The sequence below is a fragment of the Roseospira navarrensis genome (genome assembly GCF_009601025.1).
In the GTDB taxonomy this organism is placed as follows: Bacteria; Pseudomonadota; Alphaproteobacteria; order Rhodospirillales; family Rhodospirillaceae; genus Rhodospira; species Rhodospira navarrensis.
The window spans coordinates 1-54,974 of record NZ_WIVE01000026.1; the positions used below are offsets into that span (position 1 = coordinate 1).

The window sequence follows — 54,974 nt, forward strand, 5'->3', positions numbered from 1 at the left end:
AACGTGTCCCGATCCATGCCCGCCTCCCGCGTTCGGTATCCTTCATGATACCAAATCCGGGAATGCATAGCGAACGCGATTTGAGCCAAAAAATACACGTTGGGTGTCAATGCCTTAGGGGTGCGCGATCTGTGTGCGGGCACCCAAAGCGCGTCCTTCAACCGAGATCTCGAGTCGGGCGACCCGTGAGCCCGCCGGACGACTGCGATCCGGGGGCTCGGGTCTCTCTGCACCGTCAGTCGTGTGGTGTGGGCCGCATGTGCGGCGTCGGATCGGGCCGGGTTGGCAAAAGGGCGATGGCCGCTCCGCTTTCTCGGGATGCGGCCGCCATGTCGAATTGAGTCTGCAGGTTCATCCAGAACTGTGGGTTCGTCCCGAACCAGTGCCCCAGCCGCAGCGCCGTGTCGCCGGTCACGGATCGTTTGCCGGCGATGATCTGGCTGATCCGGTTGGGGGGCACGGCGATCTGGCGGGCCAGTTCGGTTGGACTGAGTCCCAGCTCCTCCAGCTCTTCCCGCAGAATCGCGCCCGGATGAACGGCGCGCATGAACATGGTTGGGTCTCCTGTGTCGTGGCGGTTGCCGTCAGTGGTGGTCGTCCACAAGTTCCACGTTGACGGGGCCGTCTCCGTCGTCTGGCCATTCGAAGCAGATGCGCCATTGATCGTTGACCCGAATGGAATACTGGCCGGCGCGGTCCCCTCCGAGCGATTCAAGACGGTTCCCGCGTTGCTGTCGCAGGTCATTCAGGCCCGTGGCAGCGTTCAGTCGGGACAGGCGGGTCGATGCCTGTGCTTCGATGCTCTGAAATCTCTTAACGAATTCACCTTCGGCGAAGAGGCGGGTCGCCTTGTCGCGGTAGGACCGGATCATGAAAACCTCCTGGGTCGGAAATCCGATGCTTGAAATCAGGCGGGACGTGAAATCGGCGTTTGAATATGCATCCAACACTACAAGCGGGTACGGTGTACGTCAAGCGTATGCACAAGCCCGCGCGTCCCACCTCTTCCCCCCGCGGCGGCGGCGGGGTAGCGTGCTCCGATCCATGACCCGTCTTGCCCCGATCTGAGTGCCAGGAGCCGCGTTTCCCCCATGACGACCCCGTCCCGTTCGCCTGAGTCCCCCGAGTCCGCCGAGCCGTCCTCCCTCAACCCTGGGCCGCTCGCCGGTCTGCGGGTGCTCGACCTGAGCCGGGTTCTGGCCGGACCGTTCTGCACCCAGCTTCTGGGCGACCTGGGCGCGGACATCCTGAAGGTGGAACGCCCGGGCAGCGGCGACGACACGCGCGCCTGGGGGCCTCCGTTCCTGACCGACCGCGACGGCAACCGCACGCGGGAAAGCGCCTATTACGCCTCGATCAACCGCAACAAGCGCTCGCTGGCGCTGGACCTGACCAAGCCCGAGGGTCAGGCGCTGGTGCGCCGCATGGCCAGGCAGGCGGACATCCTGGTGGAGAATTTCAAGGTGGGCGGGCTGGCGAAGTACGGCCTCGCCTACGACGACCTCAAGGACGAGTGTCCGGGCCTGATCTATTGCTCGATCACCGGGTTCGGCCAGACCGGGCCGTATGCGCCCCGGGCGGGCTACGACTATCTCGCCCAGGGCATGGGCGGCATGATGAGCCTGACCGGCCCGCCCGACGGCGATCCGGTCAAGGTGGGCAACGCCAACGCCGACCAGTTGACGGGCATGTACGCCGCCGTCGCCATCCTGGCCGCCGTGCATCACCGCGCGGCGACGGGGCAGGGTCAGCACATCGACGCCAACCTTCTGGACTCGCAGATCGCCTGGCTGACCTATCAGGCGCAGAACTGGCTGGTCTCGGGCGAGGCCCCGAAGCGCCACGGCAACGCCCATCCCAACATCGTGCCCTATGACACCTTTCCGGCGGCCGACGGGCACCTGATCCTGGCGGTGGGCAACGATTCCCAGTTCCGTCGCTTCTGCGAGGTGGCGGGGCGGCCGGAGATGGCGGAGGATCCGCGCTTCCTCACCAACGCCGACCGCATCGCGCACCGCGAGGCGCTGACGGACATTCTGCGCCCGCTGATCGCCACCCGCCCGCGCGACGCTTGGCTGGCCGACCTGGAGGCGGTGGGCGTGCCCAGCGGCCCCGTCAACAGCATCCCCGACGTATTCGCCGACCCGCATGTGCTGGCGCGCGGCATGACGGTGGACATGGCCCGGCCGGACAGCGACGAGGCGCTGACCCTCATCGCCAACCCGCTGCGTCTGTCGGCGACGCCGCCCACCTATCGCCGCCCGCCGCCCGGGGTGGGGCGGGACACGGACGCGATCCTGGCGGACGTGGGCCTGTCGGCGGCGGAGGTCGCCGATCTGCGCGCCGCCGGCGTGATCGCGTAGGGGCGCGCCCGACTGTCTTCCATGTTTGACTGGATCGGTCCGCCCCATTCGTGCGAGCCTTCCGGTTCCGCATGACCGACCGCCGTACCCGGAGACCCCGCTTGACCACACCCGCCCCGCCGTTCATCGCCCGCCCCACCCAGGGCAGTTCGCGGTTCCGTGTCTGGCCGGGCACGCCCCACAATCTGGGGGCCACCTGGGACGGGTCGGGGACCAACTTCGCGCTGTTCTCGGCCCATGCGACGGCGGTGGAGCTGTGTCTGTTCGACGACACGGGCGCGCAGGAAATCGCCCGCATCCCGCTGCCCGAGCACACCCACGAGGTCTGGCACGGCTATCTGCCGGATGTCCGCATCGGGCAACTGTACGGCTTCCGGGTCCACGGCCCCTACGCCCCCGACGCCGGCCACCGCTTCAACCCGAACAAGCTGCTGCTCGATCCCTACGCCAAGGCGCTGGCGGGACATGTGACGTGGCATGACGCGCTGTTCGGCTATGTGGTCGGCGATCCGGACGGCGACCTGTCGTTCTCCACGGCCGACAGCGCGCCCTACATGCCCAAGTGCCAGGTGGTGGATACGGCCTTCACCTGGAGCGCCGAGCCGTTTCAGGGGCGCCCCTGGCACGACACCATCATCTATGAAATGCACGTGCGCGGCTTCACCATGCGCCATCCCGAGGTGCCGGTGCCGCTGCGCGGGACCTTCGCGGGTCTGGCCGAGGCCCCGGTGGTGGAATACCTGAAGGACCTGGGCGTGACGGCGGTGGAACTGCTGCCGGTGCATGCCTTCCTGCACGACCGCCACCTGATCGACCGGGGGGTGCGGAACTACTGGGGCTACAACACCATCAGCTTCTTCGCGCTGCATCCGGAGTATCTGGGCAAGGGCGGCGTGAACGAGTTCAAGATCTTCGTGCAGGTGATGCATGACGCGGGGATCGAGGTGATCCTGGACGTGGTCTACAACCACACGGCCGAGGGCAATCACTTGGGCCCGACGCTGTCGTTCCGGGGTATCGACAACGCCAGCTATTATCACCTCATGGGCGACGCCCCGCGCTACTACAACGATTTCACGGGCACCGGCAACGCGCTGGAACTGCGGCATCGCAACGTGCTGCGCATGGTCACGGACTCGCTGCGGTACTGGGCCGAGGACATGAAGGTGGACGGCTTCCGCTTCGACCTCGCGACCACGCTGGCGCGGGTCAACGGCGCCTATGACCAGCACGCCGGGTTCCTGGACGCGGTGGCGCAGGACCCCGTCCTGTCGCGCAAGAAGCTGATCGCCGAGCCCTGGGACACGGGCATGGGAGGCTATCAGGTGGGCGGGTTCCCGCCCGGCTGGGCCGAGTGGAACGACAAGTATCGCGACACCGTTCGCAAGTTCTGGAAGGGCGACAACGGTGTTCTGCCGGAGTTCACGTCGCGCCTGTCCGGCTCCGCCGATGTCTACAACCACCATGGCCGCAAGCCCTGGGCCAGCGTGAACTTCATCACCGCCCACGACGGGTTCACGCTCAACGATCTGGTCAGCTACAACGACAAGCACAACGAGGCCAACGGCGAGGACAACCGCGACGGCCACTCCGACAATCTGTCGTGGAACCACGGCGTGGAGGGGGCCACCAACGATCCCGGCATTCTCGCGCTGCGCCGACGCCAGCGCCGCAATTTCCTGCTGACCCTGCTGATCTCTCAGGGCGTGCCCATGCTGGTGGCGGGCGACGAGTTCGGCCGCAGCCAGAAGGGCAACAACAACGCCTATTGCCAGGACAACGACCTGAGCTGGATCGACTGGCCGGGCATCGACGCCGCCGGCCGCGACCTGCTGGCGTTCACCCGCGCCCTGATCCGCCTGCGCCGCGAGCATCTGGTGTTCCACCGCTCCCGCTTCTTCCAGGGCGACGTGATCCCGGGCACCACCGACAAGGACGTGACCTGGCTGCGCCCGGACGGGCGGGAGATGACCGAGGAGGACTGGCACAACCCGGCCGCCAAGACGCTGGGCATGCTGCTGTCCGGCGAAGCGGGCCTGACCCACCTGACCGAAAGCGGCGAGCCGGAGCCGGACCAGACGTTCCTGGTGTGGCTCAACGGCTCGCACCTGGACATGACCTGCCGCAACCCGCCGCTGCCCGCCGGCCAGCGCTGGCATGTGGAGGCCGATACCCTGGCCGCCGGGCCGCGCCACAACGCCGCCGGCGCGCGCACGGTGGGACAGAAGAAGGCCGCGGCGTCCAAGAAGGGGCGGGTGTTCGTCGCCGCGCGCTCGGCCCTCATCCTGTCGCGTCAGGACGCCTCGTCCAAGGACCGCGACGGCTTGGGCCACGGCCAGCCGGGCAGCAACCCCCTGGCCCGTCCGGCGTTCTAGCCGGGTTCGGGTTGGCCGTCCCGTCTCACGCCCGCTGTTCCGGTTCCCGTTGCCTGCGGAGGCATGCCCCATGCAGACCGACCCCCCGCCCACGCCGACACCCACGACCCGTCACGACATGCCGTTCGGCCCCCGGCCCCTGGCCGGTGGGGGGATGGCGTTCAGCGTGTGGGCGCCCGACGCGGACGCGATCGCGCTGGAAATCGTCACCGGAACGGAAGCCCACGGCCTGACCGTGGCCGAGAGCCATCCCATGACGGCCGAGGGCGGCGGCTGGTGGCGCGCCGTGGTGCCCGATGCCGGTCCCGGGACCCTGTACCGCTTCCGGCTGCCGGATGGGCTTGCCGTGCCCGATCCGGCCTCGCGCTGGCAGCCGTTCGATGTGCACGGCCCCAGCCGGGTGGAGGATCCCGGCGCCTTCGCCTGGCGGCACGAGGACTGGCGCGGCCGGCCCTGGCACGAAACGGTGCTGTACGAACTGCACCCGGGCACCTTCAGCCGCGAGGGCACGTTCGCGGGCATCGAGGCGCGGCTGGACCACCTCGCGGACCTGGGGGTGACGGCCATCGAACTGATGCCGGTCGCCGATTTCCCGGGCCGCTGGAACTGGGGCTATGATGGCGTGCTGCTGTTCGCGCCGGATTCCACCTACGGCACGCCGGACGACCTGAAGCGGCTGATCGACGCCGCCCACGGGCGCGGGCTGATGGTGTTCCTGGATGTGGTCTACAACCACTTCGGCCCGGAAGGGAACTATCTGCACTGCTACGCCACGTCCTTCTTTGACCCTGAGGTGCATACCCCCTGGGGTGCCGCCATCGACTTCGCCCGCCCCGAGGTGCGCGACTTCTATGTGCACAACGTCCTGTTCTGGCTGGAGGAATACCGCTTCGACGGGCTGCGCTTCGATGCCGTCCACGCCATCGAAGATTCGTCGTCGGAACACATCCTCGACGAGATCGCCCGGCGGGTGCGCGCACACTTCGCCGGGTCGGGGCGGCATGTGCATCTGGTGCTGGAGAACGACGACAACGCCGCGCGCTTCCTGGGGCCGCCGGGCGCGCGCTATGACGCGCAGTGGAACGACGACTATCACCACATCATCCACCACCTGCTGACCGGCGAGGCCCACGGCTACTACGAGGACTACGCCGACGACCCCATGGACCGGCTGGCGCGCTGCCTGACCGAGGGGTTCGACTATCAGGGCACCGCCTCGGCCCATCGGGACGGCGCGGCGCGCGGCACGCCGAGCGCGGACCTGCCGGTGACCGCCTTCGTGGACTTCATCCAGAACCACGACCAGATCGGCAACCGCGCCGTCGGCGACCGGCTCACGGCGCTTGCGCCGGATGCCGCCGTCGTCGCCGCGCTGGCCCTGCTGCTGCTGGCCCCGCGCCCACCGATGCTGTTCATGGGCGAGGAGTGGAGCAGCCGTCAGCCGTTCCTGTTCCATGTGGACTTCGGCGAGGACCTGCGCGAGCCCGTGCGCGAGGGCCGGCGGGGCGAGTTCGCCCGCTTCCCCGGGTTCTCGGACCCGGACGCGCGGGCGCGCATCCCGGATCCCTTCGCGCGCGAGACCTTCACCGACAGCCGGCTGGACTGGGAGACCCTGGAGGCCGAGGACCACGCCACCCGCCTGCGCTGGATCAAGGGTCTGCTGGAGACCCGGCGGACGGCCGTCACGCCGCTGCTGCCCACGCTGCGCCCGGTCACGGCCGAGCGCTTCGGCGCGCGCGGCCTGCGGGTCACCTGGCACGATCAGGCCGGACCCCATCTGGTGGTGGTCATGAACCTGGGGCCGGATCCGGTGGATCCGCCGGTGCCGCATCGGCCCACCGGCCCGGCGTTGATGGCCGTGCCCGACGAGGCCCTGGCCGCGCTGCGCAACGGCGATCCGCTGCCGCCCTGGTCGGTGGTCTGGGCGCGTAGTGCGTAATACCAACGGCATCTGACGATGACCGTTGAAGTCCGTGGCCGGCCCTCTCCCCCACCCGGCCACCCACGAAAGTATCCCCAAGGGAAAGGTTGGGGGTGGCCGGGTGGGGGAGAGGGCCGGTGCCGCTGGGCGGGTGAGTCACACTCACCCGCCGCTGGTATCAGGACAAGAGCGGGCCAGGATCATTGCCGGTCAGCAGGGTGCGGGCGAGCGGCAGGGTGATCGGCTGGCTGCGCGACAGGGCCAGCGTGTCCAGGCGGGCCACGATGTCCCGCGCGGCGGCGAACGAGCGTTCCATGCGCCGGGTCAGGTAGCGGATGACCTCGGGCGAGACCACCACCTGCCGGTCCGCGAACAGCTTGATGAGCACCATCTCCAGCAATTCGGCGTCCGGCGGCGTGATCTCGGCCATCGGGATCGCCGTCAGCCGCGATTGCAGGTCGCGCAGGGCCACCGGCCAGCGGGCCGGCGGCACCTCGGCCGTCAGCAGCACGTGGCCGCCCTGTTCCCGGGCGACGTTGAGCAGGTGAAACAGGGTCTCCTCGCGCTCCGGCCCCAGCATGGGCGCGCCGGGCGGCATCTCCACCACCACGACGCGGGGCGCGGCGTCCGTAAAAAGCCCGTCCGTCAGCGCACCGTTGAGGGACGCCACGTCCGGCAGCTCCTGGATGATGGCCCCGGTCCGCGAGGCCAGCACGTGCGCCAGATGGGTCTTGCCGCAGCCCTCCGGGCCGACCAGCGCGAGCGCCGCGCCGGGCCAGTCGGGCCAGCGGTCGATCCAGGTCACGGCGGTGGCGTTGCAGGGCGCCACCAGGAAATCGGCCCGCCCCAGCGCCGGACGCGCGGGGAAGTCGAAGACCATCTGGCGGATGTCATCGCCGCCGCCCCCGCCGACGCCCCCGCTCGGCGCCCCGGTGTCGTCCATTTCGTCCGGGCTCATGCGGGACTCCCGGTGTGGGGGCCGGTCGGGCGCTCGCGCAGCCGGTGCCACGCCGTCCAGGCATAGCCCAGACCCGAGGCCACCGTGGTCACGGCCACGAGACCAATCAGCGCGGCCAGCATCACGGGTTCGCTCTCGGGCACCAGGGCCTGATGGATCATCGCGACCGCCGCCAGCACAAGCTGGGCGGCGGTGTTGACCTTGGACAGCATGGAGGGGCGCGGCGAGAACGCGCCCCACCGCAGCCGCACCAGCCCGGCGGCGATCAGGATGGCCAGATCGCGCCCGACCACCAGCCCCGCCAGCCAGACGGGCAGCGCCCCCAGCCAGGCGAGCGCCACATAGGCCCCGGACAACAGCGCCTTGTCCGCCATCGGGTCGAGCGCGGCCCCCAGGGCGCTGCGGGCGTCCAGCCGGCGGGCCAGATAGCCGTCCAGGGCGTCGGTCAGGCCGGCGACCGCGAACAGCGCCACGGCGGCGGGAAACCATCCCTCCGCCAGGCACCACAGGATCGGTCCGACCAGGACGAGGCGCGCCAGCGTCAGGGCGTTGGGGATCCAGGACCGCTTCACTGCTGGACCGATCCCCCTCCCGACGTCCCGCCCTGCGCCCACGGGTCGGGCTGGGCGGCGGCCGGTCCGCCCGGCTGCGCCGGGTCCTGGAAACCGCCCGCCGGGCTTGCCGACGGCGCCGGGGCGCGGGAGAGAATCCAGTAGCCGCCGCTTTCGCTCACCGAGATCGCGTGCGGGGCCAGCGCGGCCTCGACCCGCGCCGCGTCGCCCAGCACGGTGAGCGTGAGCTGCGCGCGGTCGCGCGTCATGGCCTGCACCTTGTAGGACCGAACCAGGGGCGCGGTGTCCAGGGCGCGGCGGATGGCCACCCAGTCGCCGAACCCGCTCAGCGAGGCCAGGGCGGTGACCTCCCGCGCGGTGCCGCCGGTGACGGTGGTCGCGCGGCGCCAGTCCGAGTCCATGCGGTCGGCCACGGACCGGGCGGCCCGGGCCAGGAAGTCCGCATCGCTCTCCCCGTCCAGGCGCTCCACCGTGGTGCCGGCGGTCCGCGCGATGGCGCGGGGCGAGCCGTAGCTGATGGTCACGCGCACGGTGTCCGGGCCGGTGCGCACGGCGTGGGTCACCAGCGCCTGGTCGCGGCCGTAGCGGTCCAGCAGCCGGCCCAGCGCGGTGCTGTCCGCCGCCAGGGCCTCTTCGGCCGTGATGCTGGTGACGTCGCGCAGGTCGCCCGTGGGCACCTCCATGGGCATCAGCACGGTCTCGCCCGCGTCCCGGGTCCGCCATGCGGTGAGCCAGGGGTTGGTGTCCTCCCACAGCACCGGCGCGGCGTTGGGGCCGTCCTGGTAGACCGGCACCACCACGACGGGCTGCGAGACGTTGGCCGCGTGCCCGATTCCCTGGCGCTGCAGCAGGTCGCGCACCGCCGCGCCGTCATAACGCACGGTGATGCGGGCGGAATAGCGCGTGTCGGTGGTGCGCTCGTCGGACAGGCTGTAGGTCTCCACCATCCGCCGCACCTGATCGGCCGGCGGCTGGGGCAGGCGGCCGTGATCGGCCGGGTCGGTGATGCCGCGCAGCATGTGCTGGAAGGCCGACACCTGGCCGGCCGCAACGGCCTGTTCGCGGGCCTGGGCGGGGTTGTCGGCGGTCGCCTCGATGGGCACGTCGCGGGCGGTATAGGCCGCGCTGGCGGCGGGCGCCTGCGCCCAGGCCGGGGCGGTGACAAGGGCGCCCGTCAGCGGGGCGGCGGCCATCGCCGCGATCCCGGCGGCTCCGGCCACCAGTCCGGCGCGCAGCAGGGCCAGCGGACGCCGGGCCCGGGCCGCCGGTGCTGTTGCATCCCAGCCCGGTTTGGCTATGGTTCCCGGCAGCCGTCCCAGCCACCCCTTCAGCGTTCGCGAGGCCGCCATTTCTACTCCCTCATCCAGCGACGGCCCCCGGTCCGGGGGCCTGACGTACAAGGCCGCGGGCGTCGATATCGCGGCGGGTGACGCCCTTGTTCAGGCGATCAAGCCCCTGGCCCGCTCCACCGTGCGCCCCGGCGCGGATGCCGCCCTGGGCGGCTTCGGCGCCGTGTTCGATCCGGCGGCGGCCGGGTTCCGCGATCCGCTGCTTGTCGCGGCGACGGACGGCGTGGGCACCAAGCTCAAGATCGCCATTGAAACCGGGCACCACGATGGCGTCGGGATCGACCTCGTCGCCATGTGCGTCAACGACCTGATCGTGCAGGGCGCCGAGCCCCTGTTCTTCCTCGATTACTACGCCACGGGGCGGCTGGATGTCGAGACCGCGCGCGCCGTGGTCGCCGGCATCGCCGAGGGCTGCCGGCAGGCCGGCTGCGCCCTGGTGGGCGGCGAGACCGCCGAGATGCCGGGCCTGTACGGCGGCGGGGACTATGACCTTGCGGGCTTCGCCGTGGGCGCCGTGGAGCGCGACCAGCTCCTGACCGGCGACCGGGTGGCCGACAGCGACGTGCTGATCGGGCTCGCCTCCAGCGGGCTGCATTCCAACGGCTATTCGCTGGCGCGCCGGGTGGTGGCCGATAGCGGGCTCGCCTGGGACGCGCCCGCGCCGTTCGATCCCGCCCGCTCGCTGGCGGCGGCGCTGCTGGAGCCCACCCGCATCTACGTGCGGCCGTGCCTGGAGGCCGTGCGCGCCGGCGCCGTGCATGCGCTCGCGCATATCACCGGCGGCGGCTTCCTGGAGAACATCCCGCGCGTGCTGCCGGATGGGCTGGCCGCGCATCTGGATGCGGCGGCGCTGCCGCTGCCGCCCGTGTTCCGCTGGCTGATGGAGACCGGCGGCATTGCGCCCCTGGAGATGGCCCGGACCTTCAACTGCGGCGTGGGCCTGATCCTGGTCGTCGCCCCCGATCGCGCCGATGAGACTCTGGAGCGCCTGGCCGGACACGGCGAGTCCGCCCGGATCGTGGGGCGCATCGGTGCGCGGGGCGACGGTTCGGCGGTCCGCATCGATGGTCTGGACGAGGCCTGGGCATGACCCAGGAGGACGCGACCACCGATCGCCGCGTGCCCGTCGCCATCCTGATTTCCGGGCGCGGCAGCAACATGATGGCGCTGGTCGAGGCCTGCGCCGATCCCGCATTCCCGGCGCGGGTCGCCCTGGTGCTGAGCAACGAGCCCGACGCCGCCGGCCTGACCTGGGCGGCGGACCGGGGGCTGCCGGTGGCCGTGGTGCCGCACCGCGACCATGAGACCCGCGCGGCGTTCGATGCCGCCATGGATGCCCGCATCCGCGAGGCGGGGGCGCGGCTGGTCTGTCTGGCCGGCTTCATGCGCCTGCTGACGCCCGGTTTCGTCGAGGGCTGGGGCGACCGGATCCTGAACGTCCATCCGGCCCTGCTGCCGGCCTTCAAGGGCCTGCACACCCACGAACGCGCCCTGGATGCCGGGGCCAAGCTGCACGGCTGCACGGTGCATCTGGTGCGACCCGAGATGGACTCCGGCCCCATCGTGGCCCAGGCGGCCGTGCCGGTGCTGCCGGACGATACTCCGGAGACGCTGGGGGCGCGCGTGCTGGCGCAGGAGCACCGGATCTATCCCCTGGCGCTGCGGCTGCTGGCCGAGGGCCGGGTGCGGGTCTCGGGCGAGGCCTGCGTGATCCAGGGGGCCGAGCCCTCCGGCGCGGCCCTGGTCAATCCCGCGCCGTGACGCGCCCAGGGCAATGGGCTCAGGTTCACATGACGGCACGGTCCGCGCGGACGGAGCAGGCCTCTCGAGATCCCTCGTCTCGCTTCGCTCACTCGGGATGGCACATTACAATTATAGGATGTCATCCTGAAGCCGCGAAGCGGCTGAAGGATCTGGAGCGTGGGTCTCCGACCCGCTGCAAGGACCTGGAAGAGCGATGCCCCTACCCTGAGCCCGGTGCCCTGGTGACCCGTTCGCGGCCTTGATCCGGCGCGCGTGGTCTCCACATGCTGATCCTGTTTGGCGTCGGCCCGGACGGTGGGCCGCGCCGGTTCGGATCAAGGGAGACTGAGGCATGTCTGCAGGGTTTCTGTCCCGGCTCGTGGGCGCAAAGCACGCCCCCCAGGACGCCAGCGACGGGGCGGGCGCGGGTCCCGCCTATCCGGTGCGCAAGTCGGAGGCCGAATGGAAGGCTGATCTGAGCCCGGAGCAGTTCCAGGTCCTGCGCAAGCACGGCACGGAACGGCCGTTCACGCACCCGCTGAACGACGAGAAGCGGGTGGGGCGGTTCCACTGCGCCGGGTGCGGCGCGCCGCTGTTCGACTCCGCCACCAAATTCGAGAGCGGGTCGGGCTGGCCCAGCTTCTACGAGCCCCTGGACGGCGCGGTGGGCACCTCGGTGGACCACGTGCTGCTGTCTCCCCGCACCGAGGTGCATTGCGCGCAGTGCGGCGGGCACCTGGGGCACGTGTTCGAAGACGGCCCGGCGCCGACGGGCCAGCGCTACTGCATGAACGGCACGGCCATGGCCTTCGACCCGGCGGACGGCGAGGCGTCCGGCCGAGGGTGAGGCCCGGGAGCGGGGCCGACGACGCCCCTCTTTTCCCGGGAGGCGGTTTCCGGTAGGGGATTCGAGACGCTCATCCACCTCAATCCCCTTCGGAACAGGATCCCCACCCCCATGCGTATCACCGATCATGCCGCCGTCGTCACGGGCGGGGCGTCCGGCCTGGGGCAGGCCACCGCCCGCGTGCTGGCCGAGGCCGGCGCCCGCGTCACCGTGCTGGATGTCAACGAGGCCGGGGCGACGGCCAGCGCCGAGACCTTCGGCGGGCTGGGCCTCGCCTGCGACGTGACCGATCCGGAGTCCGTCGCCGCCGCGCTGGCGGCCGCCGCCGAGGCCCACGGACCGGCCCGCATCTGCGTGAACTGCGCCGGCATCGTCGCCGGCGGGCGCGTGGTCGGCAAGGAGGGGCCGCACGATCTGGCCACCTTCTCGCGCGTGATCTCCATCAACCTGATCGGCACCTTCAACGTCATGAGCCAGGCCGCCGCCGCCATGGCCGCGCTGGAGCCGGAGGACGAGCACGAACGCGGGGTGATCGTCAACACGGGCTCCATCGCCGCCACGGACGGCCAGATCGGGCAGGCGGCCTATGCGGCGTCCAAGGGCGGGGTGGCCTCGCTGACCCTGCCGGCGGCGCGTGAGTTCGCGAAGTCGGGAATCCGCGTCATGTGCATCGCGCCGGGCCTGTTCCAGACGCCCATGTTCGACAGCCTGTCAGCGGACATCTATGACGCGCTCGTCAAGCGCACGCTGCATCCCCACCGGCTGGGCCGGCCGGAGGAGTTCGGCCGCATGGTCCGCGCCCTGGTCGAGAACCCGATGATGAACGGCAGCACGGTGCGGCTGGACGGCGCGTTGCGCCTGGAGCCGAAGTAGTCCGCAACGGCATCACTCCGGAGGCGGGTGCGGGCCGCTGCCCCAGACCCGGGCGATCCCCGCGAGGCCCAGGCCCACCACGGCGAAGGCGGCGAAGGTTAGGCTGTAGCCGCCGGCGTCGATCATCCAGCCGGACAGCGACGACCCCGATGCCTGCCCCACGGTGGTCGCCAGCAGCGGCACCACCGGGCCGAGGGTCGGACGATCGGCCTCGGCCATGATCCGCACCCCCTGGACCAGGTGAAACCCGGTCAGGGTCATGTACGCGGCCCCGAAGGTGGCGGCGGACAGCAGGGCGAGCCCCAGCACGTCCGGTGTCGCGGCGGCCAGGGCCAGGGCCCCGGACATCAGGGCCAGCGCCAGGGCGTGGGTGCGGCCCGGTCCCAGCCGGTCGATCAGGTCGCCGGCCGTGCCGCCCACGAGGCCCGCCAGCCCCACGGCGAGCCACATCCAGCCGCTGTCGCCCGGAGTCAGCCCGCCCTGGCGGACCACCAGATCGGGCGCGAACACCCAATAGACGTTGCTCACCAGGCCCATGCCGCCGGCCATGGCGCCCAGGCGGGTGATCGCGGCCCAGCGCTCGCGGCCCACGGGGCCCGGCGCGGCGCGGGCCGGTTCCTGGTCGCGATGCCGCGGCAGGAAGAGCAGGGCCGCCACCGCGCCGAGGGCGGCGACCAGGGCGAACCCCAGATAGGTGGGGCGCCAGTCCCCCATCAGCAGCACCATGGCCGGCATGGCCAGCGCCACGCCGATGCTGGTGCCGGCGTTGTGGACGGCGTTGACGCGGCCCCGCACGGATGGGCGGACCGCCTGGTTGACGGCCAGGGCCATGGCCGGCGAGGACAGCCCGGTGCTGACGCCGCAGATGGCCACCCCGGCCCCCAGCACGAGCACGCCGGGCGCCAGCGCGATGGCCGACAGGCCGGTGGCCGCGAGCCCGGCCGCCAGCCCGCCCGCCGCGCGGGGTCCGATGGTCCGGCTGACCGGGGGGCCGGCCAGCACACCGATGATGAAGCTCAGGAAGGGCAGCGCGCCAACGAAGCCGGCGTTGGTCGCGGTCAGGCCGAGGTCGTCGCGGATGGCCGGCAGGAACAGGCCGAACACGAACCGGGCCAGGCCGTAGGTGATGGCGAGGATCGCGCCGCCCAGCAGGGCGATGCCCAGGGCGGTGGGCTGGCGCGGGCCGGCGCGCTCGCGCCCCGCCGCGGGTCGCAATCGGCCCAGTCCGAGCGATGCCGTCATGACCGGCCTCCCACGTCGCGCGGGGCGGCCGCGCGACTCAGGCGCGGCCACCCGAGATGTTGGCGGTGTCTCGCGGGTGGCGAGACGATGCAGGCCCACAAAACGCGCGAGGACGGCGGTTCGTTCCAGGGGGAGGACGGATGGCGCCGCTCAGATCAACCCGCTCGGCCGATGACGCCAGGTCATGGGCCGAGCGGCCGGCGCGACTGCACCGGCGCCGCGAAGCGGCGTATGGCTCATATCAAAGCGTCTCCACCCGGTAGCCCAGGCCCAGCGCCTCGGCCGTGTTGGAGACCGTGGCCAGGCAGGCGGCCGCGCGGCCGGGCGGGATCGCCACCGCCGCGCGGATGACGTACTGACCGGGATCATGCGGCATCTGTTGCGAATTCAGGGTGGCGATGTTGGCCTCGAAGTCGCCGAACACCTCCGCCAGGCGCGTGACCAGCCCCGGGCGGTCGCCGCCGGACACATAGACCCGGTGCGTGATCGCCGGTCCGCCGTCGGTGCCGGCCCAGGCGTCGTAGGGGGTGACCGTGATCTCGGCCTCCGCCGCTTGCGGCAGGTCGGCGACGGCGCGCTTGACCTGATCGGCGTCGATGTCGTCGGCGACGGTGATGACGGCCGAGAACTCGGCCCCCTGGCCCAGCACCGCGAACCGGGTGTCGCCCAGGTTGGCGCCCAGATCGAACAGCGCCCCGGTCAGGGCCGCGACCAGACCCGTGCGGTCGGAACAGAACACCTGGACGTGCAGGCTGTGCGGCATGACGGTTGCTCCTTCTTGTCGTTTTTGACGATCAGCCCTGCTCGGCCATCCACGCCGTCAGGCGCGCGGCGGCCTCGGCCATGTCCTCGGTGCTGCCCGCGAACGAGACCCTGACGAAGCGGTGCCCCTGGTCGGCGTCGAAGTCCAGGCCGGGCGTGATCGCCACCCCGGTTTCGCGCAGCACCCGGGCGCAGAACGCCGGGCTGTCATTGGTCAGCCGCGAGACGTCGGCGTACAGGTAGAACGCGCCGTCGGCCGGGGCCAGCCGGTCGAACCCGGCCTTGGGCAGGGCATCCAGTAGCAGCGCCCGGTTGGCGGCGTAGCGGGCCACGTTGGCCTGCAGTTCTTCGGTGCAGTCCATGGCGAACAGCCCGGCGTGCTGCGACAGCGTGGGCGCCGAGATGAACATGTTCTGGGCCAGACATTCAAGCGGCCGGATCATGTCGGGCGGGGCCACCATCCAGCCCAGCCGCCAGCCGGTCATCGCGTAGTACTTGGAGAAGCTGTTGATGACGATGGCGTTTTCGCTCAGGCCGGCGGCCGACAGGGCGGGGTCCCTGTACACGATGCCGTGATAGATCTCGTCGGAGATCAGGCGCACGCCCCGGGCGTCGCACCATGCCGTCAGCGCCCGCAGCTCGTCGGCCGGGATGACGGTGCCGGTCGGGTTGGAGGGGCTGGCCAGGATGAGACCGTCGAGGGCTTCGCCGCTCTCCTCCAGCACCGCGACGGTGGGCTGGTAGCGGCTGTCCGGCCCCACGGGCAGGATCACCGGCTCGATGCCGAGCGCCTTCAGGATGTGGCGATAGGCCGGATAGCCGGGCGCGGCCAGACCGACGCGGTCGCCCGGCTCGAACGCCGCCAGAAAGGCGAGCTGGAAGCCGGCCGACGATCCGGTGGTGACCAGAATCCGCTCCGGCGGGATGGTGGCGCCGTGCTCGTCCCGGTACAGGCGGGCGATGCGCTCGCGCAGGGCGGGGATCCCCAGGGCGACGGTGTAACCCAGCGGCTCGGTCTCGATCAGGTGGGCGAGGCGCGCCGCCGCTGCGCGCGGCAGGCCGGTGCCGGGCTGGCCCACCTCCAGGTGGAACACGCGCTCGCCGGCGGCTTCGCGGGCGGCCGCCGCGCTCATGACGTCCATGACGATAAAGGGGGGCACCATCGCCCGGTCGGCGACTTTCAGGGCCATCGGGGGATCTCCAGGGAACAGGCTTTCGAACGGAAAAAGGGGCGCGGGCCTACTGCTGGCCGACCCGCATGCCCAGGCCGGCGCCGCGCGGGTCCACGGCCACGGAGCAGGACTCCGGGTCGCGGGGCAGGCCGCCGGCGCAGCGGATCAGGTTGACCAGCGCCCGGCCCAGACCGCCCGCCGAGACGCTCTGCACGGCGGCGCCGGTGCCCACGTCGTCCTTGAAGGCGGGCACACCCGCTTCGAGTGCCGCCTGTCCGGCGCCCCCGCCGGCGGCGGCCAGGGCGCCCAGGAACACCCCGGTGACGTCGTTGTAGCGCATCAGAAGCGCGATGTCGGGGCTGCGGGCATCCGGCATGGGCGCCAGCGGGAAGCCGAGCCCGTTCAGCGGCCGGCCGGTGCCGAAGGGGTGGTTGAGCGTCAGCCCGCAGGCCACCGCGCCGCCGTAGCTGTCGGCCACCGCGAAGCCGGTCGCCCCGCGCGTGCGCAGGCTTTCCGCCAGATCGGGCAGGGGGGCGAGCGACAGGCCGTCGTCGTCCGCGTCCGCCTCGGCGGTGGCCCAGTCCCGGGCGAAGCGCGCTGCGCTGTCGGGCACGGGGGCGGCGGCGTCCAGGTGCGAGCCGGAGTCCGAGATGACGGGCTCCACCCAGGTCGGGCGCCAGTCCCGCAGGATCTCCTGCGACACCTCCGCCCCCTGGACGGCGGCCGCGTCGATGATCTCGCGCGCGACCGATCCGACGTGGAACTCGCCCGGGCCGACGCGCACCTGACCCAGCGCGCGGGCCAGATCCAGGGCCTGCAGGCGCTGGCCCTCGTAGACCATCGGGCCGGTTCCCAGCCACATATCGGGCGGCGCGCCGCCGAGCGCCTGGACCTCGGCCGCCAGCGCGCGAGAGGCCGGGAAGCCGAAGCGGGCCAGATTCTCGGCCGGGGCCACCAGGGTTTCCCAGCGCAGCGCGCCGGCGCGGGCGTGCAGCGCGAACAGGCCGCGCGGCAGGGCGGGCACGGCGGCGGCCCCGTCCGGGCCGGGCAGGCCCGCACGGTCGTCGGGCAGGAAGTCGAGCACGGCGAGCCGGGGCTCGTCGTCCGCGTCCCGGTCCAGCAGGAGGCACACGCCGCCCCCGCCCAGCCCGGCCGAGGACGGCAGGGTGACCGTCAGGGTCAGGGCCATGGCCACGGCGGCATCGGCGGCGGTGCCGCCGGATGACAGGATGTCGCGGGCGATGACCACGGCGCGGGGCTCGTCGGCCACCACGGCGCCGGCGAAGCCCTCGACGAAGCCCACCGTGCCGGGTGGGCGGTCCGGGCCGCAGCCGGCGAGGACGAGCCCGCCGAGCGCGGCGACGGTCACCGCCAGGGCCGCGCGGCCGGGCCTGCGTTGACGCCCCGGGGGCGAGTCACTACCGTCTTGGGAGCAAGGGCCGGCGGACGGGTCCGCGACGGCGCGGGAATCGGGAGGAAAGGCGATGTTGGGGCGCATTCGAGGCCTGAGTGTCGCTGTTCTGTCGGTCGCCGTCGCGTCGATGATGATGGCGGTGGCGGTGGCCACGCCCGCGCGGGCGCAGTCGCTGATCCGGGATGCGGAGATCGAAACTACCATCCGCGCCTACGCCGCGCCACTGTTGCAGGGTGCCGGCATTCCCGTGGATGCGGTGACCTTCCGGCTCATCAACAATCCGCGCCTGAACGCCTTCGTGGCGAAGGGCAATCGGATGTTCCTGTTCACCGGGCTGGTCATGCGCACCGAAACCCCGGACGAGCTGATCGGGGTGATCGCGCACGAGATCGGGCACATCGCCGGCGGGCACCATGTGCGCCTGGACGACAACCTGGAGACCCTCACCGCCACGTCGTTGCTGGGCCTGCTGCTGGGCGCGGCCGCCGGCGCGCTGGCCGGGCGCCCCGACGTGGGGATCGCGATCGGAACCGGGGCCCAGCAGGCGGCGCTGCGCAACTTCATGACCTACAGCCGCACCCAGGAGTCCTCTGCCGACGCCTTCGCCCTGAAGGCGCTGGAGCGCGAGGGCCTGCCGGCCGACGGCCTGCTTGAGTTCATGCACGAGCTGGAGTCCCAGGAGGCGCTGACGCCGGAGATGCAGGACCCCTACATGCGCACCCACCCGCTGACCCGTGATCGCATCCGGGCGGTGGAAAACCGGGTGGCCTCTGCGCCGCCGGGGGTGCGCGCGGTGCCGGCGCCGTGGGAGGACATGCACGCCCGCATGCTGGCCAAGCTGAACGCCTTCCTGCGGCCGCCGGGCGAGGCGCTGCGGTTGTACAAGGACCGCGAGGACATCGCCGGGCGCTACGGGCGGGCCATCGCCCATTATCGGGCCGTCGAGATGGACCCGGCGCTGGCGCTGATCGACGGCCTGATCGCCGACGAGCCCAACAACCCGTACTTCCATGAACTCAAGGGCCAGATGCTGTTCGAGAACACGCGCGTGGCCGAGGCCCTGCCGTCCTACGAACGCGCCGTCTCGCTGCTGCCGGAGGAGCCGCTGTTGCGGGTCGCCCTGGCCCACGCCCAGATCGAGAGCGGGGATCCCGCCCTGCTGGAGCCCGCCCAGGACAACCTGCGCAACGCGCTGAGCCGCGATCCGTCCAGCGCGCTTGCGTGGCGGCTGCTGGGGCAGGCGTACGGACGCGCCGGTGACGCGGCCATGGCGGACTATGCCATGGCGGAAACCGCGCTGCGTTCCGGCGACTATGAGAGGGCGCTGTTCCACGTGGGCCGCGCCGAAACGCAACTCAAGCGCGGCGCGCCCACCTGGCTGCGGCTGCAGGACATCCGCGGCGAGGCCGAGCGCCGCCGGGATGATGGGTGAGTCCCCTCGCGCGGTTCCGCCCCGTCCGTTCCTTGATAGAGACCCGATCAGAGACCCGCCATGCTTGCCATTCGCCTGTCGTTCTATGCCGTCGCCGTCGTGTTCGCGCTTCTGGGGGCGCTGCAGGCGTGGCACGCCGTTGATGCCTTCAGCGCCGCGGCGCCGGACACGACGGGGGGGCTCGTCGCGGCGGTCGCGGCGCTGGGCTGCGTGATCGCCGCCCTCGGCACCGTCAAGGTGACGCGGGACCTGGAGCGAACATAGCCCGTGGCCCGCCCGCTCCCCAACGGGGGCACGCAGCGTCTTCCGCCTGAATGACCGCCCGACAAAAAAAGGTTCATCGCGCAAAATCGGGGTCGCGTGGTTTCCGGACCGTAGCGGCCACCCGAGACAACCCCTCCCCAACCCTCCCCATTCCATGGGGAGGGAGTCCGTCTGGCGTCTGGTGGACCGGGACTCCTCCCCCATCCATGGGGGAGGTTGGGAGGGGGTTCAGGCTCGAAGCGCGACGCCATTTCAGCCATGGCCGCCCCTATACGGCGGGGGCGCCGAACCCGGTCCACATCACGTGATCCGGCGCAGCAGGGCGACCAGGGTGGCCTGCTCCTCGGCCGACAGCGGGTCCAGGGTACGGGTCGTGATCTCCCGCGCCCGGGGCAGGGCGGCCTCCACCGCCCGCTGGCCGTCCTCCGTCAGGGCGATCAGGTGCAGCCGCTTGTCCCCCGGCGCCGGGCGCTTCTCCACCAGCCCGCGCGCGCTCAGGCGGGTGACCACGCCCTTGATGGTCGCCACGTCCATGGCCGCCAGCCGGCCGAGCGCGTTCTGCGAGCACGGGCCGCCCTCGTGCAGCCGGGCCAGGGCGGCGAACTGCATCGGGGTCAGGTCGGAGCCGATGTGCTCGCCGAAAATGCTGAGGTGGCGCTGCTGGGCCTTGCGCAGCAGGAAGCCCACCTGATCGTCCAGGACGTAGCCGGCGGCCTCGTCGGCAGGCGGCGCGGTCGGGGAAGACGGTCTCGGGTTGTCGGCTGTGGTCATCGCCAAGGCGTCCCTTCATGGCATCTATCGAGCGTCGGACGGTCGCCCACCCCCACCGTCACCCCATATCCTATAGGCTTACGACGTGCTCAGGTAAAGCCGCGCGGTATGAATGCGTGTTAAAAGTTGCGCACGTGATGGGGGATCCGGGGTCGAATCGAAAACGGGTTGCGGGGCGCGAGGTCTTCTGGAACACTTCACCAAACGTGGGCACGCAAATGACTGGTGACGGTGGAAAACCCGACCGTGCGTCGGGGGCAACCGATCACCGGCGGGAGGACGGCCCCGGGCAGAGGGAGGCGACCATGGCAGCCGTGACGCCGCCGGACATCTCCGGCACGCTGGTCATCCGCAACGTGGGCCTGATGCTGTCGGGCGATCTGGCCCGACCCATCCTGGACGCCGACACGGTGGTCTGTGTGGATGGCCGCATCACCCAGGTGGGCAAGGCCGCCGACTGCGACACCGAGGGCGCGGACCGGGTGGTGGACGCCAAAGGAACCACGCTCGCGCCCGGCCTGATCGACAGCCACGTGCACCCCGTGTTGGGTGACTGGACTCCGCGCCAGAGCCAGTTCAACTGGATCGACAGTTTTCTTCACGGCGGGGTCACCACGATGATCTCGGCCGGCGAGGTTCATACACCGGGCCGCCCCAAGGACATTCCGGGCCTCAAGGCCATGGCGATCTTCGCGCAGCGCAGTTTCCTGAACGCGCGGCCGGCGGGCGTGAAGGTCCATGCGGGCGCGCCCGTCATCGAACAGGGCATGACCGAAGAGGACTTCAAGGAGCTGGCGGCGGCCGGGGTCAAGCTGCTGGGCGAGGTGGGTCTCGGCAGCGTGAAGGCCGGCGACGAGGCCAAGCGGATGGTCGCCTGGGCGCGCAAATATGGCATCCAGTCCACCATCCACACCGGCGGGCCGTCCATCCCCGGGTCCGGCCTGATCGACGCCGACGTGGTGCTGGAGGCGGACGCCGACATCATCGGCCACATCAACGGCGGTCATACCGCGTTGCCGCAGGACCAGGTCCGCTGCCTGTGCGAGGGCTGTGCGCGGGGCATCGAGATCGTGCACAACGGCAACGAGAAGATGGGCCTGTTCGCCATGCGGACGGCCTTCGAGCTGGGCACGCCCGAGCGGGTCATCCTGGGCACGGACAGCCCGGCGGGCTCTGGTGTGCAGCCGCTGGGGATCCTGCGCATGATTGCGCTGCTCTCCAGTCTGGGCGATGTCCCGGCCGAGGTGGCGGTCTGCTTCGCCACCGGCAACACCGCGCGCATGCGCGACCTGGACTGCGGCCTGATCGAGCCGGGCCGCGCCGCCGATTTCATCGTCATGGACCGCGCCCAGCACACCGCCGGCAAGACGCTGCTGGAAAGCATCCAGCTTGGCGATCTGCCCGGGATCAGCATGACCATCATCGACGGTGTGGTGCGCTCCGGTCGGTCCCGCAACACACCGCCGGCCGAGCGGCTGGCGGCGGTGGTCTGAGGGACTTTCCCGCCATGCCCCGCTATGTCCGTGCCCGCACCCTGGACGAGGCGCTGGATCGTCTGGCCGCCGGCCGCTGGCGGGTGATCGCCGGCGGCACGGACGTGTTTCCGGCGCTGGCGGACGGCCAGCCGGGGCGCGAGGACATGCTGGACATCACCGGCCTCGCCGCCCTGCGCGGCATCCGCTTCGACGAGTCGGCCCGGGCCTGGCGGCTGGGGGCGCTGGCCACCTGGACGGACGTCCGGACGGCGGCCGACCTGCCGCCCTGGTTCCGTGCCCTGAAGCTGGCCGCGCGCGAGGTGGGCGGGGTGCAGATCCAGAACGCCGGCACGGTGGCGGGCAACCTGTGCAATGCCTCTCCGGCGGCGGATGGGGTGCCGCCGCTGCTGGCTCTGGACGCGCGGGTGGAGATCGCCGGGCCGGGCGGGGTGCGGGTGGAGCCGCTGGCCGCGTTCATCACCGGGGTGCGCCGGACCACCCTGGCCCCGGACGAGATGGTGACGGCGATCCTGGTGCCCGATCCGGGCCGGCCGGGGGCGTCGGACTTCCTCAAGCTGGGCACGCGGCATTCGCTGGTGATCTCCATCGCCATGGTGGCGGTGGTGCTGTGGCGGGACGAGGCCGGCGCGATCGCGGCGGCCGGGGTGTCCGTGGGCTCGTGCGCGCCGGTCGCGGTGCGCCTGGGCGCGCTGGAGGCGCGGCTCGTCGGTCAGCCGCCGGGGACCGATCTCGCGGCGTTGGTTCACGAGTCGGACGGAGACGCCCTGTCGCCCATCGACGACGTGCGGGCCAGCGCGGCCTATCGCCGCGAGGCCGCGCTGACCCTGGTCCGCCGATCCCTGGCGCGGTGCGGGGAGGCCGCCGCATGACGGATCCTGTGCCCGTTTCATTCACGGTCAACGGCCGGGCGGTGTCCGTCCCGGTGGAGCCCATGCGCCGCCTGACCGAGGTGCTGCGCGAGCAGTTGGGCCTGACCGGAACCAAGGTGGGCTGTGACGCCGGCGACTGCGGCGCCTGCACGGTGCTGCTGGACGGCGCGCCGGTCTGCGCCTGCATGGTCCCGGCGGGCCGCCTGGAGGGGGCCGACGTGGAAACCGTGGAAGGACTCGCCGGGCCGGATGGCTCGTCCAGTGCCTTGCAGGAGTCGTTCCTGCGCCATGGCGCCGCGCAATGCGGCATCTGCACGCCCGGGATGCTGATGACCGCCACCGCCCTGCTGCGAGAGACGCCGCATCCCGGCGCGGCCGAGGTGATCGACGCCCTGGGCGGGGTGCTGTGCCGCTGCACCGGATACCGCAAGATCATCACGGCCGTGATGCGCGCCAACGACCCCGTGCCCTTGGCCGAGACGCCGGCCGCCGGGGGCGCGGTGGGCGCGCGCGTGGACCGCCTCGACGGCCGACCCAAGGTGTTGGGCTCGGACGTGTTCGGGGCGGATGCGTGGCCGGCGGATGCCCTGCGCGTGCGCGTGCTGCGCAGTCCGCACCACCGCGCCCGGTTCCGCTTCGGCGATCTGGATGCCTTCACGGCCGCGCATCCGGGACTCGTCCGGGTGCTGACCGCCGCCGATGTGCCGGGGCGCAACCTGTTCGGCGTCATTCCGGCGCTGGCCGACCAGCCGGTGTTCGCCGAGGGCGAGGCGCGCTACCGGGGCGAGGCCGTCGCCGCCGTGGTGGGCGAGGACGCGGCCGTGCGGCATCTGGACCTGGAGAGTCTGCCCGTCACCTGGGAGCCGCTGGATCCGCTCCTGGATCCCGAGGCCGCGCGTGCCGAGGGCGCGCCGCTGGTCCACGCCGGCCGTCCCGGCAACGTGCTGGCGCGCGGGCTGGTCCGGCGCGGCGACGTGGACGGCGCCCTGTCCGATCCCGATCCGGATGTGGTGACGGTCGCGGGAACATCGTCCACCGGCTTCGTCGAGCATGCCCCCATCGAGCCGGAATCGGGGTTTGCGCAGCGCGTGGGCGACCGCATCGAGATCGTGGCCTGCACCCAGGCGCCCTACATGGACCGGGACGACACCGCCGCCATCCTGGGGCTGGATCCGGAGGCGGTGCGCATCATCCCCACCGCCGTCGGCGGTGGCTTCGGCACCAAGCTGGACCTGTCGGTGCAACCCTATGTGGCGCTCGCCGCCTGGATCACGGGACAGCCGGCGCGGCTGGTCTACACCCGCGCCGAGTCCATGGCCGCGACCACCAAGCGGCATCCCTCGCGGCTGTCCGCCCGGGTGGCGGCGCGGCGCAGCGACGGCCGGCTGGTCGGGTTGGACTTTTCCGGGATGTTCGATACCGGGGCCTATGCCTCGTGGGGACCGACGGTGGCGAACCGGGTGCCGGTGCATGCCTCCGGGCCCTATCAGGTGCCGCACTACCGCGCGCGGTCGCTGGCGGTGCACACGAACGGGCCGCCCTCGGGCGCGTTCCGGGGCTTCGGGGTGCCGCAGTCGGCCGTCCTTCAGGAAACCCTGTTAGACGAACTGGCCGATGCCCTCGGCCGCGACCGGCTGGACTTCCGGATCCTGAACGCGCTGGAGGCAGGGCGACCCACCGTCACCGGGCAGGTGTTCGCGCAGGGTGTCGGCATCCGCCGCTGCCTGGAGGCGCTGCGGGAGGACTGGACCCGCGCCCGCGCCGAGGTCGCCGCCGCCAACGCCCGCGCCGAGGCCGAGGGCCGCCCGGAGCGGCGCGGGGTGGGCGTGGCCGGCATGTGGTACGGCTGCGGCAACACCTCGCTGCCCAACCCTTCCACCATCCGCGTCGGGCTGACGGCGGACGGCCGGGTGCGGCTGCATCAGGGCGCGGTGGACATCGGTCAGGGCTCCAACACCGTGGTCGCCCAGATCTGCGCCGATGCGCTGGGACTGCCGCTGGCCTGCGTGGCGCTGGTGGGGGCGGATACCGACCGCACGCCGGACGCGGGCAAGACCTCCGCCTCGCGCCAGACCTTCGTGACCGGCAAAGCGGCGGTCCTGGCCGGGCGCGCGCTGCGGGACCGGATCCTGCTGCGCCTGAACGCGCCGCCGGATGCCGCCCTGGCGTTGGACGGTACGGTTCTGAGGGCCGGCGAACGCTCGCTGGATCTGGCCACGCTGGCGGGGGAGGCCGATGCCCACGGTCTGGTGCTGGCGGCCGAAGAGACCTTCGATCCGCCCACCGCGCCGCTCGACGAGAACGGGCAGGGCGAGCCCTACGCCGCCTTCGGCTGGGGGGCTCATCTGGCCGAGGTGCGGGTGGACCTGGACCTTGGGCGGGTCTACGTCGAACGCCTGATCTGCGCCCACGATGTGGGCCGGGCGGTCAATCCCACCCTGATCGAAGGGCAGGTGGAGGGCGGTGCGTCCCAGGGTCTGGGCCTCGCGCTGATGGAACGCTACGTCCCCGGCCTGACCGAGGACCTGCACGGCTATCTCATCCCCACCGCTGGCGACATGCCCGAGGTGGTCACGCGCCTGATCGAGGACCCGGATCTGCACGGGCCCTACGGCGCAAAAGGGATCGGCGAGCAGGTGCTGATTCCCACCGCGCCCGCCATCCTGAACGCCATCCGCGACGCCACGGGCGTGGTCGTGCGCGACCTGCCCGTGACCCCCGACCGCCTGCGCGCCGCGCTGCGCGCCCCTCTGGAGACCCCCGCATGACCGACGAGTCCGCCGGCAAGATCCGCTGCGATGCCTGCCCGGTGATGTGCTACATCGCCGAGGGCCACGCCGGCGCCTGCGACCGCTATGCCAACGTGGCGGGCGACCTGACCCGCGTCGATCCGCTGGTGGTGCTGGATGGGGCCGTTCAGGAGGGCCGCAACGTGGTGCCCTTCATGGCTTCGGCCGGGGAGTGGGATGGCGACCTGGTGACCTCCGGCGCCCACTTCGTCACCGCCGTCGGCGCGGGCACCACCTACCCCGACTACAAGCCGGCGCCGTTCATCGTCGCGTCCGAGGTGGACGGCGTGGACATGGTCACCGTGGTGACCGAGGGCATCTTCAGCTATTGCGGCGCCAAGGTGAAGATCGACACCGACCGCCACCTGGGGCCGGAACGGGCCCTGGTGCGGCTGGATGGCGAGCCCGTCGGCCATGTCACGACGGGCGAATACGGCTCGCAGATGCTGGCCATCGGCGGCGTGAACCATCTGACCGGCGGCGGCAAGAAGGAGGGCCGCAACACCTGCTGCGCCATCATGGACCTTTGCAACCGCGAGGCCGTGGATCTGACCGTGGACGACGGCGTGTCCATCGTGGTGCAGGCCGGACAGGCCCCCATCATCGACGGTCAGACGGAAACCCGCATGCGGGTGGGCTGCGGCTCCGCCACCATCGGCATGTTCGCCCGGCAATGGGTGGACTTCGTGGACGAGGTGGTGGTGGTGGATGACCACATCACCGGCGTGCTGTCGGAGCATCAGGCCGGCAAGCTGCTGGACGTGCCGCCCACGGGGATCACCATGCGCGGGCGTCGCTCCACCCCCGGGCGCTATTTCCAGGTGGCCCGGCCCGGCACCGGCTGGGGCGGCACCGACGTGACCGATCCCCTGACCATCCTGGGGTCCTGGAACCCCAAGGTGGCCCGCCCGGGACTCACGCTGCTGATGGTCTCCACCACCGGCGACCACGCGCAATACTATGTGCTGGACGACAGCCTGACCCCGCAGCTCGCACCCATGCCGGGGCCGCTGAAACGCTCCGTCGCGCTGATCCAGGAGAACTGCGAACCCGCGCTGTGCTCCGTGCTGTTCATCGGCGGGGCCGGTGGGTCCCTGCGCGCCGGGGTGACCGAGAACCCGGTCAAGCTGACGCGCTCGGTCAAGGACCTGCTGACCTATGTGTCGAGCGGCGGCGCGCCGGTGTTCGTCTGGCCGGGCGGCGGCATCACTTTCATGGTGGACGTCACCCGCATGCCCGCGCGCTCGTTCGGGTCGGTGCCGACGCCGGCCGTGGTGGCTCCCATCGAATTCACGCTGCGCCTGTCGGATTACGAGACCCTGGGCGGGCACATGGATCATGTGGTTCGGCTGGACAGCGTGCGCGGCGTGACCCGGCGCAGCGACCTGATGGCCAGCCCGGACAATCCGTGGCCGACCCACCACAAGAACTTCCGCTGGTAGACGGGGAGGGCCGGGCCATGCAGCGCGCTTCCCATCGCCTGCTGCCGGACGGCCGCCGCCTGCACCTTCAGCATGGGCCGATCGACCTGATCGTGACCGCCGAGGGCGATCCCGAGGCGGTGCGGGCGGCCTACGGGCGCGCGGTCGCCCGCTTCGAAACGCTGCTGGACGAGCTGGTCTCGGAAGTGCCGGGGCTGCGCACGCCTCTGGAGCCGGTCGGGCCGTGCCCGCTGTCGGGCGCGGTGGCGCGGCGCATGTGGGCGGCGGCCGCGCCGTTCCGCGCGGGCTTTGTCACACCCATGGCGGCGGTGGCCGGGGCGGTGGCCGAGACCGTTCTGGGGGCGATAATGGGCGACCAATCCCTTACGGGCCGGGCCGATGCGCAACAGGAATTCCTCCTCCCCCCGGCGGGGGGAGGTTGGGAGGGGGGCGATGGGGCACACGCAAGCCCCGCGCTTCAGGCGTCAACCCCACCCCGACCCTCCCCTGTCCAGGGGAGGGGGGGCGATCGCGGCGGCCCCCATGGCCTGACCCGCGCCGCCGTCAACAACGGCGGGGACATCGCGCTGTGGATGGCCCTCGACGCGCCGCCCTGGCGCATTGGCGTGGTGGTGGATCCCGCCCGGCCCGCGAGCCCCGGCGCGCTCGATATCGGCCCGGACAGCCCCGTGCGCGGGCTGGCCACCAGCGGTCGGCACGGGCGCAGCCTGTCGCGGGGGATCGCCGACTCGGTGACGGTGGCGGCCCCGACCGCCGCCGCCGCCGATGTCGCCGCGACCCTGATCGGCAACGCCGTGGACCTGCCCGGCCATCCGGTCGTCACGCGCCGACCGGCCCGCGCCCTGCAGCCGGACAGCGACCTGGGCGACCGGCCCGTGACGGTCGCGGTCGGCGCCCTTGCCGCGGCCGAGGTGGCGCAGGCGCTTGACGCGGGCGGGGCGGTCGCGGCGGACTGTGTGGACCGGGGCCTGATCGTCGGGGCCGTTCTGGTGCTGGCGGGGCGGGTGCGTCTGGTCGGCGCCCTCGACCTGGTCGCCGGCCCGGCGGCCCTACCTGAACCCGTGACGGAGGATGCGCTCCATGCCTGACGCCATGCCCGGCCTCACCCTGCGCAAGCAGCAGGTGAGCGTCGAGGAGATCTTTCACGAGGGGGGACCGCGGGTCGCACCACCGCTGCGCCGCGCCGCCATGGTCAGCGTGATCGTCAATCCCTTCGCCGGGCGCTACGAACCCGACATCGCGCCCTTCATGGAGACCCTGAAGCCGCTCGGGCTGGCCATGGCCCGGCGGCTCGTGGAGGCTCTGGGCGGCGACCCGGCCGTGGTCGAGGGCTACGGCAAGGGCGCCATCGTGGGCGCGGGCGGCGAGATCGAGCACGGCGCGCTGTGGCATGTGCCGGGGGGTTACGCCATGCGCGAGATCCTGGGCGGGGCCAAGGCCATCGTGCCCTCGACCAAGAAGGTGGGCGGCCCGGGCGCCCGCCTGGATGTGCCGGTGACGCACGTCAATGCGTCCTACGTCCGCAGCCATTTCGACGCCATCGAGGTCGGCATTCCCGACGCGCCCCGCGCCGACGAGATGGCGCTTGTTCTGGTGATGACCACCGGGCCGCGCGTGCACGCCCGCGTGGGCGGGCTCGCCGCCGCCGACATCAAGGGGGAGGATGGACTGCGATGAGCACCACCGCCGAAATCCGCAAGCTGATGACCGTGGTGGACGAGATCCACCAGGAGATGGGCCGGCCCATCGATCCACCCACCCGCCGCGCGGCGGCCGTGGCCGTGATCCGCAATCCGTTCGCCGGGCAGTATGTCGAGGACCTGACGCCGCTGATGGAGATCGGCGCCGAATTGGGCGGCCTGCTGGGCGAACGCGCGGTGGCTGCGCTCGGCATCCGCCCGGATCAGGCGGAAAGCTACGGCAAGGCCGCGCTGGTGGGCGAGAACGGCGAACTGGAGCACGCCGCCGCCATCCTGCACCCCCGCATGGGCGCGCCGCTGCGCCAGGCGGTGCAGAAGGGGGCGGCGCTGGTGCCGTCCTCCAAGAAGCGCGGCGGCCCCGGCCAGGTGCTGGATGTGCCGCTCGGGCACAAGGACGCGGCGTATGTGCGCAGCCATTTCGACGGCATGGAGGTGCAGATCAACGATGCGCCGCGCGCCGACGAAATCCTGGTGGCCATCGCCGTGACCGACAGCGGGCGTCCGCTGCCGCGCGTCGGCGGCCTTACGAAAGACGAAATCAAGGGAGAAGATGGCTTGCGTTGATCGGCAGAAACCGATCAAAGAAGGGGCTCGGCTCGGCAAGAAGAAGCCGGTCGATAACATACAAACGACTTGTCGTTCGCCTGCAAAGGGAGCCGAGGAGACACGCCATGCCCGATCAGATCAACCACACTGCCCATGACAACTGGTTCAGCCGTCGCGGGCTGCTCCGCACCGTCGCGGGGGCCACGCTGGCCGCCGTCGGCCTCGCCGCCGCCACCGGCGCGCCGGCGCTCGCCGCCGACCCCATCAAGGTGGGCGAGATCAACAGCTACACCCGCCTGCCGGCCTTCACCGAGCCCTATCGCCTGGGCTGGCAACTGGCGCTGGAAGAGATCAACGCCGCCGGCGGCATCGACGGCCGGCCCGTCGAGGTCATCTCCAAGGACGACGCCGGCAAGCCCGGCGACGCCGTGACCGCCGCCAACGAGCTGGTCTCGCTGGAGGGCGTGGACCTGCTCATGGGCACGTTCTTCTCGCACATCGGGCTGGCGGTCGCCGACTTCGCCAACCAGCGCGGCATCCTGTTCGTCGCGGCCGAGCCCCTGACCGACGCCATCGTCTGGTCCAAGGGCAACGACTACACCTTCCGCCTGCGCCCGTCGGTGCACATGCAGGCGGGCATGCTGGCGGAAGAGGCCGCCAAGCTGGACGCCACCCGCTGGGCGACCGTGGCGCCCAACTACGAGTACGGCACCTCGGCCGTGGAAGCGTTCAAGGCCGCGCTGTCCGAGCGCAAGCCGGACGTGGAGTGGGTGGACGAGCAGTGGCCGCCCCTGGGCAAGATCGACGCCGGCGCCACCGTGCAGGCCATGGCCGCCACCGAGCCGGACGCCATCTTCAACGTCACCTTCGGTCCCGACCTCATCAAGTTCGTGCGCGAGGGCACCACGCGCGGTCTGTTCGAGGGCCGCGAGGTGGTCAGCCTGCTGACCGGCGAGCCGGAGTACATCGACCCGCTGGGCGAGGAGACCCCGGAAGGCTGGATCGTCACCGGCTATCCCTGGGACAAGATCGAGATTCCCGAACACGCGGCCTTCCTGGAGGCCTATCAGGCCAAGTACGACGACTATCCGCGCCTGGGCTCGGTGGTCGGCTACGCCACCATGATGTCGGTCGCCGAAATCCTGAAGAAGGCCGGCTCCACGGAGACGGACGCCATGATCGAGGCCGCCAAGGGCATCGAGGTGCCGACTCCCTTCGGGACCGTGACCTACCGGGCCGCCGATCACCAGTCCACCATGGGCGCCTTCGTCGGCCGCACTGCGGTGGAGGACGGCCGGGGTGTCATGGTGGACTTCGGCTATCGGGATGGCGCCGACTACCTGCCGCCGGAGGAAGAAGCCGCCGCCATGCGGCCGTAGCCGGGGGCCGATCCGTAGGGCGGCTTCGGACCGCGCGAGCGGTCCAAGCCGCCGACGGCGGTGCGCAAAAGGCTGGACGCCCCGCCCATGGCGGGTTGCGCCGTTGGCGCGAACCCGCCCTACGGGACCGCGCGAGCGGTCCAAGCCGCCGACGGCGGTGCGCAAAAGGCTGGACGCCCCGCCCTACGGGACCGGCCCGCCCTACGGAACCGGCCTCACTCCGGCGCGTTCGGGCGGTCGCCGAAGGTCCACTGCCGCACGCAGTGTTCCACCACGCGGGCGACGAACGAGAGCAGGTCGCTCGCCTGATCCTCGTCGAACGACCCCCTGCGGCGCGAGCCCAGGGCGAGCAGCCCCGGCGGGTGGCCGTTGCCGGGCTCCAGGCGGGCGAGGGCATCGCTCGCCACCAGCCCGGCGCCGCCGCCGAACAGCCGCTCGTCCCCGGTCGCCTGGGGCCGCAGGGCAATGGGCCGCGAGCGGGGGGCGACCTTGTCCACGGCGCCCGCCGGCAGGGTCGCCAGCGGGGCGGAGCGGGCCGGCAGGCTGCCCGCGTTCTCGAACCGGACGGCCGCCACGTCCACATCCAGCAGCAACGGCAGATCATCGGCCACGGTCTCGCCCAGGCAGCCGCGTTCGTCGCCCATCAGCACGCTCAGCACCGCCTGATGGGTGCGTTTCAGAAGGGACAGGTTGATCCGCGTGGTCTGGATCAGGCTGTCGGTGCCGTCGCGCAGGTCGCGCAGCTCGTCCTGCAGGCGGCGGATGGCGAAGTCGCGGATGTCCACCACGCCCTCGCCGTGCGGCGAGGCCGGCATGCCCAGGGTCAGGATGGCCTCGGGGCAGCGATCCAGGAACCCCGGATGGGCGGTCAGATACGCCAGCACGGCGTCGTCGGTCAGGGCGGGGGCTGGATCGGGATCGGTCACCATACTCTCCGGACAGCGAAAAAAAGGGGGCGCGGACCCGGTCCACTTTCAGGGGGCCGGGACGGTGCGTCAAGCGGCGGGGAGTTCGCTTTCGGCGGATTCGGCCGGCGGCCAGACCGTGTTGCGGCCGGTCTGCTTGGCGGCGTACAGGTTCTGGTCCACGCGGCGCAGCCCCTCGGCCCGGCCCAGGCGGTCGTCGTACTGGACCACGCCCAGGCTGATGGTGACGGGGAGGTCGGGGCGCGGCCGGCATTCCATCACCTCGCGGCGCAGGGCCTCGGCGAGGTGCTGGGCCTGCTGCGGCGTCGTGCCCCGGCAGAGCACCATGAATTCCTCGCCGCCCATGCGGAACAGGGCGTCCACCTTGCGCAGCCGGGCGCGCACGGTCCGGACCAGATGCACCAGCACGTCGTCGCCCGCGTCGTGGCCGAACTGGTCGTTGATGGCCTTGAAATGGTCGATGTCGAACGAAATCAGGCTGACGGCGCCCAGATCGCGCCGCGACTGCTCGATGGCCTCGTCCAGGCGGAAGTCGAAGCAGCGGCGGTTGTAGGCCCCGGTCAGGGGGTCTCGGATGGCGAACTCGTTCAACTGGTGCTGCAGTTTCTCCAGGATGCTGACGGCCAGATCGGAGAACCAGCAGGTCAGGGGATAGGTCAGCGCGAAGCGGACCCCGTGGTCCATCGGCGCTTCCAGCAGCACCAGCGGGATCAGCAGCAGCATGCCCGCGGCCATCATGATGCGCGCCCGGCGGCGCTCGGACACGAAGCAGTTCACGATGGCGAGGGGATAGGCCCACAGGGCGGCGGCATGGCCCACGAACTGGATGCCCCAGGCCAGGGTGAGCAGTCCGACCACGTTCATGACGGCGAAGGGGATCTTTACCCGGCCGGTTCGGTGGATGTAGGCCGTATTCGCCGCGATCGCGAGGGCGAACGCCGCGATGATCCCGCCGAACAGGTATTGACCCCGGATCACGTCATAGATCGAAAAGGCCAACAGTACCGGCGCGGACGACACACCCAACAGCATATAGGTGCGGATCCTGAAATCCCTGGCGGCGTGCATCGAATCGTTTCGGCTCTTTCTCTGGCCTCTGGTGCTGGGTGGGTCGATGGGGGGCGGGGTGCATGGCGCCGCCCGGTCACGCGCACAAGAGAGACCGTGACAGTTTCATGATACGACACACGACCGCTGTGTGTTAGATGACCGGAGGTCTGGGGCGAACACTGGCGAATCGTCGAGGGGCGCGCGGTGCCGCGCCCCAAGGCCGCGCCGCCGGACCGGAAAGGATGGCGATCAATAGGCGTTGCGGTGATAAAGCACACGCGCCGTCATGATGAGGATCTTGAGGTCGAAATACAGCGACCAGCCATCCACGTAGTACAGATCGTGTTCGATTCGCTTCAGCATCTTGTCCAGGGTATCGGTCTCGCCACGCCATCCGTTGACCTGCGCCCAGCCGGTCAGGCCCGGCTTCATGCGGTGGCGGCCGATGTAGGTGTCGATCAGCGCGCCGTATTCCTGGTCGTGGGCCAGGGCATGGGGACGGGGACCCACCAGTGACATGCTGCCCAGCACCACGTTGAACAACTGCGGCAGCTCGTCCAGGCTGGTCCGGCGCAGGATGCGCCCGACGCGCGTGATGCGGTTGTCATCCCGGGTGGCCTGTTTGACCTTGGCGTCGTCATGCACGACCATGGACCGGAACTTGTAGATCTTGAACGGCACGTTGTTGAAGCCTGCGCGCGACTGGGCGAACAGCACCGGCCCCGGGCTGTCGAGCTTGACCAGCACGGCGATCAGGGCCATCAGCGGCGCGGCCGCGATCAACAGGCCCGTGCCCAGCACCAGATCCTCAAGCCGCTTGATGAGCACCTGGGAATCGGACAGCGGCCGGGTCATCAGGGTGACCACGGGAATGCCGCCGGCCAGACGCGGCATGCGCCCGTTCAGGGCGCTGTCGTAGCCGCTGGGGATGACGTCCACGTCCAGCGGGATCATGCGCAACGGGGCGGCGACCTGGCGCAGCGGGCGCTCGTCGGCGGGGTCGGGGATCAGGATGGCGCGATCGACCACCTCGGTGCCGAACCTGTGCACGAAATCGTCGAGCGAGGCATAGCGCCGCCCCGGCGTCTGGGGCACCGGCCGGCGTTCCGGTACGCCCGGCGGCGGCGTGTGCAGCGGCACCACGGTTTCGATGTCATAGCCCTTCTCGCGCAGGTGAAGCGCGATCTCTTCCACGTGGCGCGTGCCCCGCCCGTGGATCAGGGCCAGCCGCTCGCGCAGGAAGCCGACGGCGATGCCGTGCTTGAGGAAGCCGGACCACCAGATTCGCGTGCAGACAAGGCTGAAGTACGCCGACAGGATCCACACCGTCACCCAGATGCGCGAGAACTCGCCGGTCACTTGCAGGCCGAAGGCGAGCAGGGCCAGGATCGCGAACACGGCGACGAACGCCCGGGTGGCCCGCTTCAGGCCGTGCCACGGGTTCTGCAGCGCCAGATAGCTGGCCGCCTGCATGGCCGGAAACGCCAGGATGGCGATCACCACGGACAGGCTGATCGCGGTCAGCTCGACCCGGTCCGGGGCGGCCGTGTTGAACCGCACCACATGGGCCAGATAGGCGCCGAAGATGAACGACAGGATGTCGCTCACCTGCATGCCCAGAACGAGGAACCGACGCGTGATTCCGAGCGAGAACCAGCGTTTTCGGGTCGAGGAGCGGTTGGGGGCTTTCGCGGCCATGGCGTGCTTCTGGCAACGGGAGGCGGGGGCGGCCAGGCCGGCGGATGAGGCATGCGCTCGGGCGGCGCGGGCCCCCTCACGACCAGGGCCGGGGGCGACGATTGCACAGGGGGGACCCCTCTTCAAGGTGGATGTCCGTCGCCGCCGCAGTCTCCAGCCGCCAGGAACACCCGTCGCCAAACCAAACCGTGCCTGGTGGAAATGCCCGGCCGCGGACGTTGTGCGTTCGGTCCTGGTCCGGCCGGTGGCGCCGAAAAAAAAAGCGGACCGTGTGACCGGAACGGCCCTTTCGTCGGGGAGTCCCGGGGCCTATAGTCCGCGCCGTTTCCTCAGCGCCCCCCGGAGGCATGGACCAGGCGGGCCCACCGCTCGAAGGCAAGGACCAGGCGACCATGACCCACGACTCCCCCGCGACCACACCCGCCGCCCGCCCCTCCGTCTCCACCGACGACCGGGTCGGCGTGATGATCTGCGGCCACGGCAGCCGCGACGTGGGGGCCGTCGAGGAGTTCAACCGCCTCGCCGTGCACCTGCGGGCGCGCCTGCCGCAGTACGCCGTGGAAAGCGGCTTCCTGGAATTCGCCCGCCCGATCATCCGCGAGGGGCTGGATGCTCTGAAGGCCGCCGGGGTGAACCGGGTCTTCGCCGTGCCGGGCATGCTGTTCGCGGCCGGCCACGTGAAGAACGACCTGCCGTGGGAGGTCAACAGCTTCGCGGCCGAGCACCCGGACATCACCGTGCAATTCGGTCGGGAACTGGGCATCGACCCCAAGCTTCTGAAGGCCGCCCAGGCTCGCATCGAGGAAGCGGAGGCCGCCGCCCCCACCCCCGTGGACCGCAAGGACACCCTGCTGATGGTGGTCGGGCGCGGCACCAATGACTCCGACGCCAACTCGAACATCAGCAAGGTCGCCCGCATGCTGTGGGAGGGCATGGGCTTCGGCTGGGCCGAGGTGTGCTATTCCGGCGTGACGTCGCCGCTGGTCGGGCCGGGGCTGGCGCACGCGGCGCGGCTGGGCTATCGGCGCATCATCGTGTTCCCGTACTTCCTGTTCACCGGCATCCTGGTCCGCCGCATCTATGACGGCGTGGACGAGGCCGCCGCCGCCCATCCGGAGATCGAGTTCCTCAAGGCGCCCTATCTGAACGACCACCCGATGGTCATCGAAAGCTTCGTGGAGCGCGTGAGCGATATTCTGGCCGGCGAAACCGCCATGAACTGCCAGCTCTGCAAGTACCGGGAGCAGGTGATCGGCTTCGAGGACTCCGTGGGCGCGGTTCAGGCCGGGCACCACCACCATGTGCGCGGGGCGGGCACGGACGGCGATCACGGCCACCACCACCACCATCATCACCACGATCATGGGCACGACCATGGGCACGGCCATGGGCACGGCCACGGCCATGACCACGGGCACCACCACGGCGGAGAGCCCGCCGGGAGCCGTCCGGGCCGCACAGAAAACGACTCCGGTCGCTGACCGGCAGGCCATCCACCTGCGAACTGGAGAGCTGGGGGGCATCCATGTCGAAACCACCGCTCGGCCGATCGGGCCGGGACGAGAGGACAGCCATGACCCCACCGGGTGCCATCCCGCCCTATGAACGCGACCCCGAGGCGATCTATCGCCAGTCCTTCGACACCATCGCCGCCGAGGCCGATCTGTCCCGCCTGCCCGCCGATGTGCGGCCGCTGGCCACGCGGGTGATCCACGCTTGCGGCATGGTGGACGTGATCGACGACCTGGAGGCGTCGCCGCTCGCCGCCGCATCGGGCCGGGCGGCGCTGGAGGCGGGGGCGCCCATCCTGGTGGACACCCAGATGGTGGCGCGCGGCATCATGGCCCACCGGGTGCGTCGGGCGCCGGTCATCTGCCGCCTGGACGACAACCGGGTCCCGGATCTGGCCGAGGCCCTGCAGACCACCCGCTCGGCGGCGGCCGTCGACCTGTGGGTCCCGATCCTGGACGACGCGGTGGTGGCCATCGGCAACGCGCCCACCGCGCTGTTCCGGCTGCTGGAACTGATCGCCGACGGGGCGCCGCGCCCGGCCCTCATCATCGGCATTCCCGTGGGGTTCGTGGGCGCGGTCGAGAGCAAGCGCGCGCTGGCCACCCTGGCCCCCACGTTCGACATTCCCTTCGTGACGGTGCACGGCCGGCGCGGCGGATCGGCCATGGCGGCGGCGGCGGTGAACGCGCTCGCCCCGGCCAAGACAGGGAGCCACGAACCAACATGGCCGTGACGCCAGATGCGCCTGCTCCGGGCGCCCTGCATGGGGTCGGCGTCGGCCCCGGGGACCCCGAGCTTCTGACCCTGCGCGCCGTGCGCGTCATCGACGATGCGGCCGTGATCGCCTATCCCGCCACCAGTCAGGGCGAGAGCATGGCGCTGGGCATCGTCGAGGCCTTTTTGCGCGACGAGCAGACGCAGGTCCCGCTGCCCCTGATGTTCAGCCCGGCCCAGACCCCGGACGATCCCGCCTATGACCGCGCGGCCGAGGTCATCGCCGGCCACCTGGACGCGGGCCGGGACGTGGCCGTGATCTGCCAGGGCGACCCGCTGTTCCACGGCTCGTTCATCTATCTGCTGGAGCGGCTGGGCGGGCGCTATGCCGTCGAGATCACGCCCGGCGTCTCCTCGGTCATGGCCTGCGCGGCGGCCGTGGCGCGCCCCATCGCGCACGGCATGGAGACCCTGGCCGTGGTCCCGGCCACCGCGCCGGAAGAGCGGCTCGCCCGGGTCCTGGCCGAGACCGACGCCGCCGTGGTCATGAAGGTGGGCCGTCATCTGGGCAAGGTGGCGCGCGTGCTGGCGGCGGCGGGGCTCGCCGACGGCGCGGTCTGCGTCACCCGCGTCGGCCATCCGGACCAGGTGGTGCGCCCGCTGACCGAGGCGCTCGCCCGACCGGACGGGGTGCCCTATTTCACGGTGGTCCTGGCGCGCCGGGACGGAACGGCGGAGGCGGCGGCATGACCGGACGTGACCAGACCTCAGGCGCGCCGGTGCTGGTGGTCCTGAACCGCACCGGCCTGGAGACGGCGCGCCGACTGGCGCCCCACCTGCCGGGCGCCGTGGTGCATGGGCTCGCGGACCGGGTGCCGGAGGCGGATGCGCCCTTCAAGGCCACCGTCGCCCACCTGCGGGCGCTGTTCAGCGCCGGCCGGCCCATCGTCGCCCTGTGCGCCAGCGGCATCGTGATCCGCGCCCTGGCGCCGCTGCTGGACGACAAGCACGCCGAGCCCCCCGTTCTGGCCGTGGCCGCCGACGGCTCGGCGGTGGTGCCGCTGCTGGGCGGGCATCACGGGGCGAATGCGCTGGCCGCGCGGCTGGCGGACGTCCTGGGCATCGCCCCGGCGCTGACCACGGCGGGCGAGGTGACCGGCGGGCTCGCCCTGGACGCCCCGCCCCCGGGCTGGCGCGTCCATAACCCCGAGGCCGCCCGCGCCGCGATGGCCGCGCTGGTGGACGGCCGCCCGGTCGCGCTGGCGAACGAGGGCGCGGCGATGCTCACGGCCTGGATCACGGACGCCTCGGATGCCGTCGTGCCAGCGGACGTGTCCGCCACGGGCGCGCCCACGGTCCGGGTGAGCGACCGCGCGGCGGCGGCCGCGTCCCTGCCGCCGGACACCCTGCTGCTGCGGCCGCCCACCCTGGCGCTGGGTGTGGGCTGCGCCCGCGACTGTCCGCCGGCCGAGTTGGAAGCGCTGGCCCGGGAGACTCTCGCCGCCCACGACCTCTCGTCGGAGTCCGTGGCTTGCGTGGTGTCGCTCGACCTGAAGGCCGACGAAGGCGCCGTGCTGGCCCTGGCCGAGGCGCTGGGCGTGCCGGCGCGCTTCTTCGACGCCGCCGCGCTGGACGCGGAAACGCCCCGCCTCGCCACCCCCTCCGACGTGGTGTTCGCCGAGGTGGGCTGCCACGGCGTCTCGGAAGGCGCGGCCCTGGCCGCCGCCGGCCCGGACGGCACCCTGGTCGCGGCCAAGCGCAAGACCGCCAACGCCACCTGCGCCGTGGCCCGCGCCCCGGCGGGGATCGCGCCCGCGCAGATCGGGCGCGCCCGGGGCGCGCTCCACATCGTGGGCATCGGCCCGGGCACCGAGGAATGGCGCACGCCCGAGGTCTCGGCCGCCATCGCCGGGGCCACCGATCTGGTGGGCTACCGGCTCTATCTGGACCTGCTGGGTCCGGCTCAGGAGGGCAAGGCGCGCCACATGTCCGATCTGGGCGCCGAGACGGACCGCGTGGTGGCCGCCCTGAACCTCGCCGCCGAGGGGCGGCGGGTGGCCCTTGTGTGCTCGGGCGATGCCGGCATCTATGCGCTGGCGACCCTGGTGTTCGAGCAGCTTGAGACCGGCGGCCGGCCCGACTGGCAGCGCGTCGAGATCGCCGTCTGCCCCGGAGTCTCCGCCATGCAGGCCGCCGCCGCGCGCGCTGGCGCGCCCCTGGGGCACGACTTCTGCGCCATCTCGCTGTCGGACCTGCTCACCCCCCGGGCGGTGATCGACCGCCGCGTGGCCGCCGCCGCCGAGGGCGATTTCGTCATCGCCTTCTACAACCCGGTCTCCAAGCGCCGCCGCGATGCCCTGCCCACGGCGCGGGACGTGCTGCTGCGCCACCGCCCGGCCGACACCCCCGTGATCCTGGCCCGCAACCTGGGCCGCGACGGGGAAACGGTGCGCGTCACGACCCTGGACGCGCTCTCGGTGGACGACGTGGACATGCTGACCCTGGTCATGGTCGGGTCCAGCGAGACCCGCCGCCTCGGCCGCTGGGTCTACACCCCGCGCGGCTATGCCGCCAAACAGACGACGGACGCCGCCGAATGACGGTTCATTTCATCGGGGCCGGTCCCGGGGCCCCCGACCTCATCACCGTACGCGGCCTGGCCCTGATCCGCCGCTGCCCCGTGATCCTGTTTGCCGGCTCGCTGGTGCCGCGCGCCGTGCTGGACGAGGCCGCGCCGGATGCTCGGGTGATCGACACCGCGCCGTTGCACCTGGACGAGATCCTGGCGGAGATCGAGGCCGCGCAGGCTGCCGGGCACGACGTGGCGCGGGTGCACTCGGGCGATCCCAGCCTGTACGGCGCGATCGGCGAGCAGATCCGGCGGCTGGACGCCCTGGGCATCCCCTGGCAGATCGTGCCCGGCGTGCCGGCCTTCGCCGCCGCCGCCGCCACCCTGGGTCGGGAACTCACCCTGCCGGATGTGGCGCAGACCGTGATCCTGACCCGCACCGCCACCCGCAGTTCGGCCATGCCCAACCGCGAGGACCTGGACACCCTGGGGCGCAGCGGCGCAACCCTGGCCATCCACCTGTCGGTGACCAACCTCGCCCGGGTGGTGCGCGAGCTGACCCCGCACTACGGGCCGGACTGCCCGGTGGCCGTGGTCTACCGGGCGAGCTGGCCCGACGAGCAGGTGCTGACCGGCACCCTGGAGACCATCCGCGAGCAGGTGAAGGCCGCCGGTCTGACCCGGACCGCGCTGATCCTGGTCGGGCGCGTGCTGGACCCGGCGGGCGGGTTCAGCGACAGCCGCCTGTATGCGGCGGACCATCATCACGTCCTGCGGCCGCGTTCCGGTTGACCGGCAGGCCCCGGACGGCATAGTACCGGCATTGCCCTTGAGGGTACCGTGCCGTCCCGTCCATAGCTGCCGGACTTCCCTGCCATGACTCCCTCGACGCCTCTTTCCGCGATTGTCGCGGCCCTGGCCAGCCAGCCTTCGACCTGGATCTCCGCCGCCCGCGCGGTGCCCGTCGCTGTCGCCTGCGCGGTGCTGGGCACGCTGCTGGGGATCTGGATGGTCCTGGGCGTGCCCGATGTCCTGGCGCTGGAAACCACCATCGCCCTGATGACCTGCGGCATCGGGTTCTTCGCCGCCCTGGCGATGGACTGGGGGCTGCGGCGCCAGGGCTGGTGGCCGCGCCCGGCCCGCGTCTTCGGCTCGGCCGTGGTCATCATCGTGGCCGGGGCCACGCTGTACGCCATTCCCGACCATCCGGACGCGCGCCTTTTCCCCTACATCTACTGGCAGGCCGGCGCGATCCTGATGGCGCTCTATTACGCCCTGCGGCCGCCCAAGGAGGCGCCGGAGGAGAAGGCGCACCTGATCGGATGGTACGCCGGCGAACGCGTGCTGGTCAGCGCGGCCATGGGCTGGGGCCTGGCCACGCTGCTGGGCGGGGGCATCGTCGTCGCCCTGCTGGCCTGCGACGAACTGCTGGGCCTTCCGGTCGCCACCGAGGTCTATGAGATCGTGTGGGTCCTGGCCTACGGCATCGTCTGGCCCATGGCCTTCCTGGTGGGCGCCACCCAGGCCATGCCGGAAGAGGACCACGAGCGCCCGGCCGTGCCCGAGCGCACGCCGCGCTGGATCGCCGTCGCCGTGACCTGGGCGCTGATCCCGCTCGCCCTGCTGTACATGGCCATCCTGTACGTCTACCTCGTTCAGATCGTGCTGGGCGTGGCGACGGACTGGGGCAGCATCGCCGCGCTCAACGCCGCCTACCTGGGCTTCGGTGTCGGCGCGCACATGGCCGCCCTGCCGCTGGCCCGCCAGGGCAACTGGTTCGCCGCCTTTTACCGCCGCGTGTTCCCCTGGACGGTGCCGCTGCCGCTGCTGGCCCTGGCCTGGGCGGTGTGGATCCGGCTGTTCGAATACGGCATCACCGAGGCCCGCGGACTGCTCATCATTGCCGTCATCTGGCTGGTGCTGCTCTGTGTCGCGTGGCTGCTGAAGGGCCAGCGGGCCGGACCGGCCACGCCGGTGGGGCTGCTCGGCATCCTGCTGGTGCTGGGCGCGCAGGGCCCCTGGGGTGCCCCGGAACTCAGTTTCCTCAGCCAGGAGCGCGCGCTGCGCGGCCTGCTGGATCAGCACGGCATGCTGGAGGATGGCCGCGCCGTTCCGGCCGAGGACGAGGTGCCGAAGGAGGACCAGCGCCGTCTGGTCCACCTGCTCACGTACTTCCATGAACGGGGCACCAACTACCGCATCGCCGAGCTGTTCCCGGATGGCGAGATCACCGCCGCCAGTCGCGCCCGGGCGCTGGACTTGGATGTGCCCGCCGCGATGACCACCCAGCAGACCCTGCACATCTACGCAGACGGCGCGCGCGAGGTGGTGCCTGTCTCCGGCTTCGACACCCTGGTGACGGTGTCCTTCTCCGAGTCCGGGGAACGGACGGCCGTGTTCGAGGACGTGGCCTCTGTCACCCTGGACGGGACGGCCGTGACCGTCACTCTGGACGGCGCGGAAGACTCGGCGTCGCTCACCCTGGACCTGACCCCCGTGATCGCGGCCGCTTTCGCCGCAGCGGAAGAAGACACGGACGGCGAGGCCGACCGCATCGGCGACCGGAGCCTGAGCCTGCCCCGCGACGTGTTGACGGTGGAGACCGAGGGCGGCCCGGACGGGGCCTCGGCGCGGCTGGCGGTCGAGACCCTGCGGGTGCGCCACGACGGCGTGGCGGACGGCGCCACCCTGAGCCATGTGAGCGGCACTTTGCTCATCGCCCGCCCGTAACGGATCGCGCGGGGCTACACTCGTCCTGTCGTCGGGGACGCCGCCCGAACTCCCTCCCCTGGCAAGGGGAGGGTCGGGGAGGGGCAAGGGCTTCGAAACGCAAACGGTTCGGGGGCCGGTCGCGCGAGCCGGACCCGATTCGTCCATGCTGGACGCGCCTCATTCGATCTCTGAGAAACCATATGGCGTTTTGTTGCTGTGTCCGCTATCCCGCGTAACAGCCTGCCGCTGAAGCCGGGTAGTCGGACCGGAGCGGATGCCGCCATGGGCGGGGTCTGGGAAGTGGAGAGACGCACCACCTGCGGCAGGCACTCTTTGAAGAGTGAAGGCCTTCTTGCCGGGCGGGAGTTGCACTCCCGCCCGGATCGATGTCATCCCCCCTCGTGGGCAAAACGGTCCGGACGGGGCTGCAAGCCCCGTCCGGCAGGACTCAAGGCTTCTGATCGCGCAGGATCTCGGCCTCGCGCAGGTCCACCGACACCAGCTTGGAGACGCCGCGCTCCATCATGGTCACGCCGAACAGGCGGTCCATGCGGGCCATGGTCATGCGGTGGTGCGTGACCATGAGGAATCGGGTCGCGGTGGTCCGGGTCAGATCCTCCAGCAGGGTGCACAGCCGGTCCACGTTGGCGTCGTCCAGGGGCGCGTCCACCTCGTCCAGCACGCAGATGGGCGCGGGGTTGGTCAGGAACACCGCGAACAGCAGGGCCAGCGCGGTCAGCGCCTGTTCCCCGCCCGACAGCAGCGAGAGGATCTGCAGCCGCTTGCCCGGCGGGCTGGCCATGATCTCCAGGCCCGCTTCCAGGGGGTCGTTGCTCTCGATCATCTCCAGGTGCGCCTGTCCGCCGCCGTAGAGGCGCGTGAACAGGGTGCGGAAGTGCTCGTTGACGGCCGTGAACGAGTCCACCAGCCGCTGCCGACCCTCGCGGTTGATCTCTGAAATGCCCTGGCGCAGGCGGGCGATGGCGCCGGTCAGATCCTCGCGCTCGTGGCGCAGGGCGGCCACCTTCTCGTCCAGCTCGGCCAGCTCCGCTTCGGCGCGCAGGTTGACCGGCCCGATGCCGTCGCGCTGGCGGGACAGCCTGGAGAGGTCGGCCTCGGCCGCCTCCAGGTCGGGCAGGGCGTCGTCCGGATCGAGCCCGGCGGTCTCGGGCAGGGCGTCCGGGGTGCAGTCCAGCCGGTCCGCGATGTCGCCCGCGACAGACCGACACGCCGCCTGGCCCTGCTCCACCTCCGAGTCGCGGCGCACCCGGGTCTCGCGGGCCTGGGCGAGCGCACCGTCGGCGGCCTTGCGGGCCGCGTCGGCCTCGCGCGCCCCGGTCTCTGCCTGGGCGAGGGTGTCGGCGGCCTCCGCCTGTGCGGCCTCCGCCGCCCGGATCGAGTCGGCGAGGGCCTCCTGCTGCGCGCGCAGGGCCTCCGGCGCCTGCTCCAGGTCGGCGAGCGCCGCCGTGATCTCCGCCCGGCGCGCGTCCAGGTCGGCCAGGGTGGCGCGACCCTGCTCCAGCCGCCGGCCCCACGAGGCCAGATCGTCGGCCACCGCCTTCGTCCGCCGCTCCCGGTCGCCGATCTCCCGCAGCAGGCGGTCATGGTCGGCCCGCGCCTCCACCAGCGCCGTCCGCTGGGCGGTGAGCGCGGTCCGCTGTGTCTCCAGCGCCGCGCGAGCCTCGGCGCCGTCGCCGGCCTCGGCCCGTTCGGCGCGGGCGGCCTCGACCTGAGCAGCCGCTTCGGTCCCGTCCGCCGTGACCTGATCGAGCGTGGCCTTGACCGAGGCCAGTTTCGCTTCCGCCTCCGTCGCCTTGCGGCGCAGCGCCTCCGCCGTCGCCCGCGCCTGGGAGAGCGCGCCATCGGCCGCCTTCACCCCGTCGCGGGCGGCGCGTTCGGCCGTCTCGGCCTGCGTCAGGCCATCACGGGCGGCCTGGACGGCGGTTTCCGCGTCCGCCACCCGCGCTTCGGCGGCCGCCAGGGCCTCCGACAGTTCGGCCAAGCGGTTCCGGGTGCGCAGCCGCGCCGCCGCCTGGGCGCCCGCCGCCGCGCCCGCGCCGGCCCCGGCGCGCGCCGTCAGGCCGTCCCAGCGCCACAGGTCGCCGTCCGCGCTGACCAGACGCTGCCCGGGGCCCAGGTCATGGCGCAGGGCGTCCCCCGTCTCCCGGTCCCGCACCACGCCCACGGCCGCGAGCGCGCGGGCGAGCGCGGGTGGGGCCCGCACATGATCGGCCAGCGGGACCACGCCAGGGGGCAGCGGCGTGGCTTCGGCCAGGGGCGGCAGGTCGGCCCAGAAGGCCGGGGCCGCCGCATCGAGCGCCGCCGTCAGGTCGTCGCCGAGCGCCGCGCCCAGCGCGGTCTCGTAGCCCGGCGCGGCGGTCAGCGACTCCAGCACGGGGGGCGCGTTCCCGGCGGGCGGGGCCTCGCGGGTCAGCATCTGTTCCAGGGCCTGCACCTCGGCGCGCAGGCTGGCGCGCTCCGCCGCCACGCCCTGGGCGGCCTCGCGCGCAGCGTCGAAGGCCGCGCGGGCTTCGATGCGGGCCGCTTCCGCCTGCTCGCGGCGGGCGCCGGCGTCGGCGCGGGCCTCTTCGGCCTTGGCCACGGCTGCTTCGGCGGCTTCCACCTCTGCCGGATCCAGGGCGCGGGCGCGCGCCGTCTCCAGCTCTCGGGTCAGGTCGTCCCGCCGTCGGGACAGCCGCTCGGCCCGCTGGGCGGCTTCCGCCACGCGGCGGTCGAGCGCCGACCGGCGGGCGTCCGCCTCGGCCAGGGCCTGGGTCGCGCGGGTGGCCTCCGCCTCCCGCGCGTTCACCTCGGCGTTGACGGCCTGGAGCCGCGCCGTCGTCGCCTCGCGGGCCGCCGTCTCGCCCTCGGCGGCCGCCTGAAGCGCGGTCTGTTCCTGGGTCAGGCGGGCGAGGGCCGCCTCGGCGTCGGTGACGCGGGTGCGCTCGCGCTCGCGGTCGCGGTCGGTCTGCTCCAGGCGGGTGCGGTTGTCGGCCAGGGCGGCCGTCACCCGCTTGCGTTCGGCCTCCAGGCGCTCGCGTTCGACCACAAGGCGCTGCAGCGCCGCCGCCGCTTCCGTCGCCCGCTCGCGCAAGGGGGGCAGCGCCTCCGCGGCGCGCTCGTGCGCGGTGGTGGCCGCCGTCGCCGCCGCCGTGGCCTCGCCCACCAGCCGCTCGCTCTCCCGCAGCGCGCCGCGCGCCCGGTCCAGGCCCCGGATCGCGCCCAGCCAGCGCTGACGCATGACCACCGCTTCGGCGCGGCGGATGGCCTCGGAGATCTCGCGGTATTGGGCCGCCTGCCGGGCCTGCTTGCGCAGGTTGCGCGCCTGTCCGTCCAGGGCGGACAGCACGTCGTCCAGCCGCTCCAGGTTCGCCTCCGCACCCTTCAGGCGCAGTTCGGCCTCGTGCCGCCGGGCGTGCAGGCCGGAGATGCCGGCGGCCTCTTCCAGCAGGGCGCGGCGCTGCGCGGGCTTGGCGGCGATGATCGCGCCCACGCGCCCCTGCGAGACCATGGCGGTGGAGCGTGCGCCCGTGGCCGCATCGGCGAACAGAAGCTGGACGTCGCGCGCCCGGGCGTCCTTGCCGTTGACCCGGTAGGCCGAGCCCGAGCCGCGCTCGATCCGGCGCGTGATCTCCAGGTCCTGGAACTGGCGGAAGGCGGTGGCCGTGCCGTCGCTGTTGTCCAGGTCGATGGTCACTTCGGCGATGTTGCGCGCCGGCCGCTGGCTGGTGCCGCCGAAGATGACGTCGTCCATCTCGCCGCCCCGCATCTGCTTGGCGGAGGTCTCGCCCATGACCCAGCGCAACGCCTCGACCAGGTTCGACTTGCCGCAGCCGTTCGGGCCGACCACCCCGGTCAGGCCGGACTCGATGACGAGGTCGGTCGGATCCACGAACGACTTGAAGCCGGACAGGCGCAGGCGGGTGAACTGGACCATGCGGGTGCGGCGGATGGGACGGGGGGAAGGCGGGACGGCCGGATCAGCCGCCCGCATCCTCCAGCGCCTCGTCGATGGCCTCGGACAGGCTTTCGGCCGAATAGCTGCCCGTGTGCTTGGTGCCGTTGATGACGAAGGTGGGCGTGCCGGTGATGTTGTAGCGCTCCCGCGCCTGTTCCTGACGGTCCAGGATCTCGCGGTACAGGGTCTCGTTCTGCAGGCAGGCGTCCACGTCCTCCTTCGACATGCCGCCCAGGCGGGCGATGCTGGTCAGCGATTCGCGCGGGGTGCGGGTCTGCCAGGCGGCGGGATCGCCGTAGAAGGTCTCGACGAAGGCCTGGTAGCGCTCAGACGGCGCGCAGCGGGTGATGAGCGAGACCGCGCCGGCCAGATTGTCCAGCGGGAAGTCCACCAGGCGCAGGTTGGCCTTGCCGGTGTCGATATAGCGGTCCTTCAGTTCGGGCAGGTGGTCCTGGTGGAACGTGGCGCAGTGACCGCAGGTGAACGACGAGAACTCCAGGATCTGCACCGGGGCATCCGGGTCGCCCAGGATGTGTTCCTGATAGGTGGCCGCTTCGGTGGCGTCGGTCGCCTCGGAGGCGGAGTCGGCGGCAGCCTCGGGGGCGTCGGCCTGGGCGCGCGCCGGGGTGCCGTGGGCCAGGGTCAGGCCGCCGGCCAGCAGCAGGACGGCGACAGTGGACAGCGGACGGCCGGAAAAGAGCGATGACAACACGGATGGACTCTCCTGAGGCTGCGCCGCGCACGGCGGATGAGGGGGGCGTGCCGAGTGATTGTTCTGTATAGGGGCGAGGCGCGACCGCCGACAAGCATCGCCGCCCCTCGTTCCTCCCGATGATCGGAGCATCGGAATGCGGCGCAAGGGTGACACGCGGGCCGGTGTCGTGAGGCGGGAGCGTGTCCTATAATAGTGAAATCCTAGATTGCACAGAGTCCGGTTGATTCGGGGGCGACACCGGATCACGGTTCATGGCAGAGTCGTGACAGTCGCCCCCGCGCCTTCTCCGCCGTGGGCGACAGTCCGTGGCGGGGTGGTTCGTGAGACCGAACGTTCTCCACACCGAAACGACCCATGAGGGGTTGCGGATCTGCGCCGTCATCGCCGGCAAGCGGGAGCGGGCGGACCTGCGGGCCGCGCTCGACCTGTGCTACCGGCTGACCCTGTTCCCCAACGGCGCGGAGGCGCTGCACAGCCTGCGCGCGAAGCCGCCCGACATCCTGATCCTGGAGGAAGCGCCGGACAACGGCGACGCCGTGCGGCTGCTGCGCGCCATCGACAAGGACCCGGCGTTCGGGAGCATGGCCATCATCGGCCTGACCAGTTCGCCGGTGTCGGACTTTGGCCTGTCCCTGCAGGACCGGGGCGCGCCCCTGCTGTTCCGGCCGTTCCCCATGCGGCAACTGACCGCGACGATCTCGCACGTGGTCAACCGGGCGGTCGAGGCAAGCTGGGACGCCATGCCGGAGCCCCAGCGCCTGGCCCTGCGCAAGACGGTGGAGCTGTTCAACGGCATCTCGGACATGATCGACGCCGGCACGCCGGTCCCCTACGCGGACCTGAAGGAAAGCTGCACGCCGCTGGTCTCGACGGTCCGCAACGGCACGTTCAAGGACCTGCTGAACGGGGTGCGGGGGCATGACAACTACACCTATGTCCACTCGCTGCGGATCGCGACCTTTCTGTGCCACTTCGGCCATGCGCTGGGGCTGTCCGACGGCGATCTGTCCATCCTGGCCACGGGCGGACTGCTGCACGACGTGGGCAAGGTGACGGTTCCGCACGATATCCTGAACAAGCCCGGCAAGCTGGAGGCCGACGAGTGGGCCGTCATGAAGTCCCATGTGCCCCGGACCATGGAGTTCCTGGCGCTGGTCTCCGACGTGCCCGGCGGGGTGCGCACCATCGCCGGGCAGCATCACGAGAAACTGGACGGCACGGGCTATCCGCGCGGGTTGAAGGGCGGTCAGTTGAACGATCTGGCGCGCATGGCGGCCATCGTGGATGTGTTCGGGGCGCTGACCGACCGCCGCATCTACAAGGAGCCCATGGCCCCCGAAAAGGCGCTCGACGTCATGCACAGCATGGCCGGCCACCTGGACCCGTTCCGGCTGGCCCTGTTCCGGGACATGCTGCTGGACGTGGCCCGAGGCACTGAAGTGGGGTAGTGCCAGCTGCACGACGCTTAGCCCGTCACGACCGGGCGCGGGCCTGCATCACGGCGCGGCCCAGGCGTTCCAGCACCGCGCGCAACTCCGGATCGGTGACGGTGGCGAGTCGCGTCTCCAGCGCCTGGACGGCGGCGGGGGACGGCGGCGCAGGCGGCAAGGCCGGGCGGGCGCGCCGCCCCGACCGGGTGACCGACCCGGCGCCGCGCGACAGCGGTCCCTGCGTCACCCGGATCGACTCGACGGCCCGAAAACCGACGTGGGTGTTGATGCGGTCGCGCAGCATGGGGGCGCGGTGGGTGATCTCGGTCGCGAAGGCGCCGGCGGCGGCCTTCACATGCAGCGTGCCGCCTTGTTTCGCATCGGCGCTGCCGGCCTTGCCGCGTGGCATCACCAGACGCACGGGAATGCAGTGGCGGGCGAGGGCGGGGCCGACGATGGCTTCCCAGTGGGCCACGATCGGCGCCATGGCCACCCCGCGCCGCCCCAGCAGGCGGCGGGTCGCCGGCTCGACCAACTGGCCCACCACGCGGGTGCGCCGGCTCCGGCTGGTCAGGTCCTGGACCGGCAGGCGCTCGCCCTCGGCCGTGACCAGCCGCCGCAACCAGCCCGGCGGCACCGGGGCCTTTTCGCTGTCGTCCGCCATGCGGTCGCCCGTCCTGTTGCTTTCGCGGGGCCGGATGCCCCACAACTCCTTTCGCATGGAGCCCGATCGAGGCCGGCCCGGTCAAGGCCGTCCGGTGGGCGCCGTCCCTCCGTTCCGTCCCGTCGGGAGTCCCGCCCATGGCGCGCCGCGCCGCCGCTCCGCCTGCCATCGACCGCCCCGATCCGGACACCGCCGCCGACCTGGGCGCGCGTGTGCTGGCCTGGTACGACCGCGACCGCCGCGATCTGCCGTGGCGGGCGCGCCCGGGCGAGCGCCCCGACCCCTATGCCGTGTGGCTGTCGGAGATCATGCTGCAGCAGACCACCGTGGCGGCGGTCAAGCCGTACTACGCCCGGTTCCTGGACCGCTGGCCAACGGTCGAGGCGCTGGCGGCGGCCGAGGACGACGCCGTCATGACGGCCTGGGCGGGGTTGGGCTACTACGCCCGCGCGCGCAACCTGCTGAAGTGCGCCCGCGCGGTGACCGACCACCACGGCGGGCGCTTCCCGGATACCGAGGAGGGGCTGCGCGTTCTGCCCGGCGTGGGGGCGTACACGGCGGCGGCCATCGCCTCCATCTGCTTCGGGCGCCACGCGGTGGTGGTGGATGGCAATGTGGAACGGGTCATGGCGCGGCTGTTCGCGGTGGAAGAGCCGCTGCCCGCCGCCAAGCCGATCCTGCGGGCGTTCGCCGACGCCCTCACCCCGATCGAGCGCGCCGGGGACCACGCCCAGGCGGTCATGGACCTGGGGGCGACCCTGTGCACGCCGCGTTCGCCCGCCTGCGGCCTGTGTCCGTGGCGGGATGCCTGCCGGGGGCGGCGCGCCGGTCTGGCCGAGCACCTGCCCATGAAGACGCCGAAGGCCGAGCGGCCCACACGCCGCGCCGTGATGTTCTGGGTCCAGCGCAGGGACGGCGCTTTGCTGCTGCGCCAGCGTCCGGCGACCGGGCTGCTGGGGGGCATGATGGAACTGCCCTCCACGCCGTGGGAAGCCGTCCCGATGCCCGACCCGGCCCGGGCGGTGGCGGACGCGGCGCCCCTGCCGCTGGACGACTGGAAGGCGCTGCCCGGGCTGGTCGCCCACACCTTCACCCACTTCCATCTGGAGCTTCAGGTCGTCATGGCCCGGGTGGGCGCGAATCCGCGCGTGCGCGGCATCTGGGTCCCGCTGGAGCGCCTGGATGAGCACGCCCTGCCCACGGTCATGCGCAAGGCCATCCATCACGCCCTGACGCGGGGGTTTTGATCCCGCGCCTCGGGCTGCAGACACGGGGGCTTGACCATGACCCGATCCGATCCGCCGCCGCCGCCGCCGCCGCCGGTGGCGTTTTATGCGCCCATGAAGGCGCCCGACCATCCGGTGCCGTCCGGGGATCGGCAGATCGCGCGCGGCCTGATGGCGGCCCTGGGTGCGGCCGGGTTCGCGCCGCGCGTGGCCTGCCGCTTCCGCGCGTGGGAGGGCCGGGGCGATCCGGTCCGGCAGGCGCGCCTGCGCCGGGCCGGGCTGTGGCTGGCGGACCGGCTGGCGGACTCGCTGGCCCGCCTGCCGCCGGAGCGGCGGCCGCGCCTGTGGTTCACCTATCACCTGTACCACAAGGCGCCGGACTGGCTGGGGCCTCGGGTGAGCGCCCGGCTCGGCATTCCCTATGCAGTCGCCGAGGCGAGTCGCGCCCTGAAACAGAAGCACGGCCCCTGGGCGGACGGGTTCGCCGAGGCCGACGCCGCCCTGACCCGCGCCGACCGGGTGTTCGCCATGACCGCGCGGGGTGCCTGCGGGGTGGCGCCCGTGGCGGGGGACCGGCTGGTGCGGCTGGCCCCGTTCCTCAGCGATCCCGGCCTGATTGATCCCGCGACGGTGGACCGTCCGGCCGCCCGCGCGGCGCTGGCGGCGGCCCATGGGCTCGATCCCGGCCGGCGCTGGCTGGTGACGGTCGCGATGATGCGGCCGGGCGACAAGCTGGCGTCGTTCCGCCTGCTGGCCGAGGCGTTGCGCCGGGTGGGCGAGGGGCCGCCCTGGACCCTGCTGATCGCCGGCGATGGTGCGGCGCGGGCCGAGGTCGAGGCCGCCTTCGCGGGCCTGCCGGTGGTGCGCCTGGGGGCGCTCGACCCGCCCGCGCTGCGGGATTTGTATGGCGCGGGGGACCTGTTCGTCTGGCCCGGCCTGAACGAGGGCTACGGCATGGTCTACATCGAGGCGCAGGCCCACGGCCTCCCGGTGGTGGCCTGCGACAGCGGCGGGGTGGCCGACGTGGTGCGCGACGGCGACGGCGGCCGGCTGGTCCCGGACGCCACGCCGGACGGAGTCGCCGGGGCCGTGGTCGCTGTGCTGGCGGACGATGCGCTGCGGGTCGATCAGGGCGTCCGCGCCCGGCGCAAGGCGGCGGCCGAGCACGGCCTGGAGCGCGCCGCCGATACGCTGGGCGCGGCGCTGGGACCGCTGCTGCCCGCGTAACGAACGCCCCCTTTTCCCGAGCACTGCACTGCGGCACAATGCGGCCCAAGATCAACGGCGGGTGAGCATGGCTCCTCCGCCTTTCGGCCTCGGCGCTCGTCGTCCTGAGGCCCACAAGCCGTCAAATCGGGAGGGACAACACCGTGACCGAACCGCTCTGGACCCCGTCGGCGGAGGCCGTCGCCAACAGCAACATCAAGGCGTTCATGGATCAGGTGAACGCCGCGCACGACTTGGCCCTCGGCGACTACGACGCCCTGTGGCAGTGGTCGGTGGACGAGCCGGCCGGCTTCTGGTCGGCGGTGTGGGACTTCTGCGGGCTGATCGGCGAGAAGGGCGATGTGGTCGTGGACGACCCGACGAAGATGCCCGGCGCGCAGTGGTTCCCCAACGGCCACATCAACTTCGCCCGCAACCTGCTGCGCCCGGACTGGGATCCGAACGCCGACGCGCTGGTGTTCCGGGGCGAGACCGTGGTCAAACGCCGCATGACCTATCAGGAGCTGTGGGATGCCGTCTCGCGCTTCCAGCAGGCGCTGATCGAGATGGGGATCCAAAAGGGCGACCGCGTGGCCGCCTACATGCCCAACATGCCCGAGACCATCATCGGCATGCTGGCCTGTGCGGGCATCGGGGCCATCTGGTCCTCGGCCTCGCCCGACTTCGGCGTGCAGGGCGTGGTGGACCGCTTCGGCCAGATCGAGCCCCGCGTTCTGATCGCCACCGACGGCTACTACTACAACGGCAAGACGCTGGACTGCCTGGAAAAGATCGCCGCCATCGTCGAGCGGATGCCGAGCGTCGAGCGCACAGTGATCGTGCCCTACACCCGCAACGCCGCCGACCTGTCCGCCATCCGGGGGGCCGCTTGGTGGGGCGATTTCGTCGCCGCTCATGCGGCCGGCGACATCCGGTTCGACGATCTGCCGTTCGCGACCCCGCTCTATATCATGTACTCGTCCGGCACCACGGGCGTGCCCAAGTGCATCGTCCACGGCCAGGGCGGCACCCTGATCCAGCAGGCCAAGGAGCATGTGCTGCACTGCGACATCAAGCCGGGCGACAAGGTGTTCTATTTCACCACCTGCGGCTGGATGATGTGGAACTGGTTGGCGAGCGCCCTGGCGTCGCGCGCCACCCTGATGCTGTACGACGGCAGCCCGGGCTATCCGTCCGGCAACGTGCTGTTCGACTATGCCGACGAGGAAGGCATCACCATGTTCGGCACGTCGGCCAAGTGGATCGACGCCATCAAGAAAAGCGGCCTGAAACCGCGCGAGACCCATTCCCTCAAGAGCATCCGGGTCATTACCTCGACCGGCTCCCCGCTGGTGCCGGAGTCCTTCGACTACGTCTATCAGGATGTAAAGCCGGACGTGCAGTTGTCGTCCATCTCGGGCGGCACCGATCTGCTGTCGTGCTTCATGCTGGGCAGTCCGATCAGCCCGGTCTATCGCGGCGAGATCCAGAAGCGCGGGCTGGGCATGAAGGCCGACGTGTTCGGCGAGAACGGACAGCCGATCCGGGGCGAGAAGGGCGAACTGGTCTGCACCCAGGCCTTCCCGTCCACGCCGGTGGGCTTCTGGAACGACCCGGAGGACCGCAAGTTCATGGCGGCCTATTTCGAGCGCTTCCCGGGCATCTGGACCCACGGCGATTGGGTGGAGCTGACCGAGCGCGGCGGGTTCGTGGTGCACGGCCGCTCCGACGCCACCCTGAACCCGGGCGGGGTGCGCATCGGCACGGCCGAGATCTATCGTCAGGTGGAACTGCTGGATGAGGTCGTGGAAGCCCTGGTCATCGGCCAGGAATGGGACGACGATGTGCGCGTGGTGCTGTTCGTCCGGCTGCGCGACGGCATGGACCTGGACGACGCCCTGACCGACCGGATCAAGAAGCAGATCCGCACCAACTGCACGCCGCGCCACGTGCCGGCCAAGGTGGTGCAGGTCACCGACATCCCGCGCACCAAGTCCAACAAGATCGTCGAACTGGCGGTGCGCGAGGTGGTCCACGGCCGCCCGGTCAAGAACAAGGAGGCGCTGGCCAACCCCGAGGCGCTGGACGAGTTCGCCGACCGCGAGGAGCTGGCCAGCTAGCGGGCGCGCCTCCGCCCGAAAGGGGCCGTTTTTCGGCGGCACCATGGCCGTGGGTCATCGGCGGATCGGGTCCGGTCCGTCCGATGACGCATGGTTTCCGGAAAAACGAGAGGTCCGATCATGACCCTGCCCTCGCGCGTGTCGTCCCGCTCCGCCCCGTCGTCGTCGCCCACCGTCTCCCGGCGGCGCGCCCTGCAAGGCGGTGCGGCCGCTGTGGCCCTGGCCGGTGTCGGCGCCGGCGGGCTGGCCGGCTGCACCGCCAACCCGGCCACCGGCCGTCAAACCTTCATGGGCTTCCAGTCCATCGACGACGATGTGGCCCTGGGCGGGCGCGAGTTCCCCAAGCTGGTGCAGGCGTTCGGCGGCGCCTACGAGGACCGGCGGGTGCAGGGCTATGTGCAGGATGTGACGCGCCGGCTGGTGCCGCACACCGAGTTCCCGAACCTGCCCTACACCGTCACCGTTCTGAACACGCCGATCGTCAACGCCTTCGCGCTGCCGGGCGGCTATGTGGGAGTGACGCGCGGGCTGATGGCGCTGGCCTCCAACGAGGCCGAACTGGCCAGCGTGATCGGCCACGAGATGGGGCACGTCAACGCCCGGCACTCGGCCGAGCGCCAGGGCCAGGGCCTGCTGGCCAGCCTGGGCGTGCTGGTGCTGGGCGTGGCCACCGGCAGTTCGGAGATCGCCCAGCTCGCCGGCAGCGTGGCCCAGCTCTACGTGCAGAGCTATTCCCGGGACCAGGAGTTCGAGGCCGACATGCTGGGCGGGCGCTACATGACCCGCGCCGGCTACGACCCGGAGGGCATGGTCGGCCTGCTGGCCACCCTGCGCGAGCAGAGCCAGGTGGAAGCCGCCATGAAGGGGCTGCCGGCGGGCGCGGTGGACGAATACAACATGATGTCCACCCATCCGCGCACCATCGACCGCACCCGCGCCGCCCTCCAGCAGGCGGCGGCGACCACGCCGCCGAACCCGGTGGTGGGACGGGACCCCTATCTGCAGGCCATCGACGGGCTGGTGTTCGGCGACAGCCCGGACCAGGGCATCATCGACGGCAACACGTTCATTCATCCGGGGCTGCGGCTGCGCTTCCAGGTGCCCCCGGGCTATGTGCTGCGCAACGGCCAGACCGCCGTGCGGGCCCAGGGCCGGGACGGCGGCGTGATCCAGTTCGACATGGCCCCGCTGAAGGGCGATGTGGCCCGGACCCTGGAGGCCATGCTGGCCGACGCCAACGCCCAGGGGTTCGAGCGGCTGTCGGTCAACGGCATGCCCGGGGCCACGGCCGGGGTCATGCTCAACACCAACCAGGGGTCGGCGCAGGGGCAGGTGGTGATGGTGGACGTGGGCCGGGGGCGCGCGGCGCGCTTCCTGTTCGCGGCATCGCCCAACCGCTTCGGGGCTCTCAGCCGGGGGTTCCGCGAGACCACGTACTCCCTGATGACCCTGAGCGCGGCGGAGGCCCGCTCGATCCGGCCCCGGCGACTGGACATCCGGCGGGCCGGACGAGGCGACACGGTCGCCCGCCTGTCCCGGGGGCTGCCCTACGGGCGCTACAATGCGGACTGGTTCCGGCTGCTCAACGACATGCCGCCCGGCGGCGAGGTTCAGGCCGGACAGGTGGTGAAGGTGGTCACGACCTGATCCACCCTGTGCCCGGAACCTGGGACCCGCCGCCGGATCACTCTCCGGTGGCGGACGGTTGTCCGGCCTCCAGCGCCGAAGCCGGAGCAAGTGCAGGCGTCTGGGGGGCGGCTTGCGTGTCCTGGCCACGGACCTTGGCGGCCAGGGCGATCAGGGTATCGGGGTCGGCCGCGCCGCCGGTCATCGAGACGATGATGTCGCGCCAGTTCGGGCCGAGGGCCGACTCACCGAGCATATCAAGGCAGTCTTTCATTCCTCTAATGTGCCCGCGCGGGACAACCTCAGGCAATCCGCGCAGGCGGTTGTCATTCCTTCGGCGTCGAGCGACCCCGTTTTTGTATCGAAAGAACGGGGGGAGGGGCACGGCAGCGGGCACAGGTCAGCATGACGGCACGGTCCGCTCGGCCGGAACAGGCCTCTCGAGATCCCTCGTCTCGCTTCGCTCACGCGGGATGACGCACGAAAACTATAGGCTCAGTTTGCGTTAGATATGCATGCTGGTTGTTTGGGCGAGATAAGTCCGGCGATGCATGCCAGGATTGCACGGG

The 54,974-nt window shown here is 71.7% G+C and carries 45 protein-coding genes; 28 read left to right on the forward strand and 17 right to left on the reverse strand.

Annotated elements, in window-relative coordinates; translation table 11 throughout:
* Window positions 1-235: 235 nt before the first annotated feature.
* Together GHC57_RS09545 and GHC57_RS09550 are read right to left on the reverse strand one after the other, a co-directional pair.
* A complete protein-coding gene (locus tag GHC57_RS09545) occupies window positions 236-553 on the reverse strand; it encodes a HigA family addiction module antitoxin (protein ID WP_153343557.1) in 318 nt (105 codons plus the stop codon).
* 31 nt (window positions 554-584) lie between these two features.
* A complete protein-coding gene (locus tag GHC57_RS09550; protein ID WP_153343559.1) occupies window positions 585-872 on the reverse strand; it encodes a type II toxin-antitoxin system RelE/ParE family toxin in 288 nt (95 codons plus the stop codon).
* Between the two features lie 219 nt (window positions 873-1,091).
* On the opposite strand from GHC57_RS09550, the gene GHC57_RS09555 reads away from it, so the two are divergent.
* The 3 genes from GHC57_RS09555 to treZ all read left to right on the forward strand — a co-directional run bounded on the left by GHC57_RS09555 (window position 1,092) and on the right by treZ (window position 6,677).
* On the forward strand, window positions 1,092-2,363 hold the full coding sequence (locus GHC57_RS09555) for a CaiB/BaiF CoA transferase family protein (RefSeq protein ID WP_153343561.1): 1,272 nt from the start codon (window positions 1,092-1,094) through the stop codon (window positions 2,361-2,363).
* A gap of 101 nt (window positions 2,364-2,464) precedes the next feature.
* Complete coding sequence (gene glgX / locus GHC57_RS09560; protein WP_246152235.1) at window positions 2,465-4,738, forward strand: glycogen debranching protein GlgX; 2,274 nt, start codon at window positions 2,465-2,467, stop codon at window positions 4,736-4,738.
* 70 nt (window positions 4,739-4,808) lie between these two features.
* A complete protein-coding gene (gene treZ / locus GHC57_RS09565) occupies window positions 4,809-6,677 on the forward strand; it encodes a malto-oligosyltrehalose trehalohydrolase (RefSeq protein ID WP_246152236.1) in 1,869 nt (622 codons plus the stop codon).
* Between the two features lie 160 nt (window positions 6,678-6,837).
* Here treZ and GHC57_RS09570 read toward each other — a convergent pair whose 3' ends face one another.
* Genes GHC57_RS09570 through GHC57_RS09580 form a run of 3 tightly spaced genes read right to left on the reverse strand, consistent with a single transcriptional unit; the run spans window position 6,838 to window position 9,538 of the window.
* Window positions 6,838-7,617 carry an HdaA/DnaA family protein gene (locus GHC57_RS09570; RefSeq protein WP_246152237.1) on the reverse strand — a complete coding sequence of 260 codons (780 nt, stop codon included), beginning with the start codon at window positions 7,615-7,617 and terminating at the stop codon, window positions 6,838-6,840.
* Window positions 7,614-8,189 (reverse strand): CDP-alcohol phosphatidyltransferase family protein, encoded by a 576-nt coding sequence (locus tag GHC57_RS19320; protein ID WP_170294795.1) that lies wholly within the window; start codon window positions 8,187-8,189, stop codon window positions 7,614-7,616. The genes GHC57_RS09570 and GHC57_RS19320 overlap by 4 nt, the downstream gene beginning before the upstream one ends.
* Window positions 8,186-9,538, reverse strand: a complete 1,353-nt coding sequence (locus tag GHC57_RS09580) for a DUF2066 domain-containing protein (RefSeq protein WP_153343565.1) — start codon at window positions 9,536-9,538, stop codon at window positions 8,186-8,188. The genes GHC57_RS19320 and GHC57_RS09580 overlap by 4 nt, the downstream gene beginning before the upstream one ends.
* Between GHC57_RS09580 and purM the strand changes: the two genes are divergently transcribed.
* The 4 genes from purM (at window position 9,486) to GHC57_RS09600 (ending at window position 13,001) form a co-directional block, all read left to right on the forward strand.
* Window positions 9,486-10,628 (forward strand): phosphoribosylformylglycinamidine cyclo-ligase, encoded by a 1,143-nt coding sequence (purM, locus tag GHC57_RS09585; protein WP_153343638.1) that lies wholly within the window; start codon window positions 9,486-9,488, stop codon window positions 10,626-10,628. The genes GHC57_RS09580 and purM overlap by 53 nt on opposite strands.
* Window positions 10,625-11,299 carry a phosphoribosylglycinamide formyltransferase gene (purN, locus tag GHC57_RS09590; RefSeq protein WP_153343567.1) on the forward strand — a complete coding sequence of 225 codons (675 nt, stop codon included), beginning with the start codon at window positions 10,625-10,627 and terminating at the stop codon, window positions 11,297-11,299. Before purM ends, purN begins: the two co-directional genes overlap by 4 nt.
* Window positions 11,300-11,633: 334 nt before the next feature.
* On the forward strand, window positions 11,634-12,128 hold the full coding sequence (gene msrB, locus GHC57_RS09595) for a peptide-methionine (R)-S-oxide reductase MsrB (RefSeq protein WP_153343569.1): 495 nt from the start codon (window positions 11,634-11,636) through the stop codon (window positions 12,126-12,128).
* 111 nt (window positions 12,129-12,239) lie between these two features.
* Window positions 12,240-13,001 carry an SDR family NAD(P)-dependent oxidoreductase gene (locus GHC57_RS09600; protein ID WP_153343571.1) on the forward strand — a complete coding sequence of 254 codons (762 nt, stop codon included), beginning with the start codon at window positions 12,240-12,242 and terminating at the stop codon, window positions 12,999-13,001.
* A gap of 12 nt (window positions 13,002-13,013) precedes the next feature.
* On the opposite strand, the gene GHC57_RS09605 is transcribed toward GHC57_RS09600, so the two are convergent.
* The 4 genes from GHC57_RS09605 to GHC57_RS09620 form a co-directional block, all read right to left on the reverse strand.
* Window positions 13,014-14,243: an MFS transporter gene (locus tag GHC57_RS09605; RefSeq protein ID WP_153343573.1), complete on the reverse strand. Its 1,230-nt coding sequence runs from the start codon at window positions 14,241-14,243 to the stop codon at window positions 13,014-13,016.
* Window positions 14,244-14,484: 241 nt separating this feature from the next.
* Window positions 14,485-15,006, reverse strand: a complete 522-nt coding sequence (locus tag GHC57_RS09610; protein WP_153343575.1) for a glycine cleavage system transcriptional repressor — start codon at window positions 15,004-15,006, stop codon at window positions 14,485-14,487.
* A gap of 31 nt (window positions 15,007-15,037) precedes the next feature.
* A complete protein-coding gene (locus GHC57_RS09615; protein ID WP_153343577.1) occupies window positions 15,038-16,195 on the reverse strand; it encodes a pyridoxal phosphate-dependent aminotransferase in 1,158 nt (385 codons plus the stop codon).
* A gap of 49 nt (window positions 16,196-16,244) precedes the next feature.
* Window positions 16,245-17,546 carry a gamma-glutamyltransferase gene (locus GHC57_RS09620; RefSeq protein WP_170294796.1) on the reverse strand — a complete coding sequence of 434 codons (1,302 nt, stop codon included), beginning with the start codon at window positions 17,544-17,546 and terminating at the stop codon, window positions 16,245-16,247.
* A gap of 115 nt (window positions 17,547-17,661) precedes the next feature.
* Between GHC57_RS09620 and GHC57_RS09625 the strand changes: the two genes are divergently transcribed.
* Both GHC57_RS09625 and GHC57_RS09630 read left to right on the forward strand, forming a co-directional pair.
* Entirely contained in the window at window positions 17,662-19,023 is a 1,362-nt protein-coding gene (locus GHC57_RS09625; RefSeq protein ID WP_246152238.1) for a M48 family metalloprotease, read from the forward strand.
* A 60-nt stretch (window positions 19,024-19,083) separates the two neighbouring features.
* Complete coding sequence (locus tag GHC57_RS09630) at window positions 19,084-19,287, forward strand: hypothetical protein (protein WP_153343583.1); 204 nt, start codon at window positions 19,084-19,086, stop codon at window positions 19,285-19,287.
* 300 nt (window positions 19,288-19,587) lie between these two features.
* Here the strand turns inward: GHC57_RS09630 and GHC57_RS09635 are convergent, their stop codons facing one another.
* Window positions 19,588-20,058, reverse strand: coding sequence for a MarR family winged helix-turn-helix transcriptional regulator (locus GHC57_RS09635; RefSeq protein ID WP_153343585.1), 471 nt, complete (start codon window positions 20,056-20,058; stop codon window positions 19,588-19,590).
* A 305-nt stretch (window positions 20,059-20,363) separates the two neighbouring features.
* Between GHC57_RS09635 and GHC57_RS09640 the strand changes: the two genes are divergently transcribed.
* The 8 genes from GHC57_RS09640 (at window position 20,364) to GHC57_RS09675 (ending at window position 30,279) form a co-directional block, all read left to right on the forward strand.
* On the forward strand, window positions 20,364-21,551 hold the full coding sequence (locus GHC57_RS09640) for an amidohydrolase family protein (RefSeq protein WP_153343587.1): 1,188 nt from the start codon (window positions 20,364-20,366) through the stop codon (window positions 21,549-21,551).
* A gap of 14 nt (window positions 21,552-21,565) precedes the next feature.
* Window positions 21,566-22,423: an FAD binding domain-containing protein gene (locus GHC57_RS09645; protein ID WP_153343589.1), complete on the forward strand. Its 858-nt coding sequence runs from the start codon at window positions 21,566-21,568 to the stop codon at window positions 22,421-22,423.
* Window positions 22,420-25,191 carry a molybdopterin-dependent oxidoreductase gene (locus GHC57_RS09650; protein ID WP_153343591.1) on the forward strand — a complete coding sequence of 924 codons (2,772 nt, stop codon included), beginning with the start codon at window positions 22,420-22,422 and terminating at the stop codon, window positions 25,189-25,191. The genes GHC57_RS09645 and GHC57_RS09650 overlap by 4 nt, the downstream gene beginning before the upstream one ends.
* Window positions 25,188-26,654: a 6-hydroxynicotinate reductase gene (locus GHC57_RS09655; RefSeq protein WP_153343593.1), complete on the forward strand. Its 1,467-nt coding sequence runs from the start codon at window positions 25,188-25,190 to the stop codon at window positions 26,652-26,654. Before GHC57_RS09650 ends, GHC57_RS09655 begins: the two co-directional genes overlap by 4 nt.
* A 17-nt stretch (window positions 26,655-26,671) precedes the next feature.
* The gene (locus GHC57_RS09660) at window positions 26,672-27,742 is read left to right on the forward strand and encodes a UPF0280 family protein (RefSeq protein WP_153343595.1); all 1,071 of its coding nucleotides are present in this window, start codon (window positions 26,672-26,674) and stop codon (window positions 27,740-27,742) included.
* On the forward strand, window positions 27,735-28,331 hold the full coding sequence (locus GHC57_RS09665; protein ID WP_246152239.1) for an amino acid synthesis family protein: 597 nt from the start codon (window positions 27,735-27,737) through the stop codon (window positions 28,329-28,331). The genes GHC57_RS09660 and GHC57_RS09665 overlap by 8 nt, the downstream gene beginning before the upstream one ends.
* Window positions 28,328-28,918, forward strand: coding sequence for an amino acid synthesis family protein (locus GHC57_RS09670; protein ID WP_153343597.1), 591 nt, complete (start codon window positions 28,328-28,330; stop codon window positions 28,916-28,918). The genes GHC57_RS09665 and GHC57_RS09670 overlap by 4 nt, the downstream gene beginning before the upstream one ends.
* 107 nt (window positions 28,919-29,025) lie before the next feature.
* Window positions 29,026-30,279 carry an ABC transporter substrate-binding protein gene (locus tag GHC57_RS09675; RefSeq protein WP_153343599.1) on the forward strand — a complete coding sequence of 418 codons (1,254 nt, stop codon included), beginning with the start codon at window positions 29,026-29,028 and terminating at the stop codon, window positions 30,277-30,279.
* 215 nt (window positions 30,280-30,494) lie between these two features.
* Here the strand turns inward: GHC57_RS09675 and GHC57_RS09680 are convergent, their stop codons facing one another.
* The 3 genes from GHC57_RS09680 to GHC57_RS09690 form a co-directional block, all read right to left on the reverse strand.
* Window positions 30,495-31,205 carry a DUF484 family protein gene (locus tag GHC57_RS09680; RefSeq protein WP_170294797.1) on the reverse strand — a complete coding sequence of 237 codons (711 nt, stop codon included), beginning with the start codon at window positions 31,203-31,205 and terminating at the stop codon, window positions 30,495-30,497.
* Between the two features lie 69 nt (window positions 31,206-31,274).
* Window positions 31,275-32,237, reverse strand: coding sequence for a GGDEF domain-containing protein (locus GHC57_RS09685; RefSeq protein ID WP_170294798.1), 963 nt, complete (start codon window positions 32,235-32,237; stop codon window positions 31,275-31,277).
* Between the two features lie 267 nt (window positions 32,238-32,504).
* Window positions 32,505-33,953 (reverse strand): undecaprenyl-phosphate glucose phosphotransferase, encoded by a 1,449-nt coding sequence (locus GHC57_RS09690; RefSeq protein WP_153343604.1) that lies wholly within the window; start codon window positions 33,951-33,953, stop codon window positions 32,505-32,507.
* A 392-nt stretch (window positions 33,954-34,345) separates the two neighbouring features.
* On the opposite strand from GHC57_RS09690, the gene GHC57_RS09695 reads away from it, so the two are divergent.
* From GHC57_RS09695 to GHC57_RS09720, 6 genes are all read left to right on the forward strand, one after another.
* Window positions 34,346-35,434, forward strand: coding sequence for a sirohydrochlorin chelatase (locus tag GHC57_RS09695; protein ID WP_343031150.1), 1,089 nt, complete (start codon window positions 34,346-34,348; stop codon window positions 35,432-35,434).
* Window positions 35,435-35,526: 92 nt separating this feature from the next.
* The gene (locus GHC57_RS09700) at window positions 35,527-36,198 is read left to right on the forward strand and encodes a precorrin-8X methylmutase (RefSeq protein ID WP_153343606.1); all 672 of its coding nucleotides are present in this window, start codon (window positions 35,527-35,529) and stop codon (window positions 36,196-36,198) included.
* A complete protein-coding gene (cobI, locus tag GHC57_RS09705; protein ID WP_153343608.1) occupies window positions 36,189-36,929 on the forward strand; it encodes a precorrin-2 C(20)-methyltransferase in 741 nt (246 codons plus the stop codon). The genes GHC57_RS09700 and cobI overlap by 10 nt, the downstream gene beginning before the upstream one ends.
* On the forward strand, window positions 36,926-38,779 hold the full coding sequence (gene cobJ, locus GHC57_RS09710; RefSeq protein WP_153343610.1) for a precorrin-3B C(17)-methyltransferase: 1,854 nt from the start codon (window positions 36,926-36,928) through the stop codon (window positions 38,777-38,779). Before cobI ends, cobJ begins: the two co-directional genes overlap by 4 nt.
* Window positions 38,776-39,540 (forward strand): precorrin-4 C(11)-methyltransferase, encoded by a 765-nt coding sequence (gene cobM / locus GHC57_RS09715; protein WP_153343612.1) that lies wholly within the window; start codon window positions 38,776-38,778, stop codon window positions 39,538-39,540. Before cobJ ends, cobM begins: the two co-directional genes overlap by 4 nt.
* Window positions 39,541-39,624: 84 nt before the next feature.
* The gene (locus GHC57_RS09720) at window positions 39,625-41,478 is read left to right on the forward strand and encodes a DUF4153 domain-containing protein (RefSeq protein ID WP_153343613.1); all 1,854 of its coding nucleotides are present in this window, start codon (window positions 39,625-39,627) and stop codon (window positions 41,476-41,478) included.
* A 430-nt stretch (window positions 41,479-41,908) separates the two neighbouring features.
* Here the strand turns inward: GHC57_RS09720 and smc are convergent, their stop codons facing one another.
* Entirely contained in the window at window positions 41,909-45,397 is a 3,489-nt protein-coding gene (gene smc / locus GHC57_RS09725; RefSeq protein WP_153343615.1) for a chromosome segregation protein SMC, read from the reverse strand.
* A 43-nt stretch (window positions 45,398-45,440) separates the two neighbouring features.
* Window positions 45,441-46,130 (reverse strand): thioredoxin domain-containing protein, encoded by a 690-nt coding sequence (locus GHC57_RS09730; protein ID WP_170294799.1) that lies wholly within the window; start codon window positions 46,128-46,130, stop codon window positions 45,441-45,443.
* A gap of 323 nt (window positions 46,131-46,453) precedes the next feature.
* Between GHC57_RS09730 and GHC57_RS20445 the strand changes: the two genes are divergently transcribed.
* Window positions 46,454-47,581 (forward strand): HD domain-containing phosphohydrolase, encoded by a 1,128-nt coding sequence (locus GHC57_RS20445; protein WP_153343620.1) that lies wholly within the window; start codon window positions 46,454-46,456, stop codon window positions 47,579-47,581.
* A gap of 25 nt (window positions 47,582-47,606) precedes the next feature.
* Here GHC57_RS20445 and GHC57_RS09740 read toward each other — a convergent pair whose 3' ends face one another.
* Window positions 47,607-48,227, reverse strand: coding sequence for a DUF721 domain-containing protein (locus GHC57_RS09740; RefSeq protein ID WP_170294800.1), 621 nt, complete (start codon window positions 48,225-48,227; stop codon window positions 47,607-47,609).
* A gap of 137 nt (window positions 48,228-48,364) precedes the next feature.
* Here GHC57_RS09740 and mutY point away from each other — a divergent pair, with 137 nt between their 5' ends.
* The 4 genes from mutY to GHC57_RS09760 all read left to right on the forward strand — a co-directional run bounded on the left by mutY (window position 48,365) and on the right by GHC57_RS09760 (window position 54,426).
* Entirely contained in the window at window positions 48,365-49,474 is a 1,110-nt protein-coding gene (gene mutY / locus GHC57_RS09745) for an A/G-specific adenine glycosylase (RefSeq protein ID WP_153343624.1), read from the forward strand.
* Window positions 49,475-49,510: 36 nt separating this feature from the next.
* On the forward strand, window positions 49,511-50,680 hold the full coding sequence (locus GHC57_RS09750; RefSeq protein ID WP_153343626.1) for a glycosyltransferase family 4 protein: 1,170 nt from the start codon (window positions 49,511-49,513) through the stop codon (window positions 50,678-50,680).
* A 143-nt stretch (window positions 50,681-50,823) separates the two neighbouring features.
* A complete protein-coding gene (locus GHC57_RS09755; RefSeq protein ID WP_170294801.1) occupies window positions 50,824-52,779 on the forward strand; it encodes an acetoacetate--CoA ligase in 1,956 nt (651 codons plus the stop codon).
* A 120-nt stretch (window positions 52,780-52,899) separates the two neighbouring features.
* Window positions 52,900-54,426 carry a M48 family metalloprotease gene (locus GHC57_RS09760; RefSeq protein ID WP_153343630.1) on the forward strand — a complete coding sequence of 509 codons (1,527 nt, stop codon included), beginning with the start codon at window positions 52,900-52,902 and terminating at the stop codon, window positions 54,424-54,426.
* Between the two features lie 37 nt (window positions 54,427-54,463).
* Here GHC57_RS09760 and GHC57_RS09765 read toward each other — a convergent pair whose 3' ends face one another.
* Window positions 54,464-54,661 carry a hypothetical protein gene (locus GHC57_RS09765; RefSeq protein ID WP_153343632.1) on the reverse strand — a complete coding sequence of 66 codons (198 nt, stop codon included), beginning with the start codon at window positions 54,659-54,661 and terminating at the stop codon, window positions 54,464-54,466.
* Window positions 54,662-54,974 lie beyond the last annotated feature (313 nt).

What these genes read in the sequence shown, in the direction of transcription:
- GHC57_RS09545 (WP_153343557.1), bottom strand. Translation starts at nt 553, where the DNA reads ATGTTCATGCGCGCCGTTCATCCGGGCGCGATTCTGCGGGAAGAGCTG.
- GHC57_RS09550 (WP_153343559.1), bottom strand. Translation starts at nt 872, where the DNA reads ATGATCCGGTCCTACCGCGACAAGGCGACCCGCCTCTTCGCCGAAGGT.
- GHC57_RS09555 (WP_153343561.1), top strand. Translation starts at nt 1,092, where the DNA reads ATGACGACCCCGTCCCGTTCGCCTGAGTCCCCCGAGTCCGCCGAGCCG.
- treZ (WP_246152236.1), top strand. Translation starts at nt 4,809, where the DNA reads ATGCAGACCGACCCCCCGCCCACGCCGACACCCACGACCCGTCACGAC.
- GHC57_RS09570 (WP_246152237.1), bottom strand. Translation starts at nt 7,617, where the DNA reads ATGAGCCCGGACGAAATGGACGACACCGGGGCGCCGAGCGGGGGCGTC.
- purM (WP_153343638.1), top strand. Translation starts at nt 9,486, where the DNA reads ATGGTTCCCGGCAGCCGTCCCAGCCACCCCTTCAGCGTTCGCGAGGCC.
- GHC57_RS09580 (WP_153343565.1), bottom strand. Translation starts at nt 9,538, where the DNA reads ATGGCGGCCTCGCGAACGCTGAAGGGGTGGCTGGGACGGCTGCCGGGA.
- purN (WP_153343567.1), top strand. Translation starts at nt 10,625, where the DNA reads ATGACCCAGGAGGACGCGACCACCGATCGCCGCGTGCCCGTCGCCATC.
- msrB (WP_153343569.1), top strand. Translation starts at nt 11,634, where the DNA reads ATGTCTGCAGGGTTTCTGTCCCGGCTCGTGGGCGCAAAGCACGCCCCC.
- GHC57_RS09600 (WP_153343571.1), top strand. Translation starts at nt 12,240, where the DNA reads ATGCGTATCACCGATCATGCCGCCGTCGTCACGGGCGGGGCGTCCGGC.
- GHC57_RS09605 (WP_153343573.1), bottom strand. Translation starts at nt 14,243, where the DNA reads ATGACGGCATCGCTCGGACTGGGCCGATTGCGACCCGCGGCGGGGCGC.
- GHC57_RS09610 (WP_153343575.1), bottom strand. Translation starts at nt 15,006, where the DNA reads ATGCCGCACAGCCTGCACGTCCAGGTGTTCTGTTCCGACCGCACGGGT.
- GHC57_RS09615 (WP_153343577.1), bottom strand. Translation starts at nt 16,195, where the DNA reads ATGGCCCTGAAAGTCGCCGACCGGGCGATGGTGCCCCCCTTTATCGTC.
- GHC57_RS09625 (WP_246152238.1), top strand. Translation starts at nt 17,662, where the DNA reads ATGTTGGGGCGCATTCGAGGCCTGAGTGTCGCTGTTCTGTCGGTCGCC.
- GHC57_RS09630 (WP_153343583.1), top strand. Translation starts at nt 19,084, where the DNA reads ATGCTTGCCATTCGCCTGTCGTTCTATGCCGTCGCCGTCGTGTTCGCG.
- GHC57_RS09635 (WP_153343585.1), bottom strand. Translation starts at nt 20,058, where the DNA reads ATGACCACAGCCGACAACCCGAGACCGTCTTCCCCGACCGCGCCGCCT.
- GHC57_RS09640 (WP_153343587.1), top strand. Translation starts at nt 20,364, where the DNA reads ATGGCAGCCGTGACGCCGCCGGACATCTCCGGCACGCTGGTCATCCGC.
- GHC57_RS09645 (WP_153343589.1), top strand. Translation starts at nt 21,566, where the DNA reads ATGCCCCGCTATGTCCGTGCCCGCACCCTGGACGAGGCGCTGGATCGT.
- GHC57_RS09650 (WP_153343591.1), top strand. Translation starts at nt 22,420, where the DNA reads ATGACGGATCCTGTGCCCGTTTCATTCACGGTCAACGGCCGGGCGGTG.
- GHC57_RS09655 (WP_153343593.1), top strand. Translation starts at nt 25,188, where the DNA reads ATGACCGACGAGTCCGCCGGCAAGATCCGCTGCGATGCCTGCCCGGTG.
- GHC57_RS09660 (WP_153343595.1), top strand. Translation starts at nt 26,672, where the DNA reads ATGCAGCGCGCTTCCCATCGCCTGCTGCCGGACGGCCGCCGCCTGCAC.
- GHC57_RS09665 (WP_246152239.1), top strand. Translation starts at nt 27,735, where the DNA reads ATGCCTGACGCCATGCCCGGCCTCACCCTGCGCAAGCAGCAGGTGAGC.
- GHC57_RS09670 (WP_153343597.1), top strand. Translation starts at nt 28,328, where the DNA reads ATGAGCACCACCGCCGAAATCCGCAAGCTGATGACCGTGGTGGACGAG.
- GHC57_RS09675 (WP_153343599.1), top strand. Translation starts at nt 29,026, where the DNA reads ATGCCCGATCAGATCAACCACACTGCCCATGACAACTGGTTCAGCCGT.
- GHC57_RS09685 (WP_170294798.1), bottom strand. Translation starts at nt 32,237, where the DNA reads ATGCTGTTGGGTGTGTCGTCCGCGCCGGTACTGTTGGCCTTTTCGATC.
- GHC57_RS09690 (WP_153343604.1), bottom strand. Translation starts at nt 33,953, where the DNA reads ATGGCCGCGAAAGCCCCCAACCGCTCCTCGACCCGAAAACGCTGGTTC.
- GHC57_RS09695 (WP_343031150.1), top strand. Translation starts at nt 34,346, where the DNA reads ATGACCCACGACTCCCCCGCGACCACACCCGCCGCCCGCCCCTCCGTC.
- GHC57_RS09700 (WP_153343606.1), top strand. Translation starts at nt 35,527, where the DNA reads ATGACCCCACCGGGTGCCATCCCGCCCTATGAACGCGACCCCGAGGCG.
- cobI (WP_153343608.1), top strand. Translation starts at nt 36,189, where the DNA reads ATGGCCGTGACGCCAGATGCGCCTGCTCCGGGCGCCCTGCATGGGGTC.
- cobJ (WP_153343610.1), top strand. Translation starts at nt 36,926, where the DNA reads ATGACCGGACGTGACCAGACCTCAGGCGCGCCGGTGCTGGTGGTCCTG.
- cobM (WP_153343612.1), top strand. Translation starts at nt 38,776, where the DNA reads ATGACGGTTCATTTCATCGGGGCCGGTCCCGGGGCCCCCGACCTCATC.
- GHC57_RS09720 (WP_153343613.1), top strand. Translation starts at nt 39,625, where the DNA reads ATGACTCCCTCGACGCCTCTTTCCGCGATTGTCGCGGCCCTGGCCAGC.
- smc (WP_153343615.1), bottom strand. Translation starts at nt 45,397, where the DNA reads ATGGTCCAGTTCACCCGCCTGCGCCTGTCCGGCTTCAAGTCGTTCGTG.
- GHC57_RS09740 (WP_170294800.1), bottom strand. Translation starts at nt 48,227, where the DNA reads ATGGCGGACGACAGCGAAAAGGCCCCGGTGCCGCCGGGCTGGTTGCGG.
- mutY (WP_153343624.1), top strand. Translation starts at nt 48,365, where the DNA reads ATGGCGCGCCGCGCCGCCGCTCCGCCTGCCATCGACCGCCCCGATCCG.
- GHC57_RS09750 (WP_153343626.1), top strand. Translation starts at nt 49,511, where the DNA reads ATGACCCGATCCGATCCGCCGCCGCCGCCGCCGCCGCCGGTGGCGTTT.
- GHC57_RS09760 (WP_153343630.1), top strand. Translation starts at nt 52,900, where the DNA reads ATGACCCTGCCCTCGCGCGTGTCGTCCCGCTCCGCCCCGTCGTCGTCG.
- GHC57_RS09765 (WP_153343632.1), bottom strand. Translation starts at nt 54,661, where the DNA reads ATGCTCGGTGAGTCGGCCCTCGGCCCGAACTGGCGCGACATCATCGTC.